This window comes from Nocardioides sp. GCM10028917 (assembly GCF_042666175.1).
Lineage (GTDB): Bacteria > Actinomycetota > Actinomycetes > Propionibacteriales > Nocardioidaceae > Nocardioides.
Genome location: NZ_JBHTFL010000007.1, coordinates 432,214 through 487,324 on the forward strand (window position 1 = coordinate 432,214; position 55,111 = coordinate 487,324).

57 protein-coding genes and 1 pseudogene (2 of these 58 running past the window's edge) are annotated in these 55,111 nt (G+C 72.4%); 29 read left to right on the forward strand and 29 right to left on the reverse strand.

Annotated features, from left to right (window positions below):
* The 4 genes from ACFQW6_RS11485 to ACFQW6_RS11500 all read right to left on the reverse strand — a co-directional run.
* Positions 1-295: the beginning of an enolase C-terminal domain-like protein gene (locus tag ACFQW6_RS11485; protein WP_378544799.1), read on the reverse strand. The gene continues 1,040 nt to the left of window position 1, outside the view; only the first 295 of its 1,335 coding nucleotides appear in the window; the start codon lies at positions 293-295; its stop codon lies off the left edge, out of view.
* On the reverse strand, positions 292-1,803 hold the full coding sequence (locus ACFQW6_RS11490; protein ID WP_378544802.1) for an aldehyde dehydrogenase (NADP(+)): 1,512 nt from the start codon (positions 1,801-1,803) through the stop codon (positions 292-294). The genes ACFQW6_RS11485 and ACFQW6_RS11490 overlap by 4 nt, the downstream gene beginning before the upstream one ends.
* Positions 1,804-1,845: 42 nt before the next feature.
* Positions 1,846-2,772: a 5-dehydro-4-deoxyglucarate dehydratase gene (kdgD, locus tag ACFQW6_RS11495; RefSeq protein ID WP_378544805.1), complete on the reverse strand. Its 927-nt coding sequence runs from the start codon at positions 2,770-2,772 to the stop codon at positions 1,846-1,848.
* Between the two features lie 123 nt (positions 2,773-2,895).
* Positions 2,896-3,357, reverse strand: coding sequence for a methyltransferase family protein (locus tag ACFQW6_RS11500; protein ID WP_378544808.1), 462 nt, complete (start codon positions 3,355-3,357; stop codon positions 2,896-2,898).
* Between the two features lie 64 nt (positions 3,358-3,421).
* On the opposite strand from ACFQW6_RS11500, the gene ACFQW6_RS11505 reads away from it, so the two are divergent.
* The gene (locus ACFQW6_RS11505; protein ID WP_378544811.1) at positions 3,422-4,234 is read left to right on the forward strand and encodes a hypothetical protein; all 813 of its coding nucleotides are present in this window, start codon (positions 3,422-3,424) and stop codon (positions 4,232-4,234) included.
* A gap of 59 nt (positions 4,235-4,293) precedes the next feature.
* Positions 4,294-4,725: a hypothetical protein gene (locus ACFQW6_RS11510; protein WP_378544814.1), complete on the forward strand. Its 432-nt coding sequence runs from the start codon at positions 4,294-4,296 to the stop codon at positions 4,723-4,725.
* A 9-nt stretch (positions 4,726-4,734) separates the two neighbouring features.
* Here ACFQW6_RS11510 and ACFQW6_RS11515 read toward each other — a convergent pair whose 3' ends face one another.
* Positions 4,735-5,655 carry an SDR family oxidoreductase gene (locus ACFQW6_RS11515; protein WP_378544817.1) on the reverse strand — a complete coding sequence of 307 codons (921 nt, stop codon included), beginning with the start codon at positions 5,653-5,655 and terminating at the stop codon, positions 4,735-4,737.
* 79 nt (positions 5,656-5,734) lie between these two features.
* Here ACFQW6_RS11515 and ACFQW6_RS11520 point away from each other — a divergent pair, with 79 nt between their 5' ends.
* Positions 5,735-6,028 (forward strand): hypothetical protein, encoded by a 294-nt coding sequence (locus ACFQW6_RS11520; RefSeq protein ID WP_378544820.1) that lies wholly within the window; start codon positions 5,735-5,737, stop codon positions 6,026-6,028.
* A gap of 154 nt (positions 6,029-6,182) precedes the next feature.
* Positions 6,183-7,352 (forward strand): M14 family zinc carboxypeptidase, encoded by a 1,170-nt coding sequence (locus ACFQW6_RS11525; RefSeq protein ID WP_378544823.1) that lies wholly within the window; start codon positions 6,183-6,185, stop codon positions 7,350-7,352.
* 122 nt (positions 7,353-7,474) lie between these two features.
* Here the strand turns inward: ACFQW6_RS11525 and ACFQW6_RS11530 are convergent, their stop codons facing one another.
* Complete coding sequence (locus ACFQW6_RS11530; protein ID WP_378544826.1) at positions 7,475-8,851, reverse strand: NAD(P)-binding protein; 1,377 nt, start codon at positions 8,849-8,851, stop codon at positions 7,475-7,477.
* Positions 8,852-8,948: 97 nt separating this feature from the next.
* Here ACFQW6_RS11530 and ACFQW6_RS11535 point away from each other — a divergent pair, with 97 nt between their 5' ends.
* Complete coding sequence (locus tag ACFQW6_RS11535; RefSeq protein WP_378544829.1) at positions 8,949-9,422, forward strand: GNAT family N-acetyltransferase; 474 nt, start codon at positions 8,949-8,951, stop codon at positions 9,420-9,422.
* Here ACFQW6_RS11535 and ACFQW6_RS11540 read toward each other — a convergent pair.
* Entirely contained in the window at positions 9,394-11,199 is a 1,806-nt protein-coding gene (locus ACFQW6_RS11540; protein WP_378544832.1) for a sensor histidine kinase, read from the reverse strand. The two genes, ACFQW6_RS11535 and ACFQW6_RS11540, sit on opposite strands and share 29 nt — an antisense overlap.
* A gap of 113 nt (positions 11,200-11,312) precedes the next feature.
* Complete coding sequence (locus ACFQW6_RS11545; RefSeq protein ID WP_378544835.1) at positions 11,313-12,224, reverse strand: LysR substrate-binding domain-containing protein; 912 nt, start codon at positions 12,222-12,224, stop codon at positions 11,313-11,315.
* Between the two features lie 112 nt (positions 12,225-12,336).
* Here ACFQW6_RS11545 and ACFQW6_RS11550 point away from each other — a divergent pair, with 112 nt between their 5' ends.
* The 7 genes from ACFQW6_RS11550 to ACFQW6_RS11580 all read left to right on the forward strand — a co-directional run bounded on the left by ACFQW6_RS11550 (position 12,337) and on the right by ACFQW6_RS11580 (position 18,191).
* Entirely contained in the window at positions 12,337-13,329 is a 993-nt protein-coding gene (locus tag ACFQW6_RS11550; RefSeq protein WP_378544838.1) for a Bug family tripartite tricarboxylate transporter substrate binding protein, read from the forward strand.
* A gap of 40 nt (positions 13,330-13,369) precedes the next feature.
* Positions 13,370-13,906, forward strand: a complete 537-nt coding sequence (locus tag ACFQW6_RS11555) for a tripartite tricarboxylate transporter TctB family protein (RefSeq protein WP_378544841.1) — start codon at positions 13,370-13,372, stop codon at positions 13,904-13,906.
* A gap of 12 nt (positions 13,907-13,918) precedes the next feature.
* Positions 13,919-15,436, forward strand: coding sequence for a tripartite tricarboxylate transporter permease (locus ACFQW6_RS11560; protein ID WP_378544843.1), 1,518 nt, complete (start codon positions 13,919-13,921; stop codon positions 15,434-15,436).
* Positions 15,433-15,840, forward strand: a complete 408-nt coding sequence (locus tag ACFQW6_RS11565) for a universal stress protein (protein ID WP_378544846.1) — start codon at positions 15,433-15,435, stop codon at positions 15,838-15,840. The genes ACFQW6_RS11560 and ACFQW6_RS11565 overlap by 4 nt, the downstream gene beginning before the upstream one ends.
* 7 nt (positions 15,841-15,847) lie before the next feature.
* Positions 15,848-17,113, forward strand: coding sequence for a glucarate dehydratase family protein (locus ACFQW6_RS11570; protein WP_378544849.1), 1,266 nt, complete (start codon positions 15,848-15,850; stop codon positions 17,111-17,113).
* A 104-nt stretch (positions 17,114-17,217) separates the two neighbouring features.
* Positions 17,218-17,859, forward strand: coding sequence for an SRPBCC family protein (locus tag ACFQW6_RS11575; RefSeq protein ID WP_378544852.1), 642 nt, complete (start codon positions 17,218-17,220; stop codon positions 17,857-17,859).
* Between the two features lie 2 nt (positions 17,860-17,861).
* The gene (locus ACFQW6_RS11580; protein ID WP_378544855.1) at positions 17,862-18,191 is read left to right on the forward strand and encodes an ArsR/SmtB family transcription factor; all 330 of its coding nucleotides are present in this window, start codon (positions 17,862-17,864) and stop codon (positions 18,189-18,191) included.
* 81 nt (positions 18,192-18,272) lie between these two features.
* Here the strand turns inward: ACFQW6_RS11580 and ACFQW6_RS11585 are convergent, their stop codons facing one another.
* The 3 genes from ACFQW6_RS11585 to ACFQW6_RS11595 all read right to left on the reverse strand — a co-directional run bounded on the left by ACFQW6_RS11585 (position 18,273) and on the right by ACFQW6_RS11595 (position 21,179).
* Complete coding sequence (locus tag ACFQW6_RS11585; RefSeq protein ID WP_378544858.1) at positions 18,273-18,944, reverse strand: FadR/GntR family transcriptional regulator; 672 nt, start codon at positions 18,942-18,944, stop codon at positions 18,273-18,275.
* Positions 18,941-20,098 carry a mandelate racemase/muconate lactonizing enzyme family protein gene (locus tag ACFQW6_RS11590; protein WP_378544861.1) on the reverse strand — a complete coding sequence of 386 codons (1,158 nt, stop codon included), beginning with the start codon at positions 20,096-20,098 and terminating at the stop codon, positions 18,941-18,943. The genes ACFQW6_RS11585 and ACFQW6_RS11590 overlap by 4 nt, the downstream gene beginning before the upstream one ends.
* A 148-nt stretch (positions 20,099-20,246) precedes the next feature.
* The gene (locus ACFQW6_RS11595) at positions 20,247-21,179 is read right to left on the reverse strand and encodes a 2-hydroxyacid dehydrogenase (RefSeq protein WP_378544864.1); all 933 of its coding nucleotides are present in this window, start codon (positions 21,177-21,179) and stop codon (positions 20,247-20,249) included.
* A 95-nt stretch (positions 21,180-21,274) separates the two neighbouring features.
* Here ACFQW6_RS11595 and ACFQW6_RS11600 point away from each other — a divergent pair, with 95 nt between their 5' ends.
* The 4 genes from ACFQW6_RS11600 (at position 21,275) to ACFQW6_RS11615 (ending at position 26,054) form a co-directional block, all read left to right on the forward strand.
* Positions 21,275-22,186 (forward strand): AEC family transporter, encoded by a 912-nt coding sequence (locus tag ACFQW6_RS11600; protein ID WP_378544867.1) that lies wholly within the window; start codon positions 21,275-21,277, stop codon positions 22,184-22,186.
* Positions 22,187-22,211: 25 nt separating this feature from the next.
* Complete coding sequence (locus tag ACFQW6_RS11605) at positions 22,212-23,639, forward strand: FAD-binding oxidoreductase (protein WP_378544869.1); 1,428 nt, start codon at positions 22,212-22,214, stop codon at positions 23,637-23,639.
* Positions 23,640-23,661: 22 nt separating this feature from the next.
* Positions 23,662-24,099, forward strand: a complete 438-nt coding sequence (locus tag ACFQW6_RS11610) for a hypothetical protein (protein ID WP_378544872.1) — start codon at positions 23,662-23,664, stop codon at positions 24,097-24,099.
* 65 nt (positions 24,100-24,164) lie between these two features.
* On the forward strand, positions 24,165-26,054 hold the full coding sequence (locus ACFQW6_RS11615; protein ID WP_378544875.1) for a reprolysin-like metallopeptidase: 1,890 nt from the start codon (positions 24,165-24,167) through the stop codon (positions 26,052-26,054).
* 19 nt (positions 26,055-26,073) lie between these two features.
* Here ACFQW6_RS11615 and ACFQW6_RS11620 read toward each other — a convergent pair whose 3' ends face one another.
* A complete protein-coding gene (locus ACFQW6_RS11620) occupies positions 26,074-26,907 on the reverse strand; it encodes a CPBP family intramembrane glutamic endopeptidase (RefSeq protein ID WP_378544877.1) in 834 nt (277 codons plus the stop codon).
* A gap of 81 nt (positions 26,908-26,988) precedes the next feature.
* On the opposite strand from ACFQW6_RS11620, the gene ACFQW6_RS11625 reads away from it, so the two are divergent.
* Positions 26,989-27,462, forward strand: coding sequence for an oxidoreductase (locus ACFQW6_RS11625; protein WP_378544880.1), 474 nt, complete (start codon positions 26,989-26,991; stop codon positions 27,460-27,462).
* A gap of 169 nt (positions 27,463-27,631) precedes the next feature.
* Here the strand turns inward: ACFQW6_RS11625 and clpB are convergent, their stop codons facing one another.
* Positions 27,632-30,214 (reverse strand): ATP-dependent chaperone ClpB, encoded by a 2,583-nt coding sequence (clpB, locus tag ACFQW6_RS11630; protein WP_378544883.1) that lies wholly within the window; start codon positions 30,212-30,214, stop codon positions 27,632-27,634.
* 116 nt (positions 30,215-30,330) lie between these two features.
* Positions 30,331-30,831 (reverse strand): general stress protein, encoded by a 501-nt coding sequence (locus tag ACFQW6_RS11635; RefSeq protein ID WP_378544886.1) that lies wholly within the window; start codon positions 30,829-30,831, stop codon positions 30,331-30,333.
* Positions 30,832-31,122: 291 nt separating this feature from the next.
* On the opposite strand from ACFQW6_RS11635, the gene ACFQW6_RS11640 reads away from it, so the two are divergent.
* The 4 genes from ACFQW6_RS11640 to ACFQW6_RS11655 all read left to right on the forward strand — a co-directional run bounded on the left by ACFQW6_RS11640 (position 31,123) and on the right by ACFQW6_RS11655 (position 34,187).
* Positions 31,123-31,854 carry a pentapeptide repeat-containing protein gene (locus tag ACFQW6_RS11640; RefSeq protein ID WP_378544888.1) on the forward strand — a complete coding sequence of 244 codons (732 nt, stop codon included), beginning with the start codon at positions 31,123-31,125 and terminating at the stop codon, positions 31,852-31,854.
* A 41-nt stretch (positions 31,855-31,895) separates the two neighbouring features.
* Positions 31,896-32,741 carry an aldo/keto reductase gene (locus tag ACFQW6_RS11645; protein ID WP_378547543.1) on the forward strand — a complete coding sequence of 282 codons (846 nt, stop codon included), beginning with the start codon at positions 31,896-31,898 and terminating at the stop codon, positions 32,739-32,741.
* Positions 32,742-32,870: 129 nt separating this feature from the next.
* Positions 32,871-33,638: a lysophospholipid acyltransferase family protein gene (locus ACFQW6_RS11650; RefSeq protein WP_378544891.1), complete on the forward strand. Its 768-nt coding sequence runs from the start codon at positions 32,871-32,873 to the stop codon at positions 33,636-33,638.
* A 108-nt stretch (positions 33,639-33,746) separates the two neighbouring features.
* On the forward strand, positions 33,747-34,187 hold the full coding sequence (locus ACFQW6_RS11655) for a hypothetical protein (protein WP_378544894.1): 441 nt from the start codon (positions 33,747-33,749) through the stop codon (positions 34,185-34,187).
* Between the two features lie 247 nt (positions 34,188-34,434).
* Here the strand turns inward: ACFQW6_RS11655 and ACFQW6_RS11660 are convergent, their stop codons facing one another.
* The 7 genes from ACFQW6_RS11660 to dnaK all read right to left on the reverse strand — a co-directional run bounded on the left by ACFQW6_RS11660 (position 34,435) and on the right by dnaK (position 40,952).
* Entirely contained in the window at positions 34,435-34,695 is a 261-nt protein-coding gene (locus tag ACFQW6_RS11660) for a hypothetical protein (RefSeq protein ID WP_378544897.1), read from the reverse strand.
* Positions 34,696-34,750: 55 nt separating this feature from the next.
* Complete coding sequence (locus ACFQW6_RS11665; RefSeq protein ID WP_378544900.1) at positions 34,751-36,061, reverse strand: reverse transcriptase family protein; 1,311 nt, start codon at positions 36,059-36,061, stop codon at positions 34,751-34,753.
* A 252-nt stretch (positions 36,062-36,313) separates the two neighbouring features.
* Positions 36,314-36,775 (reverse strand): SRPBCC domain-containing protein, encoded by a 462-nt coding sequence (locus ACFQW6_RS11670; protein ID WP_378544903.1) that lies wholly within the window; start codon positions 36,773-36,775, stop codon positions 36,314-36,316.
* A gap of 1 nt (position 36,776) precedes the next feature.
* Positions 36,777-37,190, reverse strand: a complete 414-nt coding sequence (locus ACFQW6_RS11675; protein ID WP_378544906.1) for a heat shock protein transcriptional repressor HspR — start codon at positions 37,188-37,190, stop codon at positions 36,777-36,779.
* Positions 37,187-38,362 carry a molecular chaperone DnaJ gene (gene dnaJ, locus ACFQW6_RS11680; protein WP_378544909.1) on the reverse strand — a complete coding sequence of 392 codons (1,176 nt, stop codon included), beginning with the start codon at positions 38,360-38,362 and terminating at the stop codon, positions 37,187-37,189. Before dnaJ ends, ACFQW6_RS11675 begins: the two co-directional genes overlap by 4 nt.
* Positions 38,363-38,412: 50 nt before the next feature.
* Entirely contained in the window at positions 38,413-39,075 is a 663-nt protein-coding gene (gene grpE, locus ACFQW6_RS11685; protein ID WP_378544912.1) for a nucleotide exchange factor GrpE, read from the reverse strand.
* Complete coding sequence (gene dnaK / locus ACFQW6_RS11690) at positions 39,072-40,952, reverse strand: molecular chaperone DnaK (protein ID WP_378544915.1); 1,881 nt, start codon at positions 40,950-40,952, stop codon at positions 39,072-39,074. Before dnaK ends, grpE begins: the two co-directional genes overlap by 4 nt.
* Before the next feature lie 206 nt (positions 40,953-41,158).
* Between dnaK and ACFQW6_RS11695 the strand changes: the two genes are divergently transcribed.
* Complete coding sequence (locus ACFQW6_RS11695; protein WP_378544918.1) at positions 41,159-41,449, forward strand: Dabb family protein; 291 nt, start codon at positions 41,159-41,161, stop codon at positions 41,447-41,449.
* A 96-nt stretch (positions 41,450-41,545) separates the two neighbouring features.
* Here ACFQW6_RS11695 and ACFQW6_RS11700 read toward each other — a convergent pair whose 3' ends face one another.
* Positions 41,546-42,346, reverse strand: coding sequence for a GNAT family N-acetyltransferase (locus tag ACFQW6_RS11700; RefSeq protein ID WP_378544921.1), 801 nt, complete (start codon positions 42,344-42,346; stop codon positions 41,546-41,548).
* Between the two features lie 84 nt (positions 42,347-42,430).
* On the opposite strand from ACFQW6_RS11700, the gene ACFQW6_RS11705 reads away from it, so the two are divergent.
* Positions 42,431-43,141, forward strand: coding sequence for an SGNH/GDSL hydrolase family protein (locus ACFQW6_RS11705; protein ID WP_378544924.1), 711 nt, complete (start codon positions 42,431-42,433; stop codon positions 43,139-43,141).
* Between the two features lie 232 nt (positions 43,142-43,373).
* Positions 43,374-45,389 carry a M4 family metallopeptidase gene (locus ACFQW6_RS11710; RefSeq protein ID WP_378544927.1) on the forward strand — a complete coding sequence of 672 codons (2,016 nt, stop codon included), beginning with the start codon at positions 43,374-43,376 and terminating at the stop codon, positions 45,387-45,389.
* Between the two features lie 54 nt (positions 45,390-45,443).
* On the opposite strand, the gene ACFQW6_RS11715 is transcribed toward ACFQW6_RS11710, so the two are convergent.
* Complete coding sequence (locus ACFQW6_RS11715) at positions 45,444-47,411, reverse strand: M3 family metallopeptidase (protein WP_378544930.1); 1,968 nt, start codon at positions 47,409-47,411, stop codon at positions 45,444-45,446.
* 201 nt (positions 47,412-47,612) lie between these two features.
* Here ACFQW6_RS11715 and ACFQW6_RS11720 point away from each other — a divergent pair.
* A pseudogene (locus tag ACFQW6_RS11720) lies at positions 47,613-48,020 on the forward strand (MFS transporter); the annotation flags it as partial.
* A 142-nt stretch (positions 48,021-48,162) separates the two neighbouring features.
* The gene (locus ACFQW6_RS11725) at positions 48,163-48,729 is read left to right on the forward strand and encodes an MFS transporter (protein WP_378544933.1); all 567 of its coding nucleotides are present in this window, start codon (positions 48,163-48,165) and stop codon (positions 48,727-48,729) included.
* Here ACFQW6_RS11725 and ACFQW6_RS11730 read toward each other — a convergent pair.
* Positions 48,716-49,243 (reverse strand): hypothetical protein, encoded by a 528-nt coding sequence (locus ACFQW6_RS11730; protein WP_378544936.1) that lies wholly within the window; start codon positions 49,241-49,243, stop codon positions 48,716-48,718. The two genes, ACFQW6_RS11725 and ACFQW6_RS11730, sit on opposite strands and share 14 nt — an antisense overlap.
* A 123-nt stretch (positions 49,244-49,366) precedes the next feature.
* Between ACFQW6_RS11730 and ACFQW6_RS11735 the strand changes: the two genes are divergently transcribed.
* The 3 genes from ACFQW6_RS11735 to ACFQW6_RS11745 all read left to right on the forward strand — a co-directional run bounded on the left by ACFQW6_RS11735 (position 49,367) and on the right by ACFQW6_RS11745 (position 51,645).
* Positions 49,367-50,155: a hypothetical protein gene (locus tag ACFQW6_RS11735; protein ID WP_378544938.1), complete on the forward strand. Its 789-nt coding sequence runs from the start codon at positions 49,367-49,369 to the stop codon at positions 50,153-50,155.
* Positions 50,156-50,335: 180 nt separating this feature from the next.
* Positions 50,336-50,635, forward strand: a complete 300-nt coding sequence (locus ACFQW6_RS11740; protein ID WP_378544941.1) for a hypothetical protein — start codon at positions 50,336-50,338, stop codon at positions 50,633-50,635.
* Complete coding sequence (locus ACFQW6_RS11745) at positions 50,632-51,645, forward strand: hypothetical protein (protein WP_378544944.1); 1,014 nt, start codon at positions 50,632-50,634, stop codon at positions 51,643-51,645. The genes ACFQW6_RS11740 and ACFQW6_RS11745 overlap by 4 nt, the downstream gene beginning before the upstream one ends.
* A gap of 14 nt (positions 51,646-51,659) precedes the next feature.
* Here ACFQW6_RS11745 and ACFQW6_RS11750 read toward each other — a convergent pair whose 3' ends face one another.
* The 5 genes from ACFQW6_RS11750 to ACFQW6_RS11770 form a co-directional block, all read right to left on the reverse strand.
* Positions 51,660-52,616, reverse strand: a complete 957-nt coding sequence (locus tag ACFQW6_RS11750; RefSeq protein ID WP_378544947.1) for an MFS transporter — start codon at positions 52,614-52,616, stop codon at positions 51,660-51,662.
* The gene (locus ACFQW6_RS11755) at positions 52,607-52,948 is read right to left on the reverse strand and encodes an MFS transporter (protein ID WP_378544950.1); all 342 of its coding nucleotides are present in this window, start codon (positions 52,946-52,948) and stop codon (positions 52,607-52,609) included. The genes ACFQW6_RS11750 and ACFQW6_RS11755 overlap by 10 nt, the downstream gene beginning before the upstream one ends.
* A 46-nt stretch (positions 52,949-52,994) precedes the next feature.
* A complete protein-coding gene (locus ACFQW6_RS11760) occupies positions 52,995-53,897 on the reverse strand; it encodes a sucrase ferredoxin (protein WP_378544953.1) in 903 nt (300 codons plus the stop codon).
* Positions 53,894-54,910, reverse strand: coding sequence for a JmjC domain-containing protein (locus ACFQW6_RS11765; protein WP_378544956.1), 1,017 nt, complete (start codon positions 54,908-54,910; stop codon positions 53,894-53,896). Before ACFQW6_RS11765 ends, ACFQW6_RS11760 begins: the two co-directional genes overlap by 4 nt.
* A 101-nt stretch (positions 54,911-55,011) precedes the next feature.
* Positions 55,012-55,111, reverse strand: partial view of a hypothetical protein gene (locus tag ACFQW6_RS11770; protein ID WP_378544960.1) — the 3' portion only. Its footprint extends 131 nt past the window's final position; the window shows 100 of its 231 coding nt (coding positions 132-231); the start codon falls outside the window, past its right edge; the stop codon is at positions 55,012-55,014.

Sequence of the window (55,111 nt, forward strand, 5' to 3'; positions counted from 1 at the left end):
CACGTCCACCGGCGTCGCGGTCGGCGTACGCCGCAGCGACTCGACGCAGCAGGGTGCGGAACGTCGCGACCGGCTGGCCGACGAGGATCTCGGCCGCGTCGGTGATCGTCTGCCGGATCGCCTCGCCGCCGGGCACCTCGCCGAGGCCCTCGCGTCCCTCGGAGTCGGTGACGATCGCGATGTTGCGGGTGAAGAACGGGCCGTGGGCGCCGCTGAGGTTGAGCAGCATCGAGTCGTGCCCGGCGACCGGGACGACGTCGACCCTGGCGATCGTGGCGTTCACTCCAGCGCTCACTCGAGCTCTCCGTCGAGGCGGCGGCGCAGGCCCCAGGGGTTGTCGTCACGGACGGCGGCGGGGAGCAGCGCTGCCGGCACGTCCTGGTAGGCGACCGGACGCTGGAAGCGCTCGATGGCGAGGCTGCCGACGCTGGTGCTGCGCGAGTCTGACGTCGCCGGGTAGGGACCGCCGTGGACCATCGCGTGGCCGACCTCGACACCCGTCGGCCAGCCGTTGAAGAGGACCCGGCCGGCCTTGAGCTCGAGGACCGGCAGGAGCGCGGACGCGTCCTCGACGTCGCTGTCGGTCGCGTGGACGGTGGCGGTGAGCTGGCCCTCGAGGGCCTCGAGCCGCGGCAGCAGGGCGGCCACGTCGTCGTACCGCACCACGACGCCGGCGGCGCCGAACACCTCGTCGGTCACGGTGCTGTCGTCGATCGCGAGCAGCTCGGCGGGTGCCTCGTAGACCACCGGTGCGGGAGCGTGCTCGCCGGCTGCGGAGCCCTCGCCGACGACGCGGATGCCCTCGGTGCCGCGCAGGCTGGCGGTGCCGCTGGCGTACGCGTCGGCGATGGCGGGCGTGAGCATCTGCTGACCCGCGGCGCCGCTGACGGCCTCACCGGCCGCGCGCAGGAACGCGTCGCCCCGCTCGCCGGACGGCAGGAAGAGCAGGCCCGGGTTGGTGCAGAACTGGCCGGAGCCGAGCGTCAGGCTGCCGACGTACGCCTGGGCGAGCGCGGCGACGTCACCCTCGAGCGCGCCGGGCAGCACGACGACGGGGTTGATCGACGACATCTCGGCGTAGACCGGGATCGGGACCTCGCGCTCTGCGGCAGCGCGGACGAGGGCGAGGCCCCCGCCACGCGAGCCGGTGAAGCCGACCGCGGCGATGCGCGGGTCGGCCACCAGCTCCTGGCCGGTCTCGATCCCACCGAGGACGAAGGAGAACGTGCCGGCGGGCAGGCCGGACTTCTCGACGGCGCGGCTGATCGCGCGGGCGACGAGGGTGCCGGTGACCGGGTGGGCGGGGTGGCCCTTCACGACGACGGGGCAGCCGGCAGCAAGCGCCGAGGCGGTGTCGCCGCCCGCGGTGGAGAAGGCCAACGGGAAGTTGCTGGCCCCGAAGACCGCGACCGGGCCGAGCGGGACCATTCGCTGACGGATGTCGGCGCGCGGGAGGGGCGTACGGTCCGGCAGCGCCGGGTCGATGCGCACGCCGAGGTGGTCGCCCTGGCCGACGACGCCGGCGAACATCCGCAGCTGACCGGTGGTCCGGCCGACCTCGCCGGTGATCCGCCCCTCGGGCAGCCCGCTCTCGCGGACCGCCTCCCGGATGATCGCGTCCTTGTCGGCCTCGATCTCGGCCGCGACCGCCTCCAGGAAGGCGCTCCGCTCCTCGGGGGTGGTGGCGCGGTAGGCGGCGAAGGCCTCGGCGGCGGCCTTGGTGGCGGCGGCGACGTCGGGCTGCTCGGAGTCGGTGCCCGCCAGAATTGAGGTGGCAGTGATCGAGGTGGCGAGGTCGGACATGGGTTCCTCTCGTTGCTGTGGTGCGCGTGCGGACGGTCGGGCTCAGGCCTTCGAGCCTGACACCTTGTCCACGAGGGTCTGGAGCTCATCGCGCTCGGCGTCGAGCAGGTCGGACAGCGGCGGGCGCACCGGCCCGGCCGGGCGGCCGACAGCGGCGAGGCCGGCCTTGACGATCGACACCGCGTAGCCGGACTCGCGGTCGCGGATCTTGGTGTACGGGATGACGAAGTCGTTGAGCATCGCGTAGACCGCGACCTGGTCCTGGCGGCGCACCGCGGCGTAGAAGTCGAGCGCGAACTGGGGCACGAAGTTGAAGATCGCCGAGCTGTAGGTGGTCACGCCGAGCTGGAGCAGCGGCAGGGCGAACATCTCCGCGGTGGGCAGGCCGCCGACGTAGACGAGACGGTCGCCGAGCTGGGCGTACGTGCGGGTCATCTGCTCGATGGAGCCGACGCCGTCCTTGAAGCCGACGAGGTTCTCGTTGCGGGCGCACGCCTGCTCGAGGGCGTCGGTGCCGAGCACGGCGTTCGCGCGGGAGTAGTAGATGACACCGAGGTCGGTGGCAGCGCAGACGGCGCTGATGTGCTCGACAAGGCCGCGCTGTCCGGCCTCGGTCAGGTAGGGCGGCATCAGGAGGATGCCGTCGGCGCCCGCCTCCTTCGCCGCCTTGACGTGCGCGACGGCGTTGACGGTCGAGCCGGTCGCGGGGGCGAGCACCGGCACCTTGCCGCCGGCGCCGGCGATGGCGGCGCGCACCACGCGGTCGGTCTCCTCGGCGTTCAGGGAGAAGCCCTCACCGGTGCCACCGGCGGCGAACAGGCCGGCGACGTCGTAGCCGCTGAGCCACTCGAGGTGCGCGCGGTAGGCGGGCTCGTCGAACTGGAGATCGGCGTCGAAGTGGGTGACCGGGAACGACAGCAGGCCGCTGCCCAGGGTCTCGACGAGCTCGGTCGGGCTGTACTTCGTCACGCTTCGTCCTTCGGTCGGCCGTGGGTCTGGTGCTCCACGGATGTGGCGGTGCTCACCAACCTAGGAAGACGTGACGATGCCTGTCCAAGCCCGTTTCTGAATCCCGTGATGCCTTCGGGGTATCTATCCGACGATGGACCGGAGGCCGAGCCAGCGCGGGACGTTCGCGCGGTAGGCGGCGTAGTCGTCGCCGAAGCGATCGACGAGCGCTCGTTCCTCGGCCGCGATCTGGAAGCGGTCGATCACCGCCACGAAGACGGCGACCGGCAGGACGCCGGGCCAGGAGCCCCTCAGGAGCGCATGGGCGGCGAGCAGGCCGGCCATCCCGACGTACATCGGGTTGCGGGTGCGCGAGTTGGGTCCCGTCACGACCAGCGACGACGCCTTGGAGGGGTCGAACGGCTCGACGGTCGTGTGCTGTGCCCGGAACCGGCTCGCCGCTCCGCCGGCCAGCGCGATCGACGTCGCCGCCGTGAGGGCCGCGGCCGCCTGACGGGACCCGGACGAGGGTGGCGCCCCACGGGACAGGCCGCGCTGGGCGAGCGCGGCAGCGAGCGCGAGGAGCGGCGGCGGGGGGCGCTTCATGGGCCCACGGTGCCACGCCGACCGGCCCGCGCGCAGCCCTCCGGTCCTGCCGTACGGTGCGCCTGTGACCCCGGACGTCCTCCTCGTCGGCGCCGGCGACCTCGGCGCCGCGGTGGGCCTGCGCCTGGCCGACCTCGGCCACGGCGTGCTCGCCCTGCGGCGCAACGCCTCGCTGGTGCCCGCGCCGCTCGTCGGTCGCTCGGTCGACCTGACGCGCGAGGCGCCCGACCTGTCCGACGTACGCCCGCGCCTCGTCGTCGTCGCGCTGACCGCCCGGCCGCGGACCGAGGAGTCCTACCGGACGACGTACGTCGACGGGATGGCGCGGGCGCTCGACGCGCTGGCCGAGCCGCCCGAGCGGGCCGTCCTCGTCTCGTCGACAGCCGTGCACGGCAGCCGCGACCTCCCGGAGCTCGAGGACGAGACGACTCCCCCGGCCCCCGGCGACGGCCCGGGACGGATGCTCGTCACCGCCGAGGAGGCCTTCCACGAGCGCGTCCCGCACGGCAGCGTCCTGCGGCTGTCCGGGTTGTACGGCGGCAGCAGCACGCGGCTGCTCGACCAGGTCCGCGAGGGCCGGATCGACGACCCGCACCGCTGGACCAACCGCATCCACCGCGCCGACGCCGCCGCGGCCGTCGTGCACCTGCTGACCATGGACGCCGCGCCCGAGCGGCTCTACCTCGGCACCGACGACGAGCCGGTCCAGCTCGGGGACGTCGCTGCCTTCCTCGCCGAGCGACTCGGCGCACCCGCTCCCCCGCCGGCCGACCCGGGACACGGGCACGGCAAGCGCCTCTCCAACGCGCGCCTGCGGTCGGCGGGCTGGGCGCCGACGTACCCGTCGTACCGCGAGGGCTACGCGAGGGTCGGGTAGCCCTGGACATCCCCGATCGGGGCGATGGACCGGGCGGGCCGGAGGCGCAGACTGCAGGCATGGCGGTCATGCCCTCGGAAGCACACGCGGCGATCCGCGTCGACCGCCGCCGTCCGGGGCTCGCCCTCCTGATCGCCCTCCTCGCCGCCGTGCCGTACGTCATCGGGCTGGTGCTGCCCTACTACGCCAACGACGTCCACCTGCGGCCGGCCGACCAGTCGATCTACGCCTACGACCTCGGCACGATGTGGCCCTACGACACCGCGCTCGGCGGGGTGGTCGCGTTCGTCACCGTCGTCGGGGTGCCGACGGCGCCGTTCGTCTCGGGTGGGGTGGCGATGTGGTCGTCGTTCATGGTGTGGGCCTGGTGGCGGACGCTGACCGTCCGGGAGGTCGTCCTCTACGCGGCCGCAGCCGCGGTCGGCATCGCGTCGATCGCCTGGCTGGCCACGCCGCTGGCGAACGAGCTCCTCATGTGGTTCTGGGACTGACGAGCGCCGCTACATGGTGACAGGCTTGCCCCCGGTCACGGCGATGACCTCGCCGGTGATGTAGCTCGACTCGGGCGAGGCGAGGAAGACGTACGCCGTGGCCACCTCCGCCGGCTGTCCCGCGCGACCCAGCGGCGTGTCCTCGCCGAACGACTCGACCTTCTCCTCCGGCATGGTGGCCGGGATGAGCGGCGTCCAGATGGGTCCGGGAGCGACGGCGTTGACGCGGATGCCCTGGTCGGCGACCGACTGGGCGAGGCCGCGGGTGAAGTTCACGATCGCCGCCTTGGTGGTGGCGTAGTCGAGCAGCTCCGGGGAGGGGGACGACGACTGCACCGACGAGGTGTTGATGATCGTCGCGCCCGACTTCATGTGGGGCAGCGCCATCCTGCAGAGCCAGAACATGGCGTAGACGTTGGTCCGCATCACCCGGTCGAGCTGCTCGGTCGTGATGTCGGCGATCCCACCGGGCTGCGCCATCTGGTAGGCGGCGTTGTTCACGAGGATGTCGATGCGGCCGAGCTCGTCGACGGCCGTGTCGACCAGCGCCTGGCAGGCCGACTCCTCGACGAGGTCGGTCGGCACCAGCACGACCCGGCGGCCTGCTTCCTCGACCAGGCGGGCGGTCTCGCGCGCGTCGTCGTCCTCGCCGGCGAGGTACGCGATCACCACGTCGGCGCCCTCGCGAGCGAAGGCGAGCGCAACCGCGCGGCCGATGCCGGAGTCGCCACCGGTGATCACCGCGACCTGGTCGAGCAGCCGGTCGTGGCCGACGTACGTCTCCTCGCCGTGGTCGGGCTTCTCGCCCATCTCGCCGGTCACCGAGTCCTCGTCGCCGGGCTTCGGCAGCTGCTCACCCTCGGTGTCCGGCTGGTCGTGCAGCTCGGTCGGGTCCTGCCTGGTCTGGTCGGCCTGTCCGTCGTCGCTCATCGTCGTCCTTCGTCGCAGGTGCGTGGTCCGCCCAGGCGGTACCCGGCATGGGACGGTCGATGCGGGGCACCGATCCCTCATGCCCCCGAAGGACGCCGCGGTCGCCGCGACCGACCGCTGGACCGATCCCGACGGCTTCCGCGCGCCGGCCGGCCTCGTCCACGCGTGGCTGCGCGGCACCAACCAGACGCTCTGCGGCGTCCCGCTGAGCAAGGCACGGTTGCACCGGTTCCCGCACGTGCAGTGGGTCGACGCCCAGCCGGCCACGGGCCGTGACGCCGACGAGGTGCGCGAGGTCTGCCGCCGGTGCGCCGCCGGGATGGGAGAGAAGCGGGACAGCAAGCCGTGGAAGCGGACCAACCCGCGACCCTGACTCCGCCACGGCGCTACCCCGACAGGGGCGGTCGAGGCAATCCCCCCTACGGAGTGAGCCGAAGGTGTCTGGCGTCGTGTCGGAGCCTCGGCATACGGTGCGTGCACCCTGTCGATCGCTCGGCTCGCCGGGCGCAACTGAAACTGGAGAACGCATGTCTGCACGACGTTGGACGGCCGTCCTCACCGGACTGGCCCTTCCTCTCGGGATCGTCGCCGCCACCACCTCGTCACCGGCGAACGCCATCCCCACCCAGTCGCACTGCGGCACCGAGGCCTCGGGCTCGGGCAACAACGGATTCGTCAACCACGCCCAGCTCTCCCGGACCCTCGAGGGCATCGAGCGCACCACCAAGGGCGTCGTCGACGTCGAGGTCGTGGGCGAGAGCAACCAGGGCCGCGAGATCTACACCGCTCGCGTCGGCGAGGGCGACACGGTCGTCTTCGTCGAGTCGCAGATCCACGGCAACGAGAACCACGGCACCGAGGCGTTGCTCGACCTGCTCCGCCGCTGGGGCGGCTCGACGCCCGATGCGGTGGCGCTCCGCGAGGAGGTCACCATCGTCGCGATCCCCCGGCTCAACGTCGACGGCGGCGAGCGCGACACCCGCCAGAACGAGATGACCTGGGCCGACGTCGTCGCCGCCTTCCCGCAGCTCGCCGGCGTCGCGCCGGCGTGGAACTACAACGCGCGCGTCGGCGGCTTCGACGTCAACCGCGACTTCAACCCCGACCTCGACTACGTCCCGCAGCCGGCCGACTTCCCGGGCAACAGCGCCGACACCGGCTGGTACATCACGCCGGAGTCCCAGACGGTCCGCGACGTCTACCGGGGACTGGAGGCCGAGTTCGGCACCGTCGACTACTTCATCGACCTGCACAACCAGTGGTCCTGCTACGCCACCGAGGACCTGGAGAGCATGTCGCCGCTGTCGATCTCGGCGAAGTTCATCGACGACCCGGCCGAGTTCGGCACCTGGCCGAAGTTCGACATGGAGGCATCCAAGCGCGCCAACGTGGCCGTCTACGAGGCGCTCCAGGGCCACGGTGAGTCGGGCTACGGCGACCTCACGCTCTACCCGCAGGACACCAACCTGCCGGGCACCGCGCTCGGCTCGTTCGCCCTGCGCGGCAGCGCGGTCGTGCTCTTCGAGACGTCGAGCCAGACCCAGTACGACGGCATGAAGCGCAACGGCATGCTGCGCAAGCAGATCGAGATCGGCCTCGGTGGCCTGGTCGACGCCGTCGCCGACGGCTCGATCGACACGCTCGACGCGTCGGTCTACGACACCATCCCGCAGCGGGTCTACCTGCCCGCCGACTGACCGCGTCTTCCACCTGACGTCGTGGAGGATCCGAGCCACCTGGTGACCCGGATCCTCCACGATCGGGCTCTCCTGGCGGTCGCTGCGCGACCGCCCCGACCGACCGGCGCGCGGTCTGGCGATCAGCCGGTCGTCATCAACCGGGTCAGGGCCTCGAGCCCGGGCGCCGTGGCCGCCGCGAGCCGCTCGCGGACCTGGTCGAGCTCGCCGGAGCCGGGGTGGTCGGCCGGGATGCGGGCCGGGTTGATCGCCAGGGTGTTGGCCCATGCCGCGATGTCGGGCTCGGCGCCGAGGGCCATCGAGGCCCGGGTGCCGCGGACGTTCATGTCCGCCCACTGCGGCAGCGAGTTGCCGAAGCGCGACGGCGGGCACAGGCGGTTCTTCTCCGCGTCGTCACGTCGCGTCGCCTCGACGTAGCCGATCGCGGCGGCGGCGAAGCACGGGAACCCGGCGCGCACCGGTTGGACCGTGATGTCCTCCGGGCGCCAGACGGGCACGAGCGGCGGGTTCTTCAGGCCGTCGGCGGCGCAGTGCACGACGACGGCGTCGTCCGCGACCCGCACGGTGGTGCCGTCCTCGAGCTCGAGGCGACCGCGCTCCACGTTGCGCAGGTGCCCGTGGCGTACGACGTTGCCGATGGACCGCAGCAGCTCGAGCTCCCACACGCCGAGCGTGGGGGCCTTCGCCATGGTGGGGGTGACCGACGGGTCGATCCGCAGCATCACCCCGGCGTCCTCGAGCCGGAGGAACAGGTCGTCGAGCGACGACGAGGCCGTCGCCTCCTCGAACGTCGTCGCGGGCACCCCGAGGAAGACCGCCGGGTCGGGCTGGATCAGCGCCCGGTTGAGCATCCACGGGTCCCGGGGCCGCACCCAGCAGATCGCGTCGGGGTCGACGCCCTGGCCGAGCAGCCACACGCAGGCGTCGGTGGCGGTCTTGCCCGAGCCGACGACGACGTACTGGCTCGGGGCCTCCTCGAGCCGGACCACGTCGTTGACGGTGACCGCGCGCGCGTCGTCCGCGACCGAGAACGGGGCCGACGACTCGGCCGGGATGCTCGGCGCGAGGTAGTGGGCGTTGACGACGCGGCACGACGCCGGCACCTCCCACGTCCGCCCGGAGATCCGCGAGACGACGGTGCGGTCACCGACGACGTCGCACCCGGTGAGCACCTCGACCCGGCCCGTGCGTCGCAGCCGCTCGACGACGCGGGCGTAGTAGTCCACGATCTCGGGCTGCGAGGCGCGCACGTGCAGACCCGCCTCGGGCCCCTGCTCCTGGACCTGCCCGCCGAGCTGGGTCGAGGCGACCCCGTAGAACGTCGAGGACTGGTGCAGCCGGACGAACGGGTAGTCCTCGAGCCAGTGGCCGCCCGCTCCGTGGCGGCGGTCGACGATCGCGACGCGGGCGTCGGAGTGGTCGACCAGGGCGTCGGCGAAGCCCATCCCCATCGCGCCGGCTCCCACCACGAGGTAGTCGACGTCCAGTGTGCGAGTCATGGACACACGCTGGCACACCCTCGATGCCAGCGCCCGAGGCGGGCGGTGCCGGTCCAGACGTCACCGCGCCGAAACACGAGCCCGCCACACTGACGCCGTGCACATCACCCGCGCCGACTTCAGGGACCCGCGGCTGGCGGCGTTCCTGCAGGCCCACCTCGACGACATGGAGCCGACCGCGCCGCCGGAGAGCCGGCACGCGCTCGACCTGACGGCGCTGCAGGGGGGCGGCGTACGGCTCTGGGTGGGCCGGGCGGGCGGCGACGCCGACGGGATCCTCGGCACGGTCGCGCTGGCGCCGGTCGACGACGGGCACGAGGAGCTGAAGAGCATGCGGACCGAGCCGCGCGTGCGGGGCACCGGAGTGGCGACGAGCCTGCTCGCCCACGCTCTCGACGACGCCCGGCGACGCGGGGTGTCACGGGTGTCGCTCGAGACCGGCTCGATGGAGTTCTTCGAGCCGGCGCGCCGGTTCTACGCGCGGGCCGGCTTCACGCCGTGCGAGCCCTTCGGCTCCTACGTCGAGGACCCGCTGAGCAGCTTCATGACGCTGGGGCTGGGCCCGCGATGACGCCCTCGACGTGCGCCGGCAGGGTCAGGGTCGCCGTCGTGCCGCGCCCGCGCTCGGAGTCGATGTCGATCGAGCCGCCGTGGCGCGCGACGATCCTGGCGACGATCGCGAGGCCGAGGCCGGTGCCGGGGCGGGACAGCGCGGCCGGGTTGGTGGAGCGGAAGAACTCGCGGAACAGCTGCTCCTGGTCGGGCGGCGAGATCCCGATGCCGGTGTCCTCGACGGTGGCGACGACCGAGCTGCCCTGCGCCGCGACGCGCACGGTGACTCGGCCGCCGGGGTCGGTGTACTTGATGGCGTTGGAGACCAGGTTGGTGAGCAGGCGGTGCAGCTCCTCGGGCTCCCCGGGCACGAGCGCCGGCTCGTCGGGCAGGTCGGACCCGCAGGTGACGCCGCCAGCGGTGGCCGCCGCGTGGCACTCGTCGCAGACGTCGTTGACGACCCTCCGCAGGTCGACCGGGATGGGGTCGAACTCGCGGTGCGGGTCGGAGACCTGGGCCATGGTGAGCATGTCGTCGATGACGGCCCGCATCCGGGTGGCGCCGCGGGTCGCGGCCGCGACGGACCGGCGGCCGTCGTCGTCGAGACCCGAGGTGTCGAGGAGCTCGAGGTTGGCGCTCATCGAGAAGAGCGGGTTGCGCAGCTCGTGGCCCATCGTGTTGACCACCTCGACGCGGTAGCTGTCGAGCTTGCGGAGCCGGTCGGCGACGGCCCGCTCGAGCTCGAGCTGGCGCGCCTTGCCGACCGCCAGGCCGAGGTCGCGGCCGATGTCGCGCGCCGCGTCGATCTCGATGTCGGTCCAGCGGCGGGCGTCGGAGACGCGGGTCAGGACCAGGAAGCCCACGCACTCGCGGCCGACGCCGAGCGGGACGAAGAGCACCGCGCCGAGGCCGATCCGGTCCAGGAACCCCAGCAGCCGCTCGGCGTCGTCGCGGGCCAGGCCCGGCTGGTCGAGGCTGTCGCGGGAGAAGGGTGCGACGTACTGGTCGGCCCAGTAGCGGCGCGCCAGACGCACGACCACGTCGTCGATCTCGGCGAAGGGCGGCGCGTCGTAGGTGTCGCCGACGGCGTACGACGTCGTGGTGGTCCCGAGCCCGTCGGGGTTGAACGCCGTCAGCCACATGCCGACGGCGTCGAAGCACGACACGACAGCGGACCGGCACGCCGCCAGCACCAGCTCCAGCGTGGGCTCGCCGAGGGCCTGCCGCACGATCGCGCGAGCCTCCGTCGCCATCCGCACCTGCTCGCTCAGGTCCTCGCGCTCGAGGGCCAGGAGCACGAGGGTCCGCGCGAGACCGGCGTACTTGGTCAGCACCTTCATCTTCTCCGGCGACGGCAGCCGGCCGTCGTCGGGGATGTCGACCGACAGCAGGCCGCGGAGCCGGCCCTGGTCGTCGTGGAGCGGCGCGGCGAGGAGGTCGAGCGGGTGCCACGCGTCCTCACCCTCGAGGGGCGTCACGTCCGGGATGTGGCTGTAGGAGAGCGCCTCCACGCTCGCCCGGTCGTGCGGCACGAAGCGCCACACGCCCCACTCGTCGGCGTCCCGGAGCTCGTTCTCGATCGACGCGGCGGGCACCTGCGTGCCGACGAACCCGTCCTCGACCCCGGCTGCGGCGACGACCTCGAACTGACCGTCGCGGCGCAGCGTCAGCGACGACTGCGCGAAGCCGGCGAGGGTGGCGACACCCTCGACGAGAACCTGCAGGTGCTGTCGCGTCTGCTCGTCCGCCCACGGAGTCTCGGCATGGCGCCGTCCCGTGTCCGGTTCGTCGTGCATCTCACTCCCTGCGTCGCGTCGCCCTCGCGGCACCCCCGACTCTAAGCCTCCCGACCTGAGGAGCGCAGGGCTTCCTTGACACTACCGGCGAGTCGCCGTTCAGCGCGGGCTGCTCAGTCGGCCTGGGCGGTCACCACGTCGAGCACGCGTCGTACGACGGGAGTCACCGCCTCGCGCGACCAGATGGCGTGCAGCTCGACCGGCCGGTCGGGGTCGGCGTCGACCCGCGTGTCACCGCCGTGGTGGGCGAGCTCCTTGAAGACCACGCCGTCGACGTGCAGCGAGGCCGCCGACGCGGGTGCCAGCGTCACGCCCCGCTCGGCGGAGACGAGGAGCATGGCCGTCAGGACCTGGTGCACCCGCTGGTCGATGCGGGGATGGGCGTTGGCGAAGAAGCGGACCGACAGCTCGTGGAAGTAGCGCGACTGGTCGGGGTTGTAGCCGATGACCGTCTCGCCCTCGAAGTCGTCGGAGGTCAGCGGCCGGTCGCTGGCGGCGAGCGGGTGCGCCGCCGGCACGACGGCCATGAAGGGCTCGCGCAGCACCACCCGCGAGCGCAGCAGGGAGGTGTCGAACGGTGGTCGGGCCAGGCCGATGTCGAGCTCGCCACGCCGGATGCCGTCGACCTGCGCGTTGGTGACCCGCTCCGACAGCACGACCTCCACGTCGGGCAGCTCGGCGGTGAGGCGGCGCAGCAGCGGACCGAGGATCGAGATCGCCGACACCGCGGTGAAGCCGAGGCGCACGACGCCGGCGGCACCCGCGTCGACCCGCCGGGCGAGGTCGCCCGCGCCCTCCACGAGGTTGAGGAGCCGGTACGCCTCGTCGAGGAACGCCACGCCGGCGCCGGTCAGCTCCACCCGCCGGTTGTCGCGCTCGAGCAGCCGCGCGCCCACCGACTTCTCCAGCTTCTGGATCTGCCGCGACAGCGGGGGCTGGGTCATCTGGAGCCGCTCGGCGGCCCGCCCGAAGTGCAGCTCCTCGGCCACGGCGACGAAGGAGCGGACCTGGTCGAGGGTGATCACGGGCCGAGGGTACGATGCACCAGATGGATCAGTCCATGCCGAATTGGGCTTGGACCGGCATCAACGCGCAAACCTAGTGTCGGTGGTCACACACCGAACAAGGAGCACCTCGATGCGCAAGCAGACCCTCAGCCTGGCGGCCGTTGCCGCCGGCACTGCCCTTGCCCTGTCCGCCTGCGGCGGCGTCTCCACCAGCACTGGCGGCGACGACGGGGGCGAGTACCCCTCCGGCGCGGTCGAGATGTACGTCGGTGCCGACCCCGGCGGCTCGAGCGACCTCATCTCCCGCCAGATCGCCACCGGCCTGACCGACGAGCTGGGCGAGACCTTCTCCGTGATCAACCGGTCCGGCTCGAACGGCGCCCTCGCGGCGGCCGAGGTCGAGCAGGCCGAGCCCGACGGCAACATCATCGCCATCCAGAACGCCTCCCTCTTCGCGATCACCCCGCTGGCCGTGGCCGAGGAGGAGGTGACCTCGATCGACGACTTCGACGTCGTCGGTGGCGTCTCGCGCGACGACTACGTCCTGGTGACCAGCGCCGACAACGACTGGGCGACCATCGACGACCTCAAGGGCGCCGGCAAGAAGGTCACCTACGGCACCACCGGCGTGGGCACCGGCTCGCAGCTCTCCTGCGGGCTCACGTACTCGACCGCCGGCATCGACTCCGAGGCCGTGCCCTTCGACGGTGGCGCACCGGCCTTGACCGCACTCCTCGGCAACCAGGTGGACACCGCCTGCCTGCAGGTCGGCGAGGCCCGCGAGAACATCGAGAGCGGCAAGCTCACGCCCCTCTCGGTCTACGCTCCCGAGCGCATCGACGCACTGCCCGACGTGCCCACGGCCACGGAGCAGGGCGTCGACGTCGAGGTCTACCAGTACCGCTTCATGACCACGCCGAAGGGCACCCCGCAGGACGTCAAGGACGCCATCTGGGAGGGCATGCAGGCGACCTTCGAGACCGAGGAGTACCAGGCCTTCAACGAGGCGAACAGCCTGACCCCGATGGAGGTCCCCGGCGACGAGGTCGTCGAGGCACTGGAGACCGACAAGCAGCGCTACGCCGACCTGGTCGAGCAGTACGACATCAACCTGGCCGAGTGACGGCCGACGCCACCTCATGACCACGACCCGAGGAGCCGACATGAGTGACGAGCACAGCCGCCCCGGCGGCGGCCGGGGTGACATCCTGGCCGAGCTCGAGGCCGAGGTGGCCCACGAGCTGGAGGAGCAGCGCCCGCCCTCGGGCGGCCCTGCCTACCAGGTCGCGGCTGCGCTCGTGACACTCGCGGTCGGCGTCCTGGGCGCGGTCCTCGCCTACGGCTACGGGCTCGGGTCGCTGCGGCGACCCGGCCCGGGCCTGTGGCCGTTCGTCATCTCGACGGTGATCATCGTCCTGTCGGTCGTGCTGCTGGTGGTGGGTCGCAAGCTCACCGACAGCGAGCAGTTCAGCCGCTCGAGCGTCCTGCCGCTGGCCGGCCTCGTCACCTTCGTCGGGTTCGCCCTCCTCCTCCCGGTGATCGGCTTCGAGATCCCGGCCCTGCTGCTCAGCATCGTCTGGCTGCGGTTCCTCGGCGGGGAGTCGTGGCGCTCCACCATCGCCGTGTCCGTGGGCACCGTCGCCGCCTTCTACGCCCTGTTCCTCTACGGCCTCGGCATCCCGCTGCCGCACCTGTTCTGAGAGGCGACCTCGATGGACGCATTCCTCGACGGCTTCGCCGTCGTCAGCCAGCCCGAGAACCTTCTCTACTGCCTCATCGGCGTGCTCATCGGCATGCTCATCGGCGTGCTGCCCGGGCTCGGCCCGGCCGCCACCATGGCGATCCTGCTGCCGATCGTCGTCACCGTCGACCCGGTGGCCGCTGTCATCATGCTGGCCGGCATCTACTACGGCGCCCAGTACGGCGGCACGATCACCTCGGTGCTGCTCCGCCTGCCGGGCGAGGCGTCGTCGGTGGTCACCGTGTTCGACGGCTTCGCACTCGCCAAGCAGGGCAAGGCCGGCACCGCCCTCGGCGTCGCCGCCATCGGCTCCTTCGTCGGCGCGACCTTCTCGATCATCCTGCTCAGCCTGAGCGCTCCCCTGGTCGCGTCGTGGGCGCTCGACTTCGGTCCGGCCGAGTACGCCGCGCTGGCCCTCCTCGGCGTGCTGCTCATCGCCACCATCGGCAGCGGTCATCCGGTCAAGGCCCTGATCGCCGCCTGCGTCGGCCTGCTCTTCGCCACCGTGGGACGTGACAGCTTCAGCAACGCCCAGCGGTTCAGCTTCGACAGCATGCAGCTCGCCGACGGACTGGACTTCGTCGTCGTCGCCATGGGCCTCTTCGGCGTCGCCGAGATCCTCTACAACCTGGAGGAGCGCCACGGCAAGGTGCACGTGCCCGCGGCCGTCAACAACATCTGGCCCTCCCGCGCGGAGCTCAAGCAGGCCAGCCCTGCCATCGGGCGCGGGTCGGTCATCGGCTTCTTCCTCGGCGTCCTTCCCGGCGGGGGTGCCGTGATGGCCTCGCTCGCGGCGTACGCCACCGAGAAGCGCGTCTCGAAGACTCCCGAGCGCTTCGGCCGTGGCGCCATCGAGGGCGTCGCGGCCCCGGAGAGCGCCAACAACGCCGCCGCCACCTCGTCCTTCATCCCCCTGCTCACCCTCGGCATCCCCGCCAACGCCTCGATGGCGATGCTGTTCGCGGCGCTGCTCGTCCTCGGGATCACGCCCGGGCCGCAGCTGCTCGAGGAGCGTCCCGACCTCTTCTGGGGCGTCGTGAACTCCATGTACATCGGCAACGTGCTGCTGCTCGTCCTCAGCCTGCCGCTGGTCGGGATCTTCGTGCGCATCCTGCGCGTGCGGCCCGCGATCCTGGCGCCGATCACGGCGCTGATCACGATCCTGGGCGTCTACACGATCAACAACTCGACGTTCGACATCTTCGTGATGATCGCCTTCGGCGTCGTGGGCTACCTGATGAAGAAGGTGGGCTTCGAGCCCGGCCCGATGGTGCTGGCGTTCGTCCTCGGGGCCCTCCTCGAGAACAACGTGCGCCGGGCCCTGCTGATCTTCGACGGCGACCCGACCGGCTTCGTCACCCGCCCCATCTCCGGCACGATCCTGGCGCTCTTCCTGGTCGCCGCCGTGTTCCCGATCGTCCAGGCCGTGCGCCACCGGCGTGTCGCCACTCCGGACGACACCCACCTCCGAGAGGACTCCCTGCGATGACCAGCCCGACGACGATCGTGATCGGCTACGTCCCCAGCCCCGTCGGCGAGGCGGCCCTCGAGGCCGGCCTGGCCGAGGCCGCCGCCCGCGGGGACGACGTCGTCATCCTCAACAGCCCGCGCCGCCGCAGCACCGTGGACGCCGAGCTCATCGACGAGAAGGCGTCCGACGAGCTCGTCGCCCGGGCCGCCGCGGCCGGCGTGACGGCCCGCGTCGACCAGTCCGACCACGGCGACGACATCGTCGAGACCTTCGCCGAGGTCGCCGCGGCCGCGTCCGCGCGGCTGGTCGTCATCGGCATGCGCCGCCGCTCGCCGGTCGGCAAGCTCGTCACCGGTAGCGACGCGCAGCGACTGCTGCTCGACCTCGACGTGCCGATCCTCGCCGTGAAGACGGCCAGGTGAGCCGCGGGTGAGCCGCAGCCGCATCTCGCGGGTCGTCGTCACGCCGGTCGCGTTCGAGGACCCGCCGCTGCTCAACGTCGTCGGCGTCCACCAGCCCTACGCCCTGCGGGCGATCGTAGAGCTGCACACCGACGCGGGCCTCCTCGGCCTCGGCGAGACGTACGCCGACGAGACGCACCTCGACCGGCTCGATGCCGTCGCGACCGCGCTGCCCGGCCACGACCCGTACGACCTGCACGGCCTGCGCCGGCTCGTCACCGACGTGCTCGGCCGCGAGGCCGGCGGGGGCGGCGCGTCGTTCGGCGGGATGCTCGACGTCGACTCCGCCGTCGACACCGTCTACTCACCCTTCGAGGTCGCCTGCCTCGACCTGCAGGGCCACGAGGCCGGCATACCGGTGAGCGACCTGCTCGGCGGCGCCGTCCGCGAGTCCGTGCCGTTCAGCGGCTACCTGTTCTACAAGTGGGCCGGGCACCCCGGCTTCGCGGACGACGCGTGGGGCGAGGCGCTCACCCCCGACCAGCTCGTCGCCCAGGCGCACCGGATGGTCGACGGCTGGGGCTTCGGCTCGCTCAAGCTCAAGGGCGGGGTGCTGCCGCCCGAGGACGAGTGCGAGGCGATCGAGGCGCTGCGCGACGCGTTCCCGTCGATGCCGCTCCGGCTCGACCCCAACGGCGCGTGGACCCCTGAGACCTCGCTCGAGGTGGCCTCCCGGCTGGCCGGGGTGGTCGAGTACCTCGAGGACCCGACCCCCGGCATCCCGGGGATGGCCCGGGTCGCGGCGGGCACCGACGTGCCGCTCGCCACCAACATGTGCGTCATCGCGATGGAGCACCTGCCGCCCGCGATCGCGCAGGACGCCGTCCAGGTGGTGCTCTCCGACCACCACCTCTGGGGCGGGCTCAGGAAGTCGGCGATGCTCGGCGGCATCACCGAGGTCTGGGGCATGGGGCTGTCGATGCACAGCAACTCCCACCTCGGCGTCTCGCTCGCCGCGATGGTTCACCTCGCCGCCGCCACGCCGAACCTCACCTACGCCTGCGACACCCACTACCCCTGGAAGACCCAGGACGTGGTCGCCGACGGCGTGCTGTCCTTCGTCGACGGCTCCGTCGCCGTGCCGACGGGTCCGGGTCTCGGCGTCTCGCTCGACCACGACCGGCTCGGCGAGCTGCACGAGCTCTACCTCTCCTGCGGCGTGCGCCGGCGCGAGGACACCGTCTACATGCGCTCCATCCGTCCCGACTTCGAGGTCAACACCGCCCGCTGGTGAGCGCCCGCTCGCCGGTCGTGGGTCGCGGAAGGCGCCCGGGCGCCTGTCACGAGCCCATCAATAACACTTGACTTATATTAGCGACACCTGAAACAGTGGTCCGCATGTTCGACGTAGCCAACCACCTGGGCGCGGTGACCCGCGCCATCGAGGACAGCACCCACGAGGGCACGCCCGTCAAGGTCGTGGTCGCCTCCCGCACCTACCCCACCGACGTCGACGACCTCTGGCAGGCCGTCACCGACCCCGAGCGCATCCCGCGCTGGTTTGCCTCGGTCTCGGGCGACCTGCGGCTCGGCGGCCGGTTCCAGGTCGAGGGCAACGCCGGCGGCGAGGTCATCGCCTGCGACGAGCCGAAGCACTTCGCCATCACGTGGGAGTTCGGCGGCGACACGTCGTGGGTCGACGTGCACCTCGAGCCGGACGGCGAGGGCGCCAGGCTGACGCTCCGCCACGCGGCCGACGTGCGCGACAACCCGCACCTGGCGACGTACGGCCCGGGCGCGGTCGGCGTGGGGTGGGAGCTCGGGCTGATGGGCCTGGGCGAGCACCTCGCGACCGGTACGACGATCCCGCACGAGGAGGTCGAGGGCTGGGGCGCGTCCGCCGACGGCCAGGCCTTCATGACCGGCTCCGCGACCCGGTGGGGCGAGGCCGACGCCGCCACCTCCGGCGACCCGGACGCCTCCCGCGCGGCGGCCGCCCGGACGGCCGCGTTCTACACCGGCGCCGAGCCACCGGCCTGACCGTGCACGCCTTCGACGTCCTCGGCGACCCCGTACGCCGCCGTATCCTCGAGCTGCTCGCCGCGGGCGAGACCAGCGCGGGCGACGTGGCGGCCCGGGTCGGCGGCGAGTTCGGCATCAGCCAGCCGGCGGTGAGCCAGCACCTCAGGGTGCTGCGCGACAACGGCTTCGCGACCGTCCGCGCCGAGGGCACCCGCCGGCTCTACGCCGTCGACCCGTCCGGCCTGCAGGAGGCCGACGCCTGGGTCGAGCAGTTCCGGGTGTTCTGGGACCGCAAGCTCGACGCGCTCGGCACCGAGATCGCCCGCGGCAAGAAGGCCCGCCGCCGCTGACCGGGCGCTTCCTGCCCGTCAGCGACACAGGACGGGCACGAAGTGCCCGCTCGGCGTGCAGGACGGGCAGGACGTGCCCGGTCAGGTCACGCGGCGGCGGGTGTTGCCGAGGTGCAGCCGCATGGCGGCACGGGCGGTCTCCACGTCACCGGCGAGGACGGCGGCGGCGACGTTGTCGTGCTCGCGCTGGACCCGCTCGACGTGGGTGGCGTCGGTCATGGAGTACGCATCGCCGAGTCGGGTGCGCGGGAGCATGATCATCATCGGTCCGAGCGAGCCGAGCAGGTCGACGTAGAAGCGGTTGCCCGTCGCCCGCGCCACGGCGAGGTGGAAGGCGAAGTCGGCCTCGACGGCCCCCTCGTGCCCGGCGCGCGTGAACCCGGCCAGCGCCTCCTCGATCGCCGCAGCGTCGGGAGCCGTGTGGTGCAGCGCGGCCAGCGCGGCCGCCTCGCTCTCCACGCCGATGCGGAAGTCGAGCATCGCAAGGACGTCGGCCTGGCTGCGGATCGCGGACGACTCGACGTGGAACGACGACGACTCGGGCACCGCGAGCACGAACGACCCGCGTCCCTGCTGGGTCTCGACGAGGCCCTCGGCCCGGAGCCGGGTCACCGCCTCGCGCACGACGGTGCGCGAGACGGCGTACTCCTCGATGAGCTCCGACTCCGACGGGAGCTTGGCCCCCGGGGCCAGGTCACCGGCCAGGATCTTGTCCTTGAGGCCGGCGACGACGCCCGCCGACAGGGTGGTCATGCCGAGAAGGTAGCGGTCTCCACAGTGAGCGCCCGCATCCGCTCGGTGAGCGTGAAGCCGAGGCCCGGACGGTCCGGCACGAAGATCTGGCCGTCGCGGATGTCGATGCGCTCCTCGAACAGCGGGTTCAGCCACTCGAAGTGCTCGACCCACGGCTCGGTGGGGTACGTCGCCGCGAGGTGGAGGTGGATCTCCATCGCGTAGTGCGGCGCGAGGTCGAGGCGGTGGTGCGCCGCGAGGGTGGCGAACCGGAGGAACGGCGTGATGCCGCCGATCCGCGGCGCGTCGGGCTGCACGATGCCGCGGTAGCCGGCGTCGACGAGGCCCATGTGCTCGGCCACGGACGTCAGCATCTCGCCGGTGGCGATCGGGGTGTCGAAGGTCTGCGACAGGTCGGCGTGCCCGACGTGGTCCCACGCGTCGAGGGGCTCCTCGATCCAGACCAGGTCGAACCGCTCGAGCTCGCGGCACATCCGGCGGGCGCGGGCACGGTCCCACTGCTGGTTGGCGTCGACCATGAACGGGCCGTCGCCGAGGTGCTCGCGGAGCGCGGCGACGCGGCGCAGGTCCTCGCGCCAGTCGGGCTGGCCGACCTTGATCTTGATGCCGCCGATGCCGGACTCGAGCGAGGCGGTCGCCTTCTCCTTGATCTCCTCGACGGAGGCCTGGAGGAAGCCGCCGGACGTGTTGTAGACACGGCAGGAGTCGCGGTGCGCACCGAGCAGCTTGGCGAGCGGCAGGCCCGCGCGGCGGGCCTTGAGGTCGTACAGCGCGACGTCGAGCGCGGCGACCGCCTGCGTGGCGACGCCCGATCGGCCGACGGAGGCTCCGGCCCACATGAGGGACTCGTAGATCTTGGCGATGTCGTTGGGGTCCTGGCCGATGGCGACGTCCATGACCTCCTTGAGGTGGGCGTACTGCGCCTTGCCACCCGCGCGCTTGGAGTAGCTGAACCCCATGCCCTCGAGGCCCTGCTCGGTGGTGAGCTCGACGAAGAGCATCACGGTCTCGGTGAGCGGCTTCTGCCGGCCCGTGAGGACCTTGGCGTCGCTGACCGGGTTGGGCAGCGGGAGCACGACGTGCGACAGCGTGACGCTGCGGATGCGGTCGCCCGCAGTGGGGGTCGCGGTGGGCGGGACAAGGGTCTGCGTCATCGGGGTTCCTCGGGTCGTCGCTAACTTGTATGATGAGTGTGCAACTCATTACACAAGTACGTCAAGCCCGCTCGTGAGGAGTCCTGATGCACCAGGTCAGCAGCCGTCGAACCGCCCGGCTGCGTGACCGATGAAGAGGGCGGGCCGGTCAGCCGACCGGGGTCACCAGCTCGCCGCGCGCGAGGAAGGCGTCGACGTTGTCGAGCACGAGCCGGCCCATCGCCTCACGGGTCTCGACGGTCGCGCTGCCGACGTGGGGCAGGAGCACGACGTCGTCGCGCTCGAGGAGGGCCGCGGGCACGCGCGGCTCGTCGGCGAACACGTCGAGCCCGGCACCCGCGATGCGGCCGGCCTCGAGCGCCGCGACCAGCGCGTCCTCGTCCACGACCGAGCCGCGGGCGACGTTGACCAGGTAGCCCTCGGAGCCGAGCGCGTCCAGGACGGCGGCGTCCACGAGCCCGTCGGTCCCGGCGCCACCCGGCGTGAGCACCACCAGCACGTCGCTCGCCGCGGCCAGCGCGACCGGTCTGTCGTGGTAGGTCCACGCGACGTCCTTGGGGCTGCGCGAGTGGTAATGGATCTCGGCGCCGAAGGCCTCGAGCCGCTCCGCCGCCGCGGTCCCGATCCGGCCCAGGCCGAGCACGCCGACCACCGCACCGCGCACGTCGCGGGTCAGCGGCATCCTCTCGCCGCGGGCCCACGCACCGCTCCGCACGAACCGGTCGGCGGCCGTGATGCCGCGCAGCACGTCGACGACCAGGACGGCGGCCAGGTCGGCCACCGCGTCGGTGAGCACGTCGGGGGTGTTGGAGACCACGATGCCGCGGCGCTGCGCCTCGGCCACGTCGACGTTGTCGTAGCCGACGCCGAAGTTCACGATCGCCCGCAGGTCGGGCAGGGCGTCCATGTCCTCCGCGCCGACCCGTCCGCCGCCACCGACCACGGCGACCGTGACGCCCGCCGGGTCGCCGAGGTCCTCCCGCAGTGGGGCGGCGTACCGCTCCGAGAGCCACCGGCGCACGAACGGCATGAGCCCACTGAGCTGGACGACACGGACCGGGTGCTGGGTGTCGGTGGTCACCACGCCATCCTTGCCGGGCGGCGGTCGCGGCGTCCACGTCGACCTCGCTATCGCGCGATACCCACCCACGACCGGAGCGAGAGGAGCGCGCACGCATGGACCTGCTGATCGGCTTCTCCACGATCCTCGTCGTCATCGCCGCCGGCGCGGCGCTCGCCCACGTCGGCGTGCTCGACCGCCGCTCGCAGCGCACCCTCGGCGAGATCGCCTTCTTCGTCGCCTCGCCCGCCCTCATGGTCGTCACCATCAGCCAGGTCCACCTCGAGACGGCGGCGGCGAACCTCGTCGCCTCGACCGTCTCGCTCGGGGCCTGCTTCGTCGCGTACGTCGTCATTGCCCGGCTGCGCTGGGGCCTCGACACCGGCCCGCTGCTCCTCGGCGCGCTGTCGTCGTCGTACGTCAACGCGGGCAACCTCGGCATCGCCATCGCGGCCTACGTCGTCGGCGACATCACCGTGGTCGTGCCGACCCTGCTCGTGCAGATGCTGCTCGTGCAGCCGGCGGCGCTGATCGTGCTCGACCGGATCACCGGGCGCGGCGAGGGCGTGGGCCCGGCCGTGCGACGGCTGGTCACCAACCCGCTCACCATCTCAGCCCTCGTCGGCCTGGTGCTGGCGACCACCGACTGGCGGTTGCCGGCCGCGCTGCTGTCGCCGCTGGAGATGCTGGCCGGTGCGGCGATCCCGTTGATGCTGATGTCGTACGGCGCCGCGCTGAGGTTGAGCCCGCCGATCGGCCGGGCCGGGCACAATGGCGAGGTCGTCCTTGCGACGGTCCTCAAGATGGCCGTCATGCCGGTGGTCGCCTGGCTGGTCGGCGTGGCCCTCGGTCTCGACGACCGCGTGCTGCTCGGCGTCGTCATCACCGCCGCCCTGCCGACGGCGCAGAACATCTTCCTGCACGCCACCCGCTACCGCGTCGGCGAGGATGTCTCGCGGGAGACCATCCTGGTGACCACCCTCGCCTCGCTGCCCGTGGCGCTGCTCGTCGCCGTGCTGCTGGGCTGACCCGACCCCCGACCGGAGGAGAACCATGGACGACTTGCTCGACCGGCTGCGCACGAGCATCGGCGCCGACCACGTCCTGACCGAGGACGCCGACGTCGCGGCGTACGTCGTCGACTGGACCGGCACCCACGCCGGTCGCGCCCTCGCGGTGGTGCGGCCCGGCTCGACCGAGGAGGTGGCAGCGGTCGTCGCGGCCTGTGCCGGGGCGGGCGTGGCGGTCGTGCCGCAGGGCGGCAACACCGGGCTGGTCGGCGGCGGGGTGCCCGACGCGTCCGGCAGCCAGGTGGTGCTCTCCCTCGGCCGGATGCGCCGCGTGCGCGAGGTGGACCCGGTCGCCGGCACCGTCACCGTCGACGCCGGCGTCGTGCTCGCCGACGTGCAGGCCGCGGCCGAGAAGGTCGACCGGCTCTTCCCCATGTCGCTGGGCTCCGAAGGCAGCTGCACGATCGGCGGCAACCTCTCCACCAACGCCGGCGGCACCGCTGTGCTGCGCTACGGCATGACCCGCGAGCTGGTGCTCGGCCTCGAGGTCGTGCTGCCCGACGGACGGGTCTGGGACGGGCTGCGCGGGCTCCGCAAGGACAACACCGGCTACGACCTCACGCAGCTCTTCGTCGGCGCGGAGGGCACGCTCGGCGTCATCACCGCCGCGGTGCTGCGGCTCTTCCCGGCCACCCCGCGGCACGCCACGGCCTGGGTGGCCGTGCCGTCCGTCGACGCCGCGGTCTCGCTGCTCGGCCTGGCCCAGCAGCACGCCGGCGTGCACCTGTCGACGTTCGAGATCGCCAACCGGCAGGCCATCGACCTCGTCCTCGCCCACCTTCCCGGGGCGAGCGACCCCCTCGGCGAGCCGAGCGACTGGTACGTGCTGGTCGAGCTCGCCGGCTCCGCCTCCGACGACGGGCTCGACGAGACCCTCGAGTCCCTGCTCGGTGAGGCCGTCGAGGCCGGCACCGCCGCCGACGCGGCGATCGCGGGCAGCCCCGCGCAGCGTTCGGCCCTGTGGGCCCTGCGCGAGGGCATCTCCGAGGTGCAGAAGGTCGAGGGCGCGACGCTCAAGCACGACGTCACCCTGCCGATCGCCCGGCTCGCGGAGTGGGCGACCGCGATGGGGCCGAGGCTGCAGGAGGTCTGCCCGGGCGTGCGGCTGGTGACCTACGGCCACGTCGGGGACGGCAACCTCCACTACAACCTCAACGCTCCCTTGACCGACGGCCGCAGCGACGACGACGCCCTGCGCGCCGCGGCGGCCGACCTGACCACGGCCATCTACGACTCGGTGGCCCGCGAGGCCGGGTCGATCAGCGCGGAGCACGGCTTGGGTCGCACCAAGGCGGCGGCCGCAGCGTCGTACAAGTCCGACGTCGAGGTCGACCTCATGCGCGCCGTCAAGCAGGCGCTCGACCCGGCGGGGCTGATGAACCCGGGCGTCCTCGTCCCGCCCACCCCGTAGGGACCGGCCCTAGGCTGCAGCCATGAAGGCACAGACCCTCGGCCGCGTCGTCCTCGGCGGCTTCATGGTGACCGCAGGTGTGCTGCACCTGACCACGCAGCGCGAGGAGTTCCGGGCGCAGGTGCCCGACTGGTTCCCGGTCGACGAGGACCTCACCGTGCTCGCCTCCGGTGTCGTGGAGGTCGCGCTGGGCGGGGCCTTCGTCGCGCTGCCGCGGCACCGTCGCACCGTGGGTGCGCTGCTGGCCGCGTTCTTCGTCGCGATCTTCCCGGGCAACATCGCGCAGTACGTCGAGGGCACCCCCGCCTTCGGCCTCGACACCGACCGCGCCCGCCTCACCCGGCTCTTCTTCCAGCCCGCGCTCGTCCTCTGGGCCCTGTGGGCGGGCGGCCTCCTGGGCCGTCGCCGCCCCGTCCTCGCCGAGGAGCAGCAGCGCGAGGAGGTCGAGACGGGCGAGTAGTTCACCCCTCCGGGTTTGGGCACGGTCACCCGGGGGAGGTAGGGGTCCAGAGAGAGGGGGACTCCATGCCCATCACCGTGCCCACCAGGAGCACCAGCAGGACACTCGTCGGCGTCGCCGGCCTGTGCGTCCTCGCACTGGCCGCCACCGCGGCGCCCGCCACCACGGCCACCGCGTCGCAGGACGACCGCCGCCCCGTGGACCTGCTCAGCCCGGCGCCGGCCGCCCGCACGACCACCGACGCAGAGGCCCCCGGCGGCGGTGAGCGGTCGCGTGCCGTCGACGTCGACGCAGCCGCGCTGGACGCCGTACGCACCGGTGACCGGATCAGCCTCGCGCTGTTCGACGGCACGACGGTCACCGCGGCCGTCGACCGCCGCACCGACGCCGCAGGGATCACGTCGTGGTCCGGCGGCATCGTCGGCGAGAAGGGCAGCGTCACCGGCGTCGTGGTCGGCGGGGTCACCCACATCAACGTTGCGTCCGTCGAGCACGGCACCTACGAGGTGCGCAGCACGCCCGAGGGCGGCTACGTCGTCGACGAGGCGGGCGACCCGCCGGGTGGCGACGACGTCATCGTGCCCGAGCGGCCCGGCACAGCCGGGTCCCACGACCATGGCACGCAGCCGCGCCCTCGGCGCGACAGCGCAGACACCGCGGGCGCCGCCGGCGCACCGGGTCCCGTCGCGTCGAGCGACGCACCCGACACGGTCGACATCGCGATCGTCTACCCCGCCCAGCTGGTCGCGCAGATGGGGCAGCCGGCGATGGAGGCCCAGTTCGCGCTGGGCATCGCCCAGACCAACGAGGCCTTCGCCAGCTCCGGCGTCGGCACCCGGGTGCGGCTGGTGGGCACGCGACAGGTCGTGGGCGCGCAGTCCTCCGACCTGGTCACCAACCTCAAGGCACTCGGCACGCCGGGCGACGGCGTCTTCGACGAGGCCCACGCGCTGCGTGAGGAGACCCACGCCGACCTGGTCAGCCTCTGGCTCGCCGGCAGCGTGCCGGCCGGGGCGTCGTGCGGCATCGCCTACCTCGGCGGCACGGACCCGCAGTACGACCCGCAGTACGCCGCCTGGTCGGTCGTGTACGCGGCCGCCTGCGCCACGGAGTTCCGCGCCTTCGCCCACGAGGTCGGGCACAACCTCAGCGCCCATCACGACGCCGGGGCGTCCCAGGCGCCGACCGACGGGAAGCCCTACGCCCGCGGCTACGTCGACGTAGCGGCGCAGACGATCACGGTGATGGCCTACTACGACCAGTGCGCCCGCGCCGGGGTCAGCTGCACCCGCATCGGCTACTTCTCCAACCCCAACGTCGCCTACAACGGGCGGGCCCAGGGCACCGCGGCCACCAACAACGTGCTCGCGATCAACGAGCAGATGGGGGCCGTGGCGGGCTACCGCCAGTCGCAGATCTACCCGGGCACGGCCGGCATCGCCGGCCGCCCGCGCTTCAACGGCACCGCGGAGGCGACGTCGACGCCGTGGTCGCCGGCCGTCGACCTGGGCTACCAGTGGTGGCTCGACGGCGTCGCCGTCCCCGGTGCCACGGCGAGCACCTTCAAGCTGGGACGTCGCGACATCGGCAAGACGCTCACCCTGCAGGTGTTCGGCTCCGCGCCGTTCTACCCGACGGTGGCCGCTCCGTCGGTGTCCGTCGTGGTCGGCAAGGCGCTGTTCCGCACGAAGCGGCCCAAGCTCCGCGGCGTGCCGCGTGCCGGCCGGGTGCTCTCGGTCACGGTGAAGGGCTGGAAGCCCAAGCCGGCCAAGAAGAGCGTCAAGGTGCGCTACCAGTGGCTGAGGAACGAGAAGTTGATCAAGGGCGCGAAGAAGGCGACCTACCGCGTCCGCACCAAGGACCGCGGCAAGAAGATCTCGGTCCGCGTGACGGCGAAGAAGAAGGGCTACGAGAAGGCGCGGAAGATCTCCAAGCAGGTCAAGATCCGCCGCTGACCGCCCGTCGCCGGGCGGGTCACAGGGTCGGCAGCCAGTCGACCCGCCCGGCGAGCACGGCGTACCCCACGAACGCGCCCACGTCGAGCAGCGTGTGGGCGACGACGAACGGCATGACCCGCCCCCAGCGGCGGAACAGCCACCCGAACAGCAGCCCCATCGCGAGGTTGCCGACGAAGCCGCCGAGCCCCTGGTAGAGGTGGTAGCTCCCGCGCAGGAGGGCCGCCAGTCCGATGGCGGCAGTGTCGCCGAACCCGATCTGGCGCAGCCGCACCTGCACGAAGCCGAGGACGATGAACTCCTCCAGCACGGCGTTCTGCGCGGCTGCCAGCACCAGCACCGGCACCCGCCACCACTCCCCCGGCAGCGACTGCGCCACGACCGTCAGGTTGGTGCCGAGCGCGAAGGTCGCGAGGTAGAAGACCACGCCCACCGAGCCGACGCCGGCCGCCAGCAGGGCGCCGCGCCCCCAATCGCCGAGGGTGCTCCAGCCACCGTCCCGCGCCCACACGTCCTTGAGCCTGCTGCCGGAGCGCACGAGCAGGTACGCCGCCAGCGCCACCGGGACGAGCGCGAAGGCGACCCGCAGCAGCTGGTAGGTCAGGTCCAGCCACGGCCGGTCCGGGGCGAGCGAGTTGTTGAGGTTCGCGGCCTGCGACGACAGCGGCCCGGGGACGGTGAGCGCGGAGACGATGCTGACCACCGAGTACACCGCGCTCCGACCCAGGGAGAGCAGCAGCACGAGCGCGAGCTCGGTCCACAGCAGCGCCTTCGCCAGGTCCGGCACGCCACCCGGGACGGGCGTGTCCCGGAGTCGCCACCACGGTCTCCTCGTCTCGGTCGTGGTGCTCACGCCCCCAGCATCCCGCAGCCGGCTGAGGTGGCGCTGAGAACCGCATCGACTTCTGTCCGCGCGTCCACGACCATCGATGGTGTGACCACGATCTACGAGGCGGCCGGCGGCCGGGACGTCTTCGTCCGGCTGGCCGAGGCGACGCACCAGCGCTGCCTGGCCGACCCGTTGCTCCAGCACCCGTTCTCCCACGCGGACAACCAGCCCGACCACACCGAGCGCCTGGCGGCCTACTGGGCCGAGGCGCTCGGCGGCCCGCCGACGTACACCACCACGATGGGCGGCAGCGAGTCGCACGTGCAGCGGCTGCACGCCGGCGAGGGCGACTACGCCGTCACTGCGAGCCCCCGCTTCGTCCGGTGCGTCGTCGAGTCCTTCGACGAGGCCGGCGTGCCCGACGACCCGCAGGTGCGCCGGGCGATCACCGACTATGTCACCTGGGCCGCGACCGGACCGTTCCAGGCGTGGGGACGGTCGAAGGACGACGTCCCCGAGGATCTCGCCCTGACCCACTGGGACTGGGACGGCCCGATCACACCCTCATTCGGTGGTTGAGGTTCGACCGCAGCGAGCCACGACCGACGGCCGCCGCTGACGTCCGCGGCCGACATGACGCCGTACTGGGTGGGCGAGTCTGACACTTGGAGGCCTTTGCAACGGCCTCCAAGTGTCGGAGTCCCCGCTCGAGCGGGGACTCCGACAAGGGCGAACGCCAGCCACTCGGTCAGGACAGCGTGAGTCCGTCGTCGCCCACGTCGACCGTCACCGCGCCGCCGTCGCTCACCGTGCCGGCGATGAGCAGGCGGGCGAGGGGGTCGCCGATGGCCGACTGGATCAGCCGACGCAGCGGCCGGGCGCCGTACGCCGGGTCGTAGCCGGTCTCGGCGAGCCAGGCGCGCGCGGCGTCGGTCACCGAGATGCTGATCCGCCGGACCGCGAGCCGCTGCTCCAGCAGCGCGAGCTGCAGGTCGACGATGTGGGCCAGGTCGTCCTTGGTCAGCGCGTCGAACATCACGACCTCGTCGAGCCGGTTGAGGAACTCCGGCTTGAAGTGCGCCCGCACCACGCCCATCACCGAGTCCTTCTTGACCGCCGGCTCGAGGAGGGGGTCGACCAGGAAGTTGGAGCCGAGGTTGGAGGTGAGGATCAGCAGCGTGTTGCGGAAGTCGACCGTGCGTCCCTGGCCGTCGGTGAGCCGGCCGTCGTCGAGCACCTGCAGCAGGATGTCGAAGACCTCGGGGTGGGCCTTCTCGACCTCGTCGAGCAGCACGACGCTGTAGGGGCGCCGCCGCACGGCCTCGGTGAGCTGGCCACCCTCGTCGTAGCCGACGTAGCCGGGAGGCGCGCCGACGAGCCGCGAGACCGAGTGCTTCTCGCTGTACTCGCTCATGTCGATACGGACGATCGCCCGCTCGTCGTCGAAGAGGAAGTCCGCGAGCGCCTTCGCGAGCTCGGTCTTGCCCGTGCCGGTGGGGCCGAGGAAGAGGAACGACCCGGTGGGCCGGTTGGGGTCGGAGATGCCGGCGCGCGAGCGGCGTACGGCGTCGCTGACCGCAGCGACGGCCTCGCGCTGCCCGATCAGGCGCTCGCCGATGACCGACTCCATCTCGAGCAGCTTGGCGGTCTCGCCCTGCAGCATCTTGCCGGTCGGGATGCCGGTCCACGCCTCGACGACGTCGGCGATCTGCTCGGCACCGACCTCCTCGCCGACGAGCGGGTCGAGGTCGACGGCCTCGGCCTTCTCGACCTCGGCGATCTGCTTCTCGAGCGCGGGGATCTGGCCGTACTGGATCTCCGAGGCACCGGCGAGGTCGCCGTCGCGCAGCTTCTTCTCGGCCTCGATCTTGAGCTGGTCGAGCTGGCGGCGCAGCTCGCCCTCACCCTGGAGCTGGTCCTTCTCGCGCTCCCAGCGGGCCTCGAGCCCGCGCAGCTCCTCCTCGCGGTCGGCGAGGTCCTTGCGCAGCACCTCGAGCCGGTCGGCCGACGCGGCGTCGGTCTCCTTGGCGAGCGCGAACTCCTCCATCTTCAGCCGCTCGACCTGGCGACGCAGCACGTCGATCTCCTCGGGCGAGGACTCGTGCTCCATCCGCAGCCGCGACGACGCCTCGTCGATGAGGTCGATGGCCTTGTCGGGCAGCTGGCGGCCGGTGATGTAGCGGTCGGACAGCGTGGCGGCCGCCACCAGCGCGGCGTCGGTGATGCGCACGCCGTGGTGGGCCTCGTACTTCTCCTGGATGCCGCGCAGGATCTGGATGGTGTCCTCGACGCTGGGCTCGCCGACGAAGACCTGCTGGAAGCGGCGCTCCAGCGCCGGGTCCTTCTCGATGCGCTCGCGGTACTCGTCGAGCGTGGTCGCGCCGATCATGTGCAGCTCACCACGCGCGAGCATCGGCTTCAGCATGTTGCCGGCGTCCATCGCGGAGTCACCGCCGGCACCCGCGCCGACCACCGTGTGCAGCTCGTCGATGAACGTGATGACCTGCCCGCCGGCGTCCTTGATCTCCTCGAGCACGGCCTTGAGCCGCTCCTCGAACTCGCCGCGGTACTTCGCGCCCGCGACCATCGCCGCGAGGTCGAGCGCCAGGACGCGCCGGCCCTTGAGCGAGTCGGGCACGTCGCCGGCGACGACGCGCTGGGCGAGACCCTCGACGACGGCGGTCTTGCCGACACCGGGCTCGCCGATCAGGACGGGGTTGTTCTTGGTGCGCCGGCTCAGGACCTGGATGACGCGGCGGATCTCGGCGTCGCGACCGATCACCGGGTCGAGCCGGCCGTCCTCGGCCGACCTGGTGAGGTCGACGGAGTACTTCTCCAGCGACTCGTACGACGCCTCGGCGCTCTCGCTGGTCACGCGGCGGTTGCCACGGACCGCGGTGATCGCCTCCCGCAGCCCGGCCGCGGTGAGACCGGCGTCGGTCAGCACCTTCTGCGCGCTCGACTCGACGGTCGCCGTGGCGACCAGGAGGTGGTCGGTGGCGACGTAGTCGTCCTTCATCGACGCGGCGAGGTCGAGTGCCTGCGCCAGCACGCGGGTCAGCGCGGCGGACGCGCTCGGCTGTTGGACGGTCGAGCCGGTCGCGCGCGGCAGCTGCCGCTGCACCTCCTCGGCCTGGGAGAGCACGGTGGCGGGGTCGACGCCCGCCTTCTGCACGAGGCTGCGGGTGGCGCCGTCCTCCTGCTTGAGCAGGGCGACGAGCAGGTGGATGGGCTCGGTGGTCGTGTTGCCGCCGGTGGTGGCGGCGAGCTGGGCAGCCTCGACGACCTCGCGGCTGCGGGTGGTGAACTTCTCGGCACCGAACTGGCTCAACTCAACTCCTCATGATGTCCGTGGACCGTCACGAGACCCACTGTGGTCTCTGCCGGTGCAACGCGCCAGAAGTTGAGTCGATTCCCCTCAACTCTGAGAATTTCCGCGGCGGGCGGTCACTCGAACGGGTTGGGGAGCGCACCGGGCAGCCCGGCGAGCAGCTCGCGCGCCTGGGCGGCGTGCTTGTTCTCGACGAGCACCTCGTACTTCGTCGCGACCACCTGGGTGACGGACGAGAAGTCGCGCTGGCCGCGGGTGAAGGCGTAGCCGAGGAGGGCCCAGACCAGGCCGAAGGTGGCTCCCATGAGGGCCGTGCTGAGCAGCACCTGCCACAGCCCCTCCTCGGTGAAGGGCGCGAAGATCAGCCCCACGAAGATGCCGAGCCACAGTCCCGAGAGGATCCCGCCGACCGCGATCTTCGACCACGTCAGCCGGCCGGTGACGCGCTCGATGCGCTTCAGCTCGGTGCCGACGATCATCAGCTGGTCGACCGGGAAGTCGGCGTCGGCGAGGAAGTCGACGCTCTTCTGCGCCTTCGCGTAGTCGTCGTACACCGCCAGCGACTGGGGGAACTGCAGCTTGAGGGGGAAGGCGGGAGTCACGCCCGGGGTCGACATGCGGCCCACGATACGAGCCGGGCGTACCCAGGTCCGGTGAATCTTTGCCTTCCATCTGTTTCATTCCACGAACAAGCGGGCACAGTGGTGCTATGAGCAAGCTGATCTTCGACAACCGGGCGGTCGGCGCGCTCTTCGCGTTCCTGCTCGTGGTCAACGCGTTCGCCCTCCAGCACGGCTGGTACGGCGCCTGAGGACCCTCGCGGGCCCTCACCACACACATGACACGATCCCCGGGTGGCGACACCCGGGTTGAGTTCTGACTGCGCGCGCTGCTTCGGCCTCTGCTGCGTGCTGCTCCCCTTCTCCGCCTCGGCCGGCTTCGGCGTCGACAAGCCCGGCGGACGACCGTGCCTGAACCTGCTCACCGACGACAGCTGCCGCATCCACGCCACCCTGCGCGAGGACGGCTGGCCCGGGTGCACGGTCTTCGAGTGCTTCGGCGCCGGCCAGCAGGTCTCCCAGGTCACCTACGGCGGGACGTCGTGGCGCGAGCAGGACAACCTCGCGGAGATGGCAGCGGTGCTGTCGGTGATGCGCCAGCTCCACGAGATGCTCGTCCACCTCGTCGAGGTCGCCCGGCGCTCGCCCGACCCAGCTGCCGACGTCGTCCGCGCCGAGATCGAGCAGCTGACCGGCGCCGATCCCGAGGCCCTGCTCCTCGCCGACGTCGACGCCCTGCACGAGCGAGTGGGCCGGCTGCTGTCGGAGGCCAGCGCGCGCGTACGACGACCGTGGCCCGCCGCGCAGGACCGCACGCGCGCCGACCTCGCCGGCCGACGGCTCGCCGGCGACCACCGCGGCTGGTCGTTCCGCGGCGCGCTGCTGATCGCTGCCGACCTCCGAGGTGCCGACCTGCGCGACGTCGACCTGCTCGGCGCCGACCTGCGCGACGCCGACGTACGCGGCTGCGACCTGTCCAGCGCCCTCTTCCTCACCCAGCCCCAGGTCAACGGCGCCATCGGCGACCCGGCGACCACCCTTCCGGAGGGTTTGTCGCGGCCCGCACGCTGGGACTCCTGACCCGACGGAATACCTCACCGGAGGGTCGTGCTGTGCCTCGTATGACCGTTCCCAGCATCCAGCTCCATGACGGCACGTCGATCCCGCAGCTCGGCTTCGGCGTGTTCCAGATCGACCCCGCCGACACCGCGGAGGCGGTGACGCAGGCGCTCGAGGTCGGCTACCGCCACATCGACACCGCCGAGATGTACGGCAACGAGAAGGAGGTGGGCGAGGCGCTGCGGTCCTCCTCGATCGCGCGGGACGAGGTCTACGTGACCTCCAAGCTCAACAACGGCTTCCACCGCCCGGACGACGCTGAGCGCGCGTTCGAGAAGACCCTCGGTGACCTCGGTCTCGACCGCATCGACCTGTTCCTGATCCACTGGCCGCTGCCGACGCGGTACGACGGCGACTTCGTCTCGACCTGGCGCACCATGGCGTCGTTCGTCGAGGACGGCCGCGCGGCGTCGGTGGGCGTCTCCAACTTCCAGCCCGCGCACCTGCAGCGGCTCGTCGACGAGACCGGCGTCGTCCCGGTGATCAACCAGGTCGAGGTCCACCCCTACTTCACCAACGAGGACGTCCGCGCGGCGAACGTGAAGCACGGCGTCGCGACCGAGGCGTGGTCGCCGATCGCGCAGGGCCAGGTGCTCGATGACGCGGTCCTCAGCGAGATCGCCGAGGCCAAGGGCAGGTCCACCGCCCAGGTCACCCTGCGCTGGCACGTCGAGCGCGGCGACATCGTCTTTCCCAAGTCGGTGAACCCCGGGCGGATCAAGGAGAACTTCGAGATCTTCGACTTCTCGCTCACCGACGACGAGGTGGCGCGCATCGCTGGCTTGGACCGCGGCGAGGACGGCCGCACCGGGCCCAACCCCGACACGTTCGACTACATCCCTGGCTGACCGGCACCCGCCGGCTTGTCGCGAGGCCCGGCCCCGTCCGGGGTCGGGCCTTCGTCATGTGCACCGGATCGCCGACCTGAGTCCTCATACGCACGCGCGACCCCGGGTGGCTGGCCCAGACTCACCCGCATGGAACCCAGCACCTGGCAGCGCCCGGGCCTCCGCGCCGCCCTCCTGTACGCCGTCGCCGCCGGCCTCCTCGGCAGCATCGTCTCCGCGGTCAGCCGCCTCGAGCTCACCCGTCGTGCCGTCCCCGAAGCCGCGCTCCCCGACGGGCCGGTGATCGTGGTCGCCAACCACACGAGCTTCGCCGACGGCATCCTGCTGGCGCTCGTCGGTCGCCGGCTCGGCCGCTCGCTGCGGCTGATGGCGACCGGCGGGGTCTTCCGGTCGGGCGTGGTCGGCCCGGTCGTCCGTCGCCTCGGCTTCATCCCCGTCCTCCGCGGCACCGACTCGGCCGCCGGCTCGCTCGACGCCGCGGCCACCGCGCTCGAGGCCGGCGAGGCCGTCGGCCTCTTCCCCGAGGGCCGCATCACCCGCGATCCGCAGCACTGGCCGGAGCGGTCCAAGACAGGTGCCGTCCGGCTCGCGCTCCGCACCGGCGCGCACGTCGTCCCCGTCGCTCTGGTCGGCGCGCACCAGCTGGTGGGCAGGACCGGCATCGTCGCCCGGCTGCTGCGCAACACCGTCCTGCGCCCCCGGGTGCGGGTCGCGGTCGGGGAGCCGATCGACGTACGACGCCTGGCGGGCGTCAGCGGTGACCTGTCGGTCGACGACGCGACAGTGCGCCGGGTGGCCGACGAGGTGATGACCGTGCTCGTGTCCCAGGTCGCCGAGCTGCGTGGCGAGCCCGCGCCGTACCCGATCGGCGTGCCCGCCGAGGCGCTTCGCGCCTGACTGCACATGACGCACCGCTGGTCCAGACGCCTCGGTCACTTTCCTCGTCGCCTGGTGGCCGATGCCGTCACCACGCTCCGCGGACGCACCACGTATGACGGGGGTCATATGGCAAGGACGCGAGCACGGCTCGGCACCGCGGCGACGCTCTGCGCGGTGGTTGCCCTCGCCGGCTGCGGCAACGACCAGGTCGACGACCTCACCGCGGACCCGATCGCCTCGACGGTCCCGGCGGGCGGCGAGCTCGTCACCAGCCGGGAGGAAGAGGCCCGGAGCGGCGGCCTGCTCGGCAAGCCGGCGCCCGTGAAGGTGCTCAGGACCTACTCCTTCGGCTCCGAAGCCGCCGCGCGTCGGGCCATGACCGGGCTGCAGGCAGAGGCCGAGGACGTGGGCTGGGAGGTGACCTTCGTGGCGCCCGACGAGATCAGCTTCAGCGCCGCACGGCCGCTCGACGGCCGCAGCGCGACCGTGGACGTCGCACTCAACCTCGACCCGGCCATTACGCCCGCCCCTGGGGTCTTCGTGTCACTGAGCTCGACGGACGGGTGACAGAACACGCACCGCGCATCCTCGGCCGCGGTAGGCCGACTGGAGGAACAACGGGCTACTCGGACGCGGACGGCGTGGGCGATGCGTGTGACCCGACCCCTACCCGCGCCGGCCGGAGGAGCAGCAGTGGCCCCCCGACGGCTTCGACGCACCGGTGGCTGGTCTCGACCTCGGCGCCGATGGGGCATGGACGGCCTCGCCGAGGGGTCCCCTCATCACGACGGTGGGTGGACCACCGCTCGGGGCCTCAGGAGTAGCGGTGGCTCTTGGCTGAATGCCCGCGCTCGCGGGTGCACGTGCGACCGCTCATGTTGCGGTGGCCGCACAGCTCCTCGGTCGCCGGCTGGCCGGTCTCGACCTCCGGAGCCGCTGCAGTCGTGGCTGCCTTCTTCGCGCTCGGCGCCGGCGGCGCGACGGGCGCCGCAGCCTTCGGGCGCGCCGGCGCGGAGCTCGCGCGCTTCTGCGCCTCGGCATACTTCGCCTCGCGCATGGCACGCAGGTTGTCCATCTTGCTCATCGTCCACTCACGTGATGAACCTACGCGCTGGCACCGACAGTAACGGTCACCGGCTCCAGTCGATCGCGTCGTGGACGGCCTGTAACCGGGCTCCACGCACCGGGTCGTGCTGCGCGACCCAGGCGATCCGGCCGCGCAGGTGGTCCTCGAAGGCGGGCACGTGGTCGCGGTTCTGCGTGCTTGGTCCGTGCCGGTGGCAGTTGTGCAGGATCGCCCGGAGCAGGTCGACCTGGTGGCGGGCCACCTTGGGGCGTTCGTTGACGACCAGACCGCCCAGGGTCTGCCGACCGGCGCGTGGCATCACCCCGGTCTTGCGGGCGTTGAGCCGGAAGCCCTCGTCCGCGACGATCGACTCGACCGCGTCGATCAGCCGCGACGTGCCCGTGCCCCATCCCCGCCCGCCGGAGAACGCCAGGTCGTCGGCGTACCTCGTGTAGCGCCCGCCCCACGACCGGGCCAGCGCGGTGAGGCGCACGTCGAGCCGGAAGGCCGCCAGGTTCGCCATCGCCGGCGACGTCGGGGCACCCTGCGGCAGATGCGGCGCGGCGAGCCGACGGCCGAGCCGCCAGTGGGCGTCGAGCATGCCGTCGTCCGCAGGGGCCGGCACGGCCCGCCAGGCCGCGAGCGGCAGGACGCTCGTGACCAGGCCGGCCAGGCAGTGAGCGACCGGCTCCGGGTAGCCGGCGGTGCGCCAGATGCCGTAGACGCGGGAGACGGTCACGCTCGCGAAGAATGCCTCGAGGTCGAGCCGGAGGACGACGCTGCGGTCGGCGTGGGGCGCGGCGTAGGACCGCACCGACCCCCCGGGCCGGAAGCCCCTGGCGGCGTCGTGCGGCGGGATGAGCGCGGCGACCTCGCGGAGCAGCCGGCGCTGCACGGCCTTGAGCCGCGGCTTGGGTGCCTCGAGGACGCGGATGGCGCCGCTGGGCGCCACGCGGTGGGACACGCGATAGTGCTGGAGCGGGACGTCGGAGGCGCTACGGGCCAGGTGTCGCGGGTCGGCGAACCAGTCGAGGTCGGGGATGCTGACGCCCAGGAACGACGACACGTCCGCGAGGTCGTCGAGCACCGGCAGCCGCCAGCGGTTGGCGAGCATCTGCGTGGCGACGACGGGTTGCACCACTGGCACCGCCCGCAGCGCCTTGGCCGCCGCCGGACGCGAGGCGAGGTTGGCGGCCAGCTCGCGGGGACGGTCGACCGGTGCGCGCGGGTAGAGCGCGAGCGTCTGGCGCGCGAGCGGCAGCAGCCACCGTGCGCGGCGCCCGACCACCACCGTCCCGCTCGCGACCATGCCCGGCTGGGTCCACTCGCCGGCGAGGAAGGCGGCCGCCAGGGCTCGCGCCAGGTCGGACCTCATCCGGTCGCCGACCCTGGGCGGGGAAGGCTGGCGGGAAGGGGGTGCGGCAGCGCAGCCCGACCTGTCCCGTCGTGCGCGCGATGACCTGCAGCGGAGCGCAGCGAGTCGCGCGCGGTGCCGTGCCCGAACGATCCGGTGGTCCCCGGGGTAGCCCCGGAGAAGCCGACCGGTGACGCGCACCGGTCCGCCGTCTCGAGATTGCGCTGCCGCACCCCGCGCACAGTAGCCGCAGGCGACGACGGCCGCCGCCGGCTACGCCTCGAGCCAGGCCGCGAGGTTGGCCAGCGACGCGTCGAGACCCTGCTGGTGCGCCTCGACGTCGATGCCGGGAGGTACGTCGGTGGCGTCGATGGCGATGCGGGTGCCCTTGTCGAGGGCGGCGAAGGTCCACGTCATCGTCATCCGGCCCGCGATGTCCGGGTCGTCGGAGTCGAACTCGACGCCCCACACCACGCGCTCGGGCTCGACGAGCTCGTCGATCGCGACGCGCGACACGTCGGCGTGCTCGGTCGTCTTGCCGCCGCCCTCGGGTGTCTCGTCGTAGCGGAGCGTCATCGTGAAGCCACCGCCGACGCGCAGGTCGGCCTCGGCGATCTCGCCGGTCATCCCGTCCGGAGGGAGCCAGGCCGCCAGGGCGTCGGCGTCGACGAAGGCGGCGTACACCTCCCCCGGCGGCGCGCTGACGTCGGTGACGGCCCGGTCGATGCGTGGCACGTCAGTACCCGCGGCGCCACACGACGAGGGACTGACCGACAGCCTGGTGCAGCACCGGCAGCTTGTTGGTCGGCTGCACCGCTGCACGCGCGGCGAGCCCGTTCCGCAGCGCCTGGAGCTCGGCGAGGAGCTCCTCGTTGCGAGCACGCAGCGCGTCGACCTGCAGCTCGAGGTCCATGATGCGGCGCACCCCCTCGATGCCGATGCCGGCACTGGTGAGGTCGGCGATCTGGCGAAGGCGCTCGATGTCGCGGTGGGAGTAGCGACGGCCGCCTCCCCCGGTGCGACCCGGCTGGATCAGCCCCATCCGCTCGTAGGCACGCAGGGTCTGCGGGTGCAGGCCGGTCAGCTCCGCGGCGACGGAGATGACGTAGACCGCGGCGTCGGGGGACGGGGGCTGGAAGACGCCGCTCATTCGAAGAGTCCTGCGCGGAGCGGCTTGCCGGCGGTGGCCGCGCGGTAGGCCTCGAGGGCCTCGCGGGCGGTCGGGTCGAGGTTGGCCGGGACCTGCACCTGGACCGTGGCGAGCAGGTCGCCCTTGCTGCCGTCGCGCTTGGTGGCGCCCTTGCCACGGACCCGGAAGGTGCGGCCGTTGGGCGTGCCCGGGGGCAGCTTGAGGGTCACCGGCGCGCCGCCGAGCGTCGGGATCTTCACCTCGGCGCCGAGCGCCGCCTCGTCGAAGGAGACGGGGACGTCGATGGTGAGGTTGTCGTCCTTGCGGCCGAAGACGCGGTGCGGGGTGACCTTGACCTTGACGAACAGGTCTCCCGTCGGGCCGCCGTTCTCGCCGGGAGCGCCCTTGCCCTTGAGCCGGATCCTCGCGCCGTCCTTGACGCCGGCCGGGATGCGGGCCTGGATCGTGCGCGCCGAGGTGCCGCGACCACTGCCGTGGCACGTGGGGCAGGCCTCGTCGTACACCAGCTGGCGCCCGCCACAGGCGGGGCAGGTCTCGTTGATGGAGAACGCTCCGCCCGTGCCGGACACGACGAACCCCGCGCCCTCGCACTCCGGGCAGATGTGCGGGCGGGTGCCGGGCTTGCCGCCGGTGCCCTGGCACGTCGGGCAGGCGGTGTCGGAGGTCAGGCGCAGCGACACCGTCACGCCGTCGAGCGCGTCGGTGAAGCCGATGGTCGCGGTGCTCTCGACGTCGGCGCCGCGGCGTGGCCGGGCCTGCTGCTGGGTACGCCCTCGCTGGGCGCCGCCGAACAGGTCGCCGAACATGTCGCCGAGCCCGCCGCCCGCACCGGCGCGGTCGCGGAGCAGGTCGTCGAGGTTGAACCCACCGCCGCCGAAGCCGCCCCCGCCCCCGCCCATGCCGGGTCCGAAGCCGCCACGGGCCTGCAACGAGCGGAACTCGTCGTACTTGGCGCGCTTGGCCTCGTCACCGATGACGTCGTAGGCCTCGGCGACGGACTTGAACGTCTCGTGCTTGGCGTCGTCGCCGGGGTTGGAATCGGGGTGGTTGGCCCGGGCGAGCTTGCGGTAGGCCTTCTTGATGTCAGCCGCGCTGGCGTCCTTGGCGACGCCGAGGACCTGGTAGAAGTCCTTGGTCGCCCAGTCGTTGCGGAAACCTTCGTTGTCAGCCATGGATCAACCTCCCTTCGTCGTCGACGGGGTCATCGGGTGAGTGGTGCTGCTCAGGCGTCGGCGGGGTCGACCACGAGCACCTGGGCGGCGCGGACGACGCGGTCGCCCATCCGGTAGCCACCCTTGGCGACGTGCTTGACCGTCGTCACCTCGACCTCGGCGTCCACGCCGAGGTGGCTCAGGGCCTCGTGGAACGTCGGGTCGAACGCGTCACCCGGCTCGCCGAAGCGGACCAGGCCGGCGCTCGTCACGACGCGCTCGAGCTGGTCGGCGACCGCCTTGAAGCCGCCCTCGAGCTCGCCGTGCTCCTTGGCCCGGTCGATGGTGTCGAGGACCTCGATCACCGGCGTCAGCGCCTTGTAGGCCGCCGACTCGGCGACCAGCTGCCGGTCGCGGTCGACCCGCTTGCGGTAGTTGGCGTACTCGGCCTGGAGCCGCTGCAGGTCGTTGGTCAGGTCGGCGACCCTGCCGCGCAGGGCGAACACCTCGTCCTGCTCGGCGCCGGGCTCGCCCTCGGGCCGCTCCTCGGCGGTGCCGGTGTCGTCGCCGGCGACGGCGTCACCGGCCACCTGCTCCTCGACCTCGGTCTGGGCGGGCGCCTCACCCGCGGCGTCACCGAAGCCGCCCTCCGGAGAGGGAGCCGCGGTGGGCTCCCCCTCCGGGAGGTCGGTCGCCTCGGGGCCCGGGGTGGGCTCGACGGGGCGATCGGTCACTTGGACTCACCCTCGGCGGCTGCGCTGCCGTCGGTCGAGCCGTCCGTCGGCTCGTCGACGATCTCGGCGTCGACGACGTCGTCGTCGGACTCGCCGGTCGCCCCGGTGGCACCGCCGGCAGCGGCCTGCTCGGCCTCGGCAGCGGCGTACATCGCGGCGCCCATCTTCTGGCTGGACTCGCCCAGCTTGGTGATGCCGGCGGTGATCTCCTCGGAGGACGCGTCCTCCTTGGCCAGGGTCTCCTTGAGGGCGTCGACATCCGTGCGGACCTCGGTCTTGACGTCCTCGGGGAGCTTGTCGTCGTTGTCGGCGAGGAACTTCTCGGTCGTGTAGACGAGCTGGTCACCCTGGTTGCGGGCCTCGACGGCCTCGCGACGCTTGGCGTCCTCCTCGGCGTACTGCTCGGCCTCCTTGACCATGCGGTCGATCTCGTCCTTGCCGAGCGCCGAGCCACCCGAGATGGTCATCGACTGCTCGCGGCCGGACGCCTGGTCCTTGGCCGAGACGTGCACGATGCCGTTGGCGTCGATGTCGAAGGTGACCTCGATCTTCGGCACGCCGCGCGGGGCCGGCGGGAGGCCGGTCAGCTCGAAGTTGCCGAGCGGCTGGTTCTGCGACCACATCTGGCGCTCGCCCTGGGCGACCTTGATCTCCACCGACGGCTGGTTGTCGTCCGCGGTGGTGAAGATCTCCGACCGCTTGGTGGGAATGGTGGTGTTGCGCTCGATGAGCGTGGTCATCACGCCGCCCTTGGTCTCGATGCCGAGGGACAGCGGGGTGACGTCGAGGAGCAGCACGTCCTTGACCTCGCCCTTGAGGACACCGGCCTGGAGCGCGGCGCCCACGGCGACGACCTCGTCGGGGTTGACGCCCTTGTTGGGCTGCTTGCCGCCGAGGAGCTCGGTGACGACCTCGGTCACGGCCGGCATGCGGGTCGAACCGCCGACGAGGACCACGTGGTCGATGTTGGAGATGGCGACGCCACCGTCCTTGAGCACCGACTGGAACGGTGCCTTGGTGCGCTCGAGCAGGTCGGCGGTGAGCTTCTGGAACTCGCTGCGCGTCAGCTTCTCCTCGAAGTGCAGCGGGCCGGACTCGCCGTGCGTGATGTAGGGCAGGTGGACCGTGGTCTCGCTCGAGGACGAGAGCTCGATCTTCGCCTTCTCCGCGGCCTCCTGGAGGCGCTGCTTGGCGATCTTGTCGGCCGCCAGGTCGACGCCGTTGGAGTCCTTGAACTTCTTGACCATCCACTCCACGACGCGGTTGTCCCAGTCGTCGCCACCGAGGTGGTTGTCGCCCGAGGTCGCCTTGACCTCGACGACGCCCTCGCCGATCTCGAGCAGGGACACGTCGAACGTGCCGCCACCGAGGTCGAAGACGAGGATGGTCTGGTCCTCGCCCTTGTCGAGGCCGTACGCCAGCGCGGCCGCGGTGGGCTCGTTGACGATGCGGCTGACGTTGAGACCCGCGATCTCGCCGGCCTCCTTGGTCGCCTGGCGCTGGGCGTCGGAGAAGTAGGCGGGGACGGTGATGACCGCGTCGGTCACCGTCTCGCCGAGGTAGGCCTCGGCGTCGCGCTTGAGCTTCTGCAGCACGAACGCGCTGATCTGCTGGGGGGTGAAGGTCTTGTCGTCGATGTCGACCTTCCAGTCCTCGCCCATGTGGCGCTTGACGGACCGGATGGTGCGGTCGACGTTGGTGACCGCCTGTCGCTTGGCGACCTCGCCGACGAGGACCTCGCCGGACTTGGTGAAGGCGACGACGGACGGAGTCGTCCGCGCGCCCTCTGCGTTGGCGATGACGGTGGGCTCGCCACCCTCAAGGACGGCGACGACGGAGTTCGTCGTGCCGAGGTCGATGCCGACCGCTCGAGCCATGGTGTGTTCCTCCTGCTGTGGTCTTGCGTGGATGACGTGAGTCTGGGTGCCATCCTGCCGCGCGTCGGCGGAGGAGGCAAAACAGTTGAGCCGGTCTGGCTCAAGTCTGTTCATGGGGTACAACGCAGGTCGTGGCCGGATGTTCCCCGATCCGGACAGATTTGTGGTGTGACCTGGCTCCCTCTCGTCCCGGCTAGCCTTGCCGAATGATCCGCCACACCGTCGCGTTCCGGCTCCACCACGCCCCCGGCTCCACTGAGGAGGCCGATTTCCTCGCCGCCGCCAGCGCGCTGGCCGACATCCCGGGCGTCACGGCGTTCGAGCAGCTGCGCCAGACGAGCCCGAAGAACGACTTCGCCTTCGGCTTCTCGATGGAGTTCGCCGGCCAGGCGGCGTACGACGGCTACAACGAGCACCCGGTGCACACCGCCTTCGTCGCGGACCGCTGGGTGCCGGAGGTCGCGGACTTCCTGGAGATCGACTACGCCCCGCTCTGAGTCGCCGCGTGTCCGCTGCCGCCGGCTGCGTCATACGAACCCGCACCGATGGCCCGCCGTTCGTATGACGCAGCGGGCCAGCCTGACGGGAACCCGTCAGCGGGACCAGACGTACGGCGTCGTGGTGGTCACGGCCCGCAGCCCGGAGCGCTCGAGGATCGGGCGGGACATGTCGGTGCAGTCGGAGTGGATGAACCGGATGCCGCGGGCCCTCGCCGACCGGGCGCGAGCGGCGACGAGCGCGCGGTAGATCCCGCGGCCGCGGTAGTCCGGCAGCGTCGAGCCGCCCCAGATGCCGGCGAACTCGGTGCCCGCGACCGGGGTGAGCCGGCCGCCGCAGACGACGCGGCCGCCGACCTCGGCGACCCAGAACTCCGAGTCGCCGGACTCGAGCTCGGCCAGTGACGACTTCACCGACGGCCCGCGGCCCGTCGCGAAGACCGACTCCTGCGCGTCGAGCATCCGGGTGAGGTCGTGGACGACCGACGGACCCGGCTCGAGCCGTCGTACGACGACGGGGCCCTCGGGTGTCTCGGCCAGGGGTACGTCGACGTCGAGCAGCGACGCCTCGCCGATCATCACGGTCTCCCGGGGCTCGGCGACGAGCCCGTGGGCGACGAGCCGCTCCCCGAGGTCGGCGGGCCGGTCGTGCCCGCGCGACTTCCACTCGAACGACGCGACGTCGGTGTCGTCGCGGTAGTGGGCGACCGTCCTCTCGATCAGCGCGTCGAGCGCCTCGCCCTCGAGACCAGCGAGGTCGCGATAGGAGACGAACCCGCCGTGGTCGAAGACGCCCCACAGGAGCGGCCCCTCGCGCACCACCTCGAGGGCCCTGGCCATCTCGGCGTCGGTGCGGAGCTGCTCGTCGTACGCCGCCAGGAGGTCGTCGTTCGTCATGGGCGGCAGCCTAGGTCCCGAAGTCAGGGGAATCTCAGGGGTTTTCGCCTGCGGGGAACAGCCTCCAGGCCGCACACTTCTCTCGTGCTCCATCGGGGGAACCTGCGCCGGGTCGTCGGCGCCTCGACCATCGCGCTGCTGATCGCTGCCCTGATGGCGTTCTACGTCGCCGACATCGCCGACGCCGGCCCGACGCGGTGCCAGCAGCACCGCCTCGACGCCCGCGAGCGCGCGGCGGTCGTGACCGGTCGGGGCGAGCGGGTCCTGGTGATCGGTGACTCGTGGTCGGTCGGCCTCGGCCAGGACGACCTGGCCCGGTCCTGGGCCGGCCGGCTGCCGGGGCAGGTCCACGTCCGCGGCTTCTCCGGCTCGGGCTTCAGCGCCGCCGCCAGCGGCTGCGGTCGGGTCTCCTTCCACGACCGTGCGCCGACCGCGCTGGGCGTACGTCCCCGCCTCGTGGTGGTCGAGGGCGGTCTCAACGACTACGACCAGCCCGCCCGCGCCATCGACCGCGGCTTCCGCGAGCTGATGGCCGACCTGGTCGGCCACCGCGTGGTGGTGGTCGGTCCCGCGACGGCCCCGCTCCGAGCCGGCGCCGTGCCCCGGGTCGACGACCGGCTCCAGGTGCTCGCCGACCTGTACGGCGTCCCCTACGTCCGCACGAGCGACCTCGACCTGGACTACCTCGACGACCGGCTCCACCTCACCGAGGACGGGCACCGGGAGCTCGGCGACGCCGTCGCGGACCGCCTCGCGGCCGTGACACCTGCTCGTCCCGCCGTGCTCGGCCGCTGACCGGACGGAGCCCCGCGCCGATCGCCGTGATCGGCGACTGAGTCCTGCAGCTCGCCGGCTATCGGACACTTTTGTCCGGTGATCGGCCGAACGGTGCATGTTCTCGCGTTGCAGGAACACGCAGATCCGCGCTCATTGACGACCCCTTCGTCGATTGCGAGTTTGTGCACTGGTCCGCACCACCCCAATGCACCCTCGCGTCGTCCGACGCGACTTCTGATTGGAAAACCCAGTGAAATCACTCCGTCCGGCCATCCTGGCCGGTGTCGCAGCGTCTGCCGTCGCTGCGTCCTTCCTGGTTCCGACCGTCACCTCGGCCGGCGCCGCACCCTCGGCGGGCGATCCCCGCCTCGAGGCCCAGCAGGCGGCCAGCGCCTGGGTCAAGGGCCACGCCACCGCGCTGGAGCGCGCCGCCGCGGACGCGTTCGTCCGCGCCGGCACGTTCGAGGGCGACAACGGCATCTACGCGATGGCCTACGAGCGGACCCACGAGGGCCTGCGGGTGGTCGGCGGCGACTTCGTCGTCCTCGCCGACGCCGACGGCCAGGTCGTCGGGTCGTCCGTCGCCCAGGAGGCGCCCGTCGACATCGCCTCCACCACCGCCCAGGTGCCGGCGGACCGCGCGGCCGCCGTCGCCAGGGGACAGGTCGACGGGGTCAGCGACGCCTCGACCCCCGAGCTCGTGATCTGGCACCGCGACACCGGCACCCGCCTGGCGTACGAGGTCGAGGTCCGCGGCACCGACGCCGGCGAGGTGTCGTGGCAGAAGGTCTGGGTCGACGCCACGGACGGGAGCGTCCTCGAGGCGCGCGAGCAGATCGCCCACGGCTCCGGAACGGCGGCCTACTCCGGCCCCAACCCGCTGCCCGTCGCGACCAGTGGTTCGGGCACCAGCTACACCATGACCGACCCGACGGCGACGACGCTGCGCTGCCAGGACTCCGCCACCAACACGACGTTCTCCGGCACCGACGACCTGTGGGGCAACGGCAGCGCGACCAACCGCGAGACCGGCTGCGTCGACGCCCTCTACGCCGCGCAGCAGATGAAGGCGATGATGTCGTCGTGGCTCGGCCGCAGCGGCATGAACGGCTCGGGCGGCTGGGTCCCGATCCGGGTCGGCCTCAACGACGTCAACGCCTACTACGACGGCACGCAGGTCCAGATCGGCAAGAACCAGGCCGGTGCCTGGATCTCCTCGATGGACGTGGTGGCCCACGAGTTCGGCCACGGCGTCGACGACAAGACGCCCGGCGGGATCTCCGGCGGCGGCACGCAGGAATTCATCGGTGACGCCCTCGCGGCGGCCACGGAGTACTACGACGGCCAGGTGGCGCCGTACGACTCCCCCGACCACACGGTCGGCGAGGAGGTGAACCTCGTCGGCCAGGGCCCGATCCGCGACGGCGCCAACCCCGCCAACGTGGGTGACCCCTCCTGCTACTCGAGCTCGATCCCGACCGCTGAGGTCCACGCGGCCGCCGGCCCCGGCGACCACTGGTTCTACCTGCTCTCGCGCGGCGGCGTCTCGAAGTGCAACGGTCAGTCCGTGACCGGCCTCGGCGAGCAGGCGGCCATCAAGGTCCTCTACAACGCGATGCTGATGAAGACGAGCTCGTCGAACTACCTCAAGTACCGCACCTGGACGCTCACCGCGGCCAGGAACCTGGACAGCACGTGCGCCCAGTTCAACGCCGTGAAGGCCGCCTGGAACGCCGTCAACGTGCCGGCCCAGACCGCCGACCCGACCTGCGGCGGCACCACGACGCCTCCGACCACCCCGCCGACCGGCGGCAACGTCCTCGGCAACCCGGGCTTCGAGTCCGGCGCCACGACCTGGACCGGCACTGCCGGGCCGATCACCAACAACACGGGTCGCCCGGCCCGCACGGGCTCGTGGAAGCTCTGGCTCGGCGGCAACGGTGCCTCGGGCACCGAGACGGTCAACCAGTCGGTGACCATCCCGTCGACCGCGACCGCGGCCACGCTGTCGTACTGGATCCGCACCGACACCGCCGAGAGCGGCTCGACGGCGTACGACACGATGCGGGTGCAGGTCGTGGACGGGAGCACCGCCACCACGCTGCGCAGCTTCAGCAACGTGGGCACCAACGCGACGTACACGCAGTACTCGCACAGCCTCACCGCCTACAAGGGCAGGACGGTCACCATCCGCTTCACGATGACCGAGGATTCCTCGCTGCAGACCAGCTTCGTGGTCGACGACACCGCGCTGAACGTCTCCTGACCTCAGCGGCTCCGTGACGGGGCGGGCAGCACTGCTGCCCGCCCCGGTCTCGGCTCACTCCGCCAGCCAGGCGGCCCAGCTGTCGAAGGAGTAGGGCCGGCCCAGGAAGTCGGCGACCAGGTCGGCGGCGTCCTCCCGCCCGCCCATCGCCAGCACCTTGTCGCGGTAGGCGCGGGCGACGTCGGCCGCGAAGAGGTCGTCGGGGTCGAACGCGGAGAAGAGGTCCTTGGCGATGACGAGCGACCACATGTAGGTGTAGTAGCCCGACGAGTAGCCGTCGAGGTGGCCGAACGCGCAGTGCATGTGGGCACCGTCGAGCGGCGGGAACACCGAGTAGCGGCGCTGCAGCTCGTCGCCGTAGGCCGTGAGGTCGTCGTGCGGGCCGGCGTGGAACCAGTAGGAGCGCGCGGCGTACGACATCTGCTGCACGGCGTAGAGGCCCTTGCCGAAGTGCTCGGCCCGGCGCATCGCGCCGACCAGGTCGGCCGGGATGGTGTCTCCCGCGTCGTTGCGCGCGAAGGTCGCCAGCACGTCGGCGTCCCACGCCCACTCCTCCAGCATCTGGCTGGGCGCCTCGACGAAGTCCCACTCGGTGGCGACCCCGGAGAAGCGGGCCCACTCGCCCTGGCCGCCGAGGACGTGGTGGACGAGGTGGCCGAACTCGTGGAAGAGGGTGACGACCTCGTCGTGCTCCATCAGGCCCCGGTTGAAGTTGCAGACCAGCACGCCCTCGGGGAGCTGCTCGCCGGCGATGCCCTTGACCAGGTCGAACTGGGCCGCGTGCTTGAACTTGCCCTCGCGCGGGTGCAGGTCGAGGTGGATCCGCCCGATGCGGGTGCCGTCGAGGTCGACGTCGTAGCTGGCGACCTCGTCGTGCCAGGTGCCGGCGTCCTCGTGCGCGACGGGCGTCCACCCGAGGCCGAACAGCCGGCCGGTGACGTCGAGGAGGCCCTGGCGGACCTGCTCGAACGGGAAGTAGGTGCGCACGACCTGCCCGTCGACGTCGTACTGCTCGCGCCGGACGAGCTCGGAGTAGTAGCGCGAGTCGTAGGTGGCCACGGCGTCCGCGGACGGGTCGTCCACGCGCTTGCGCTCGAGGAGTACGCCGAGCTCGTCCCCGGCGCGCTCCTTGGCCGCCTCGCCCACCCGGTCGATGAAGTCGGCGACGGCCCGGCCGTTGCCGATCATCTTGACCTCGGTGTCGTAGTCGGGCCAGGAGTCGTAGCCGAGCAGCTGCGCCGTCTCGCGGCGCACCGCCAGCAGGTCCTGGAGCACCTGGTCGTTGGCCGGCCAGGCGACGTTGTTCTGCGCCAGCGCCAGCTCGTGGCGGGCCGCGGCGTCGGAGCCGAAGGTGATGAACGGGACCAGGTCGGGGTAGTCGGTCGTGATGGTGACCAGGCCGTCCTCGTCGGGCGCGTGGGCGGCGCGGTAGTCCTCGGGCAGTCCGGCCAGCCGCTCGGGCGCGATCCGGATCGACCGGACGTCGTCGCGGATGTTGCGGCCGAAGTCCTGGGACAGCTTGACGCTCCGCTCGCTGAGCTCGCGGAGCCGGTCGCGTGTGGCGTCGTCACGGTCCACGCCCGCGCGGCGGAAGTCGCGCAGCGTGTGCTCGAGCACCCGGCGGCCGTCGGCGTCGAGCACCGAGAGGTCGGACGACGTCGCGAGCCGGTCGAAGACGGCGTACAGGTCGCGGTCCAGGCCGAGCTCGGTGACGTACTTCTGCACCTGCTGGCTGAGGTCGTCGGCGAGGTCGCGGACGGCCGCGTCGGGGTGGACCTCGGCCCACAGCGCGACGGCCTCGGCGTTGGCGATCGCCGTCTCGGCCTTGTTCCACGCGACGAGGACGACGGGGGCGTCCGAGGAGCCGGCCTTCACCAGTCCGACCTGCTGCTGCGCCTCCTCGAGCTGGTCGCGGCAGCGCTGCGACACCCACGCGAGCCAGTCACCCTCCCCCGGGAGGTCGACGGGAGCGGGCTGGGTGTCGGTCTGGGTGTCGGTCTGGGTGTCGGTCTGGTTGGGCACGTCTGGAGCCTACGGGCGCTCGGCGTGGCAGGCAGCACCGCGAGCCCGACAGGTTCCTACGACGGTCCGGCGGGGCGGGCGGTCGGACGGCGCTGCGAGGATGTACCGGTGACCTCGGGGACCACGCAGGACTTCCGCTTCCGCGACATCCTCCTGGTGGCGTACGGGCCCTCGGTCGTCTCCGCCATCGGCCACGGCGCGATGCTGCCGGTGCTCGCCCTGCGGGCCCGTGACCTCGGGGCCGACGTCAGCGTCGCCGCCGCGATCGTCGCCCTCCTCGGGGTCGGGCAGCTCCTGGCGAGCCTGCCGGCGGGAGCGCTGGTGGCGCGGATCGGCGAGCGGCGGGCGCTGGTGGGCGCGGGCCTCGTCGACGCCTGCGCGATGACCTTCGCGGCGCTGACCGACTCGGTCCTGGGGCTGGCGATCGGGGTCCTGGTCAGCGGGGTGTGCTGGACGTTGTTCCTCATCGCCCGTCAGGGCTTCATGATCGACGTCGTCCCGGAGAGCCACCGGGCGCGGGCGATGTCGCTGCTGGGCGGCTCCTACCGGGTCGGGGTGCTCATCGGACCGCTCATCGGGGCCGGGCTGATCGCGGTCTCCGACCTGACGAGCGTCTTCTGGCTGGGCGCGGCGATGTCCGTGCTCGCCTCCCTGCTCGCCGCCACGATGCCCGACCTCGGCGAGGAGAAGCGCGCCGCCGCCCGGGCGACCGGTCACCTCGGCGTCTGGACGGATCGCGGCGCACCGCCGGGTGCTGGCCACGCTGGGCACGGCGGTGGTGATCCTCGGGGCGAGCCGCTCGCTGCGGCTCAGCCTCCTGCCACTGTGGGCCGACCACGTCGGGCTGTCGGCGTCCACGACGTCCCTCATCTTCGCCGCCGCCGCCGCCCTCGACGTGGCGTTCATGTGGCCGGGCGGCTGGCTGATGGACACCCGGGGCCGGATGGTCGTCGCGGTGCCGGTGGTGCTGTCGATGGCGGTCGCGTGCCTGCTGCTGCCGCTCGCGACCGACGCGGTGTCGGTGGCCCTCGTGATGGCGCTCATCGCGTGCGGCAACGGCCTCGGCTCGGGCATCGTGATGACCCTCGGCGCGGACGCCGCGCCCGACGACGGGAGGTCCCAGTTCCTGGGCGCGTGGCGGCTGTGCGGCGACATCGGCAACACGGGTGGTCCGCTGCTGGTCGGCGCGGTGGCCGCCGTGGCCCCGCTGTCGGTCGCGTGCGTGACGGTCGGCGTACTGTGCCTGGCCGGAGCCGGGTGGGTCGGCCACTGGACCAGGCGCGTCGACCTGGCCCGGGCAGCGCTCAGCCGACGGTGACCGTCACCTCGTTGGACACGACGTCGGAGTCGGTGTCGACGACCCGGAACTCGTTGGGACCGGTGCGGCTCGTCTGGACGTACGTCGCGAAGGTGCCGCCGCTGACCGACATGGTCACCGGGAAGTCGGACCACGCGCCGTTCTCCTTCCGCTGCACCTGCAGGATGGCGCCCTCGCCGGCCTGGTAGGTCCCCGTCAGGTCGATCTGCTGCATCGGGCTCACCGACTGCTGCGCGGCCGACAGCGAGATGGCCGTCGCCGGCGCCTCCGACGAGGTCTCGGTGCCCGGACTGGGCTCCGTCTCAGCGGGGGTGGTCTCGGTGCTGGTCTCCGACGGCCTGGGCAGCCGGAACGTCGCCGAGGACGACGGGGCGTCGCTGGCCTCGGTGCTGTCGCCGATGCCGGTGGCCTTGACCCCGAGGAGGACGGCCAGCCCGCCGAGCAGGCCGATGGCCACGGCGACGCCGACCAGGGCGACGAGGCCGGTCAGCACGGGGCGGTTCTCGGTGTCCATGGCGGTGGGCAGGGACCTTTCACGCGGAGGCGGGGACGACGCCATTGTCGGGGACGAGCGGTTGCGGGACCAATCGCCCGCCCGTCGGACGGGCCCCCACCGCGCATCGGACAGGATGGAACCATGCAGTCACCGTTGCGACACGGCAAGGCCGCCATCGGCACGACCATCGCCGGCGGCGCGCTCGCCGCGCTCTCCCAGGCCCCGGAGCGGGCCTCCCGCCTGCTGCGGCACCGCTACCCGACGGTGGCGGTGACCGGCATGACCGGCGTCGGCAAGACCCGTCTGGCCGACCGGCTCTCCCGCCGCGCGAGCGCGGAGTCGGCGGGTGGGGCGGACGTCGGCTCCGCGGTGATGGAACGTCGGACGCGCCGCAACGCGCGGCTGCGCGGCTACCGCTTCCGGGTCGTGCCGGGCGAGAACGCCGCCACCCGGCTGGGCGCACTCGACGAGGTCTTCCACGACGAGCCGGTCGACGGGGTGCTGCACGTCGTGGCGTGGGGCCACGCGACGCCGCGCCGTACGGGCGGGACCACCGGCGCGGCCCTCGCCACCCGCGAGGAGCTGCTGGCCGCCGAGCTCGAGGACTGGGCGATCACGGCGCACCGGATCGCGAGCATGGCCGTGCGCCGCGACCGGCCCACCTGGCTGGTCGTCGCGGTGACCAAGGCCGACCTCTTCGCCGACGACGTCGACGCCGCCGTGCACTACTACTCCCCCGGCAGCGGCACGCCGTTCGGCGAAAAGCTCGACGAGCTGCGCGCGCTCGCCGGCGGCGCGAAGCTGTCGATCGACGTGCTGCCGGTGTGCGCCCGGGGCGGCGACAAGCGCTCCGCGATGCCGGAGAAGGCGTGCAACGACCTCCTCGGGCGCCTCGAGCTGCGGCTGGCGCAGCTCAGCGGCCACGTCTGATCGGCCCTGCCGCGACCGTCGGTCGGTCCGAACGACCTCGACGGCCCGGGGGCCGCGCTCAGCGGGTGGGGAGCCCGTGGCATCGGTCCGCTCGACGGGTCCGGTCCTACCGAGTGACCATCTGGTTCACAGTTCCACGACTTCTGGTTTCGACGCCGTTCATCGGGGCAGAAGAACGCCATGAGGCCGATCGCGATCAACCAGCGGGCGCTCCGCGGCGCCAAGGAGGAGCTCGACTCCGCCCGCGAGGACCTCCGGTCCGCGCTCGGCGACATCGACCACCCAGCCGACGACTTTCCCTGGCGCGACCTGGTGGTCGAGGGGGTCCGCAGCCTGGTCGGCGACGCCGAGCAGGTCGCGAAGAAGTGCCGCACCCTCTCCGCTGCTGTCGACGACTCGATCATCGACTTCGACGAGCTCGACTCGATGGTCGGACAGGCCGCCACGGTCGCCGCCCGGCTCGACCAGGTGACGCCATGACCCGGGTCGTCGTCGACCGGATCGAGACCCAGCAGGACGAGCTCCGGTTCGGCGACCCGATCGGCTGTCACTACCACTGGCTCGAGCCGGGAAAGATCGACTCCTACGGCGACTCCGTGCGCCGGCTGGCCGCCAAGGTCGAGCTCGCTGTCGACGCCTTCGAGCGCACCTCGACACTGTCGGAGGACGTCTTCGCCGGCGAGGCCGCCGACACGCTCCGCGACCGCGCCGCCCGCCGCCACGAGGAGTCGGCGACCGTCCGCGACAACCTCCGTGGCCTCGGCCGCGCGATCAACGCCTATTCCGACGTGCTGCGCCGGCACCGCGAGGGCCTCGAGCAGCTGCGCGACTTCGCGGTCAGCAAGGGCCTCGAGGTGCGCGAGAACCGCATCTGGCCGCCGGTCGAGACGCTGCCCGGCGGCGCCACCCAGAAGCAGGCCGACGCCTGGGAGAGCGACTGGAAGGCCTACCAGGCGTGCTTCGAGGCCAAGATCGAGCTCCGTGACGCACGCCGGGTCGCCACCCGCGAGCTCGTCAGGGCGCTGGCCGAGCACGCCGGCGTCCACCCCGACAAGGACCGCGCCAGGCTCGTCCCGGCCGGGGCCCACCAGGTGCGCTTCGGCGAGCTGCGCCGCGAGGCGGCCGAGGATGCCCTCGAGGCCGTGCAGGCGGGGGACGCCGCCGAGGCGGCACGCAGCACCGTGGACGCGCTCCGCCGTCGGGAGCAGACCGCGCTGGGCAGGCTCGAGGAGCTGGTGCTCGCCGAGGCCCCGCCCGAGGAGGTCCAGGCCCAGGCCGCCAAGGTGCAGGCGCTGCACCGCGAGCTCACCGAGTCCAGGGTCGAGATGCGCGACGCCGAGGCCGTGGCCCAGCGCGAGCAGGCGCAGGCCAACCGCGCCGCCCGCGACCTCCAGGACGCGGAGGCCGGACGGCCCCGCCTCGTCGTCGAGCAGGCCGACCGGCAGCCGGCGCCCGACCGTCCGACCGACCTCCGCGACCGCCTGGGCTGAGCCCGGCGGCTCCGCTAGTCGGACGACTCGGCTCCCGCTGCACGCCGCTCGCGCTCGGCGACGGCGTACGGGTCGGTGCGCGAGTCGTAGGACCAGAAGTCGCGCAGGGCGACCGCCGTGAGCAGCACCCCGCCGACGCACGCGGCGCCTCCGCTGACCATGGCGCCGCGCACCGACCACGCGTCCGCCACGAAGCCGGCGCGGGTCTCGCCGACCATCGGCCCGACCGAGTAGGACAGCATCTCGATGCCGGCGAGGCGGCCGCGCATGGTGTCGGGGATGGTCTGGTTCCAGACCGTCGACCGGAAGACCGCCGAGACCATGTCAGCCGCGCCAGCCAGCGCGAGGAAGAGGCACGCCAGCCAGAACGACGGCATCAGTCCGGCGAACGCGATGCAGGCGCCGTAGAGGCTGGCGGCGATCACGATCGCGCGCCCGTGGTGGTGCACCCGGCCGATCCAACCGCTGAGCGCGGTGGCGGCGAGGGCCCCCACGGTCTCGGCCGAGTACAGCAGGCCGAGGAGCTCGGGGCGCTCGAACACCTCGTGCGCAAGGGCGGGGAACAGCACGACCGGGATGGCGAGCATCATCGCCATGATGTCGACGAGGTAGGTACCGAGCAGGTCGCGCCGACGCAGCGCGTAGCTCAGGCCCTCGTGGATGCCGCGCAGGCTGGGCGGGGTGGTCTCGCCGTCGTGCGGGTAGGGCCGCATGGCCGCGAACAGCAGGGTGGCGACCGAGTAGCCGACCATGCCGACGAGGAAGCACCAGCCGACGCCGACGTACGCCACCAGCAGGCCGCCGACGAGGGGGCCGAGGAGGACGCCGAACTGCATGGCGAAGCTGCTCAACGCGTTGGCCGCGGCGATCTGGTCGTGCCGCACGGTGCGCGGCTCCAGCGCCTCGCGTGAGGGCCGCTGCATCGAGCTGACGGCGGCGTAGAGGGCTGCGATGACGAAGATCAGCCACACCCGGGGGTGGGCGCTGAACGCGCGAAGGCGCCCATCAGCACGACCTGGGCGACCCCGGTGCCGACGAGCAGCCGGCGCCGGTCGACGTGGTCGGCCAGCGCGCCGCCGTAGAGGCCGAAGACGACGAGCGGCCCGAGCTCGACGAGTCCCACCAGGCCGACGAGGAAGTTGGAGCCGGTGAGGTCGTAGATGGCGAACGGGACGGCGACGTAGGCCACCATGCTGCCGAGGTAGAACACGGTGCCGGCGGTGAAGAGGAGGCGGAAGTCGCGCGACTCGCGCAGCGGGGTCACGTCCATCCGCATCGCGCGGAGCCGGTCGGTCCAGGTCACGAGCGGTCAGTCTCCCTCTCGAGGCGCCGACGTGCACGTGACTTTGTCAGGTCGCGGTGCGCACCTCGACCACCTCGTGGCCCGGGATGGTGCTCGCCCGTCGGGCGGTGCAGGTGAGCTGGTGGGCGTCGGCGCCGGCCACCCGGCGTACGACGACGTCGACCTCCCCGCGCCCGGCCACCGCGAACCGGGCGGTGGTGAGGTCGTGGTCGACGCGGACGGCGCCGGGGCGTACGTCGTCGAGCCCGACCAGCGCGTGCTCGCGGCGCAGCGCGATGTCGGCGACCTGGACGGCCATCGGCAGGTCCGAGCGCCCCCGCAGCTGCTCGAGCAGCACCTCGCCCCTGACCGTGGCGGACGCGACCTCGCGGGCCGACTCCGGGTCGAGCCCGCCGTAGTAGAGGCCGCGGGGCAGCACGACGAGGTTGCCGGCGAAGCGGTCGCCGCCGACGTGGGACGCCTCCCAGACGGCGGCAGCGTGCGGGCCGGACGCCAGCTCGAGGGCGACCGGCCGGCCCAGCTCGGCGCAGCAGGCGTCGTGGCGTCCGTGCGTGCACACGGCGAGGACCGGGGTGTCCTCCGGCTCGAGGCCGAGCGACCGTCCGGCGCCGAGCGCAGCAAGGTCGAGGTCACGCACGTCGTCGATCCGGTCGAGGTCGGCGGCCTCCGCCCACGAGGCCGCGCCCGCGGCGCGGGCAGCGACCACCCGGGTCGGTCCGTCACCGGCGCGCCTGCCGGGCCGCCGGACGAGCAGCACCCGCACCCGGTGCCGGCGCGACTGCAGCTGCAGGTGGGCGCCGAGCCCGTCGGGCAGCCGAGCGTCGCGCAGGGCGTCGGTGCCCCACGGCCCGGGGTGCTCGAGGAGCAGGAAGCTGCGCACCGTCGAGGCCGTGCCGGCCAGCTCGTCGCCGCGCGCCCTGCTGGCCGTCGCGCACCGGAAGACGGTCACCGGACGACCTCGAGCAGGCCCTCCCGCACCAACCGCCGGCTCAGCACGAGCGCACTCTCGTCGTCGAGCGGGAGGTCGTGCGGGGCCAGCTCGGCGTGGTCGGCGACGTGCTCGAGGGCGGGCCGCACCCGCGACGGCACGCGGAGGACGCGGTCGCCGATCATCACCCGGACCGCGTCACCGTCGTCGACGAGGACGCACGGGTGCCCGCGCCGGCGGCGCAGGCGCGTGTCGGCGTCGATCCCGTTGGCGAGCGCGTCGCGGTCGAGCAGGGCGCCGGCCAAGCGGGGCGGGCGGCCGCTGACGAAGCCCTCGACCTGGCCCGCGGCGAGCGCCGAGGGGTCGAGGTGGCGTACGGCGTCGGCGACGGCAGCGAGGTGGCCGGCGAAGCCCTCGGACAGGCGGGCGGGGTCGTCGAGGTAGCCGGCAGGCGCGTGGTCGTCGGGCACCTCCGCGAGCAGGCGTCCGACCTCGCGCGTCACGAGGCTGCGCCACGTCAGCTGGTTGATGCCGATCGTGAGGTGCAGCGAGACCGACTCCTGCGCCCTTGCGGCATGCGGCGTGCCGGTGGGGAGGTAGGCCACGACGCCCGGCTCCAGCAGCAGGTCGCCCGGGCCGCCCTCGCCGTGGACCTCCCACATCTTGGTGCCGTGGGTCTGCATCACGAACACGTCGTGGGAGTCGGAGTGGACCGCGAAGCCCTGGGCTCCGGGCGGGGTGAGGTAGGCGTTGGCCTGGCAGGGATGGCCGAGCTCGAGCTCCAGCTCCGCGACCAGGTCGCCGACGGGCGACCAGTAGCGCTGAAGGCCCTGCAGCACGATGGTGGCCCCCTCGTCGTGCAGGCGCATCAGCTTGACCGGGTCGACCAGCCCGGTGAGCGGCTTGCCGGCCAGGCTGCCACCGCGGGTGAACGACGACTCGGGCAGCACGGTGCCGTTGCGGGCGACCCGGACCGCCGGGGCGCGGATCGCGGTCTCGGTGAGCAGGTGGTCGACGTGGGCGAGCGAGAGCACCTCGGCGCCGTACGACGGATCGGTGCGGTGGACGTGGACCGAGGACGCCCAGACCTTGTCGAGGAAGGTCTGGGCGTCACCGGTGAGGCGGTCGAGAGCGGTCAGAGCGCGGACCCGTCGGACCCGTCGGTGCCGTCGGCGTCGGTGGAGTCACCGTCGGTGGCATCGGACGAGTCGCCGTCCGTGCCGTCCGCGTCCGCG

What these genes read in the sequence shown, in the direction of transcription:
- ACFQW6_RS11490 (WP_378544802.1), bottom strand. Translation starts at nt 1,803, where the DNA reads ATGTCCGACCTCGCCACCTCGATCACTGCCACCTCAATTCTGGCGGGC.
- ACFQW6_RS11500 (WP_378544808.1), bottom strand. Translation starts at nt 3,357, where the DNA reads ATGAAGCGCCCCCCGCCGCCGCTCCTCGCGCTCGCTGCCGCGCTCGCC.
- ACFQW6_RS11510 (WP_378544814.1), top strand. Translation starts at nt 4,294, where the DNA reads ATGGCGGTCATGCCCTCGGAAGCACACGCGGCGATCCGCGTCGACCGC.
- ACFQW6_RS11515 (WP_378544817.1), bottom strand. Translation starts at nt 5,655, where the DNA reads ATGAGCGACGACGGACAGGCCGACCAGACCAGGCAGGACCCGACCGAG.
- ACFQW6_RS11520 (WP_378544820.1), top strand. Translation starts at nt 5,735, where the DNA reads ATGCCCCCGAAGGACGCCGCGGTCGCCGCGACCGACCGCTGGACCGAT.
- ACFQW6_RS11525 (WP_378544823.1), top strand. Translation starts at nt 6,183, where the DNA reads ATGTCTGCACGACGTTGGACGGCCGTCCTCACCGGACTGGCCCTTCCT.
- ACFQW6_RS11530 (WP_378544826.1), bottom strand. Translation starts at nt 8,851, where the DNA reads ATGACTCGCACACTGGACGTCGACTACCTCGTGGTGGGAGCCGGCGCG.
- ACFQW6_RS11540 (WP_378544832.1), bottom strand. Translation starts at nt 11,199, where the DNA reads ATGCACGACGAACCGGACACGGGACGGCGCCATGCCGAGACTCCGTGG.
- ACFQW6_RS11550 (WP_378544838.1), top strand. Translation starts at nt 12,337, where the DNA reads ATGCGCAAGCAGACCCTCAGCCTGGCGGCCGTTGCCGCCGGCACTGCC.
- ACFQW6_RS11555 (WP_378544841.1), top strand. Translation starts at nt 13,370, where the DNA reads ATGAGTGACGAGCACAGCCGCCCCGGCGGCGGCCGGGGTGACATCCTG.
- ACFQW6_RS11560 (WP_378544843.1), top strand. Translation starts at nt 13,919, where the DNA reads ATGGACGCATTCCTCGACGGCTTCGCCGTCGTCAGCCAGCCCGAGAAC.
- ACFQW6_RS11565 (WP_378544846.1), top strand. Translation starts at nt 15,433, where the DNA reads ATGACCAGCCCGACGACGATCGTGATCGGCTACGTCCCCAGCCCCGTC.
- ACFQW6_RS11575 (WP_378544852.1), top strand. Translation starts at nt 17,218, where the DNA reads ATGTTCGACGTAGCCAACCACCTGGGCGCGGTGACCCGCGCCATCGAG.
- ACFQW6_RS11585 (WP_378544858.1), bottom strand. Translation starts at nt 18,944, where the DNA reads ATGACCACCCTGTCGGCGGGCGTCGTCGCCGGCCTCAAGGACAAGATC.
- ACFQW6_RS11590 (WP_378544861.1), bottom strand. Translation starts at nt 20,098, where the DNA reads ATGACGCAGACCCTTGTCCCGCCCACCGCGACCCCCACTGCGGGCGAC.
- ACFQW6_RS11600 (WP_378544867.1), top strand. Translation starts at nt 21,275, where the DNA reads ATGGACCTGCTGATCGGCTTCTCCACGATCCTCGTCGTCATCGCCGCC.
- ACFQW6_RS11605 (WP_378544869.1), top strand. Translation starts at nt 22,212, where the DNA reads ATGGACGACTTGCTCGACCGGCTGCGCACGAGCATCGGCGCCGACCAC.
- ACFQW6_RS11610 (WP_378544872.1), top strand. Translation starts at nt 23,662, where the DNA reads ATGAAGGCACAGACCCTCGGCCGCGTCGTCCTCGGCGGCTTCATGGTG.
- ACFQW6_RS11615 (WP_378544875.1), top strand. Translation starts at nt 24,165, where the DNA reads ATGCCCATCACCGTGCCCACCAGGAGCACCAGCAGGACACTCGTCGGC.
- ACFQW6_RS11635 (WP_378544886.1), bottom strand. Translation starts at nt 30,831, where the DNA reads ATGTCGACCCCGGGCGTGACTCCCGCCTTCCCCCTCAAGCTGCAGTTC.
- ACFQW6_RS11645 (WP_378547543.1), top strand. Translation starts at nt 31,896, where the DNA reads ATGACCGTTCCCAGCATCCAGCTCCATGACGGCACGTCGATCCCGCAG.
- ACFQW6_RS11650 (WP_378544891.1), top strand. Translation starts at nt 32,871, where the DNA reads ATGGAACCCAGCACCTGGCAGCGCCCGGGCCTCCGCGCCGCCCTCCTG.
- ACFQW6_RS11655 (WP_378544894.1), top strand. Translation starts at nt 33,747, where the DNA reads ATGGCAAGGACGCGAGCACGGCTCGGCACCGCGGCGACGCTCTGCGCG.
- ACFQW6_RS11660 (WP_378544897.1), bottom strand. Translation starts at nt 34,695, where the DNA reads ATGGACAACCTGCGTGCCATGCGCGAGGCGAAGTATGCCGAGGCGCAG.
- ACFQW6_RS11665 (WP_378544900.1), bottom strand. Translation starts at nt 36,061, where the DNA reads ATGAGGTCCGACCTGGCGCGAGCCCTGGCGGCCGCCTTCCTCGCCGGC.
- ACFQW6_RS11675 (WP_378544906.1), bottom strand. Translation starts at nt 37,190, where the DNA reads ATGAGCGGCGTCTTCCAGCCCCCGTCCCCCGACGCCGCGGTCTACGTC.
- dnaJ (WP_378544909.1), bottom strand. Translation starts at nt 38,362, where the DNA reads ATGGCTGACAACGAAGGTTTCCGCAACGACTGGGCGACCAAGGACTTC.
- dnaK (WP_378544915.1), bottom strand. Translation starts at nt 40,952, where the DNA reads ATGGCTCGAGCGGTCGGCATCGACCTCGGCACGACGAACTCCGTCGTC.
- ACFQW6_RS11695 (WP_378544918.1), top strand. Translation starts at nt 41,159, where the DNA reads ATGATCCGCCACACCGTCGCGTTCCGGCTCCACCACGCCCCCGGCTCC.
- ACFQW6_RS11700 (WP_378544921.1), bottom strand. Translation starts at nt 42,346, where the DNA reads ATGACGAACGACGACCTCCTGGCGGCGTACGACGAGCAGCTCCGCACC.
- ACFQW6_RS11730 (WP_378544936.1), bottom strand. Translation starts at nt 49,243, where the DNA reads ATGGACACCGAGAACCGCCCCGTGCTGACCGGCCTCGTCGCCCTGGTC.
- ACFQW6_RS11735 (WP_378544938.1), top strand. Translation starts at nt 49,367, where the DNA reads ATGCAGTCACCGTTGCGACACGGCAAGGCCGCCATCGGCACGACCATC.
- ACFQW6_RS11740 (WP_378544941.1), top strand. Translation starts at nt 50,336, where the DNA reads ATGAGGCCGATCGCGATCAACCAGCGGGCGCTCCGCGGCGCCAAGGAG.
- ACFQW6_RS11745 (WP_378544944.1), top strand. Translation starts at nt 50,632, where the DNA reads ATGACCCGGGTCGTCGTCGACCGGATCGAGACCCAGCAGGACGAGCTC.